The organism is Acidovorax facilis, assembly GCF_050626955.1.
In the GTDB taxonomy this organism is placed as follows: Bacteria; Pseudomonadota; Gammaproteobacteria; order Burkholderiales; family Burkholderiaceae_C; genus Acidovorax; species Acidovorax facilis.
This window is the reverse complement of the sequence record NZ_CP192460.1, coordinates 1124192-1181044: the sequence shown is the minus strand read 5'-3', so window position 1 is coordinate 1181044 and position 56853 is coordinate 1124192. Positions and strand designations below refer to the sequence as shown.

50 protein-coding genes (2 of these 50 only partly in view) are annotated in these 56853 nt (G+C 63.2%); 11 read left to right on the top strand and 39 right to left on the bottom strand.

Annotated features, from left to right (window positions below):
- The 5 genes from phoU to pstS form a co-directional block, all read right to left on the bottom strand.
- Window positions 1-340: the start of a phosphate signaling complex protein PhoU gene (phoU, locus tag ACQ4MJ_RS05345; RefSeq protein ID WP_055398209.1), read on the bottom strand. The gene continues 362 nt to the left of window position 1, outside the view; the window shows 340 of its 702 coding nt (coding positions 1-340); the start codon lies at window positions 338-340; its stop codon lies beyond the left edge, outside the window.
- Window positions 341-351: 11 nt separating this feature from the next.
- Complete coding sequence (gene pstB / locus ACQ4MJ_RS05340; protein ID WP_055398210.1) at window positions 352-1134, bottom strand: phosphate ABC transporter ATP-binding protein PstB; 783 nt, start codon at window positions 1132-1134, stop codon at window positions 352-354.
- Window positions 1135-1191: 57 nt separating this feature from the next.
- Window positions 1192-2046, bottom strand: coding sequence for a phosphate ABC transporter permease PstA (pstA, locus tag ACQ4MJ_RS05335; RefSeq protein WP_055398211.1), 855 nt, complete (start codon window positions 2044-2046; stop codon window positions 1192-1194).
- A gap of 42 nt (window positions 2047-2088) precedes the next feature.
- The gene (gene pstC, locus ACQ4MJ_RS05330; protein ID WP_228897760.1) at window positions 2089-3078 is read right to left on the bottom strand and encodes a phosphate ABC transporter permease subunit PstC; all 990 of its coding nucleotides are present in this window, start codon (window positions 3076-3078) and stop codon (window positions 2089-2091) included.
- Between the two features lie 111 nt (window positions 3079-3189).
- Window positions 3190-4212: a phosphate ABC transporter substrate-binding protein PstS gene (gene pstS / locus ACQ4MJ_RS05325; RefSeq protein WP_055398213.1), complete on the bottom strand. Its 1023-nt coding sequence runs from the start codon at window positions 4210-4212 to the stop codon at window positions 3190-3192.
- 286 nt (window positions 4213-4498) lie between these two features.
- On the opposite strand from pstS, the gene ACQ4MJ_RS05320 reads away from it, so the two are divergent.
- Both ACQ4MJ_RS05320 and ACQ4MJ_RS05315 read left to right on the top strand, forming a co-directional pair.
- Window positions 4499-5977, top strand: a complete 1479-nt coding sequence (locus ACQ4MJ_RS05320) for an exopolyphosphatase (RefSeq protein ID WP_431149630.1) — start codon at window positions 4499-4501, stop codon at window positions 5975-5977.
- Between the two features lie 58 nt (window positions 5978-6035).
- A complete protein-coding gene (locus ACQ4MJ_RS05315) occupies window positions 6036-6569 on the top strand; it encodes a hypothetical protein (protein ID WP_431149631.1) in 534 nt (177 codons plus the stop codon).
- A gap of 39 nt (window positions 6570-6608) precedes the next feature.
- On the opposite strand, the gene ACQ4MJ_RS05310 is transcribed toward ACQ4MJ_RS05315, so the two are convergent.
- From ACQ4MJ_RS05310 to ACQ4MJ_RS05290, 5 genes are read right to left on the bottom strand one after another with little or no spacing between them, the layout of a single operon-like run.
- Window positions 6609-7073 (bottom strand): SixA phosphatase family protein, encoded by a 465-nt coding sequence (locus ACQ4MJ_RS05310; protein WP_055398215.1) that lies wholly within the window; start codon window positions 7071-7073, stop codon window positions 6609-6611.
- Window positions 7070-9238 carry a polyphosphate kinase 1 gene (ppk1, locus tag ACQ4MJ_RS05305; protein WP_255577712.1) on the bottom strand — a complete coding sequence of 723 codons (2169 nt, stop codon included), beginning with the start codon at window positions 9236-9238 and terminating at the stop codon, window positions 7070-7072. The genes ACQ4MJ_RS05310 and ppk1 overlap by 4 nt, the downstream gene beginning before the upstream one ends.
- A 39-nt stretch (window positions 9239-9277) precedes the next feature.
- A complete protein-coding gene (locus tag ACQ4MJ_RS05300) occupies window positions 9278-10366 on the bottom strand; it encodes a glycosyltransferase family 4 protein (protein WP_431153113.1) in 1089 nt (362 codons plus the stop codon).
- The gene (locus ACQ4MJ_RS05295; protein ID WP_431149634.1) at window positions 10363-11232 is read right to left on the bottom strand and encodes a UDP-2,3-diacylglucosamine diphosphatase; all 870 of its coding nucleotides are present in this window, start codon (window positions 11230-11232) and stop codon (window positions 10363-10365) included. The genes ACQ4MJ_RS05300 and ACQ4MJ_RS05295 overlap by 4 nt, the downstream gene beginning before the upstream one ends.
- On the bottom strand, window positions 11232-12068 hold the full coding sequence (locus tag ACQ4MJ_RS05290; RefSeq protein WP_055398218.1) for a GNAT family N-acetyltransferase: 837 nt from the start codon (window positions 12066-12068) through the stop codon (window positions 11232-11234). The genes ACQ4MJ_RS05295 and ACQ4MJ_RS05290 overlap by 1 nt, the downstream gene beginning before the upstream one ends.
- Window positions 12069-12357: 289 nt before the next feature.
- Between ACQ4MJ_RS05290 and ACQ4MJ_RS05285 the strand changes: the two genes are divergently transcribed.
- Both ACQ4MJ_RS05285 and ACQ4MJ_RS05280 read left to right on the top strand, forming a co-directional pair.
- The gene (locus ACQ4MJ_RS05285) at window positions 12358-15240 is read left to right on the top strand and encodes a bifunctional diguanylate cyclase/phosphodiesterase (RefSeq protein ID WP_431153114.1); all 2883 of its coding nucleotides are present in this window, start codon (window positions 12358-12360) and stop codon (window positions 15238-15240) included.
- A gap of 135 nt (window positions 15241-15375) precedes the next feature.
- The gene (locus tag ACQ4MJ_RS05280) at window positions 15376-17601 is read left to right on the top strand and encodes a sensor domain-containing protein (protein WP_121420536.1); all 2226 of its coding nucleotides are present in this window, start codon (window positions 15376-15378) and stop codon (window positions 17599-17601) included.
- Window positions 17602-17857: 256 nt separating this feature from the next.
- Here the strand turns inward: ACQ4MJ_RS05280 and ACQ4MJ_RS05275 are convergent, their stop codons facing one another.
- The 6 genes from ACQ4MJ_RS05275 to ACQ4MJ_RS05250 all read right to left on the bottom strand — a co-directional run bounded on the left by ACQ4MJ_RS05275 (window position 17858) and on the right by ACQ4MJ_RS05250 (window position 24708).
- Entirely contained in the window at window positions 17858-18895 is a 1038-nt protein-coding gene (locus ACQ4MJ_RS05275; protein WP_431149636.1) for an amino acid ABC transporter substrate-binding protein, read from the bottom strand.
- 25 nt (window positions 18896-18920) lie between these two features.
- Window positions 18921-19481 carry a GNAT family N-acetyltransferase gene (locus ACQ4MJ_RS05270; RefSeq protein WP_431149637.1) on the bottom strand — a complete coding sequence of 187 codons (561 nt, stop codon included), beginning with the start codon at window positions 19479-19481 and terminating at the stop codon, window positions 18921-18923.
- An 89-nt stretch (window positions 19482-19570) separates the two neighbouring features.
- Window positions 19571-20905: a phosphoglucosamine mutase gene (glmM, locus tag ACQ4MJ_RS05265; RefSeq protein ID WP_431149638.1), complete on the bottom strand. Its 1335-nt coding sequence runs from the start codon at window positions 20903-20905 to the stop codon at window positions 19571-19573.
- A 101-nt stretch (window positions 20906-21006) separates the two neighbouring features.
- Window positions 21007-21834 (bottom strand): dihydropteroate synthase, encoded by an 828-nt coding sequence (folP, locus tag ACQ4MJ_RS05260; protein WP_431149640.1) that lies wholly within the window; start codon window positions 21832-21834, stop codon window positions 21007-21009.
- Between the two features lie 116 nt (window positions 21835-21950).
- Window positions 21951-23870, bottom strand: a complete 1920-nt coding sequence (ftsH, locus tag ACQ4MJ_RS05255) for an ATP-dependent zinc metalloprotease FtsH (RefSeq protein ID WP_055398225.1) — start codon at window positions 23868-23870, stop codon at window positions 21951-21953.
- Window positions 23871-24045: 175 nt separating this feature from the next.
- On the bottom strand, window positions 24046-24708 hold the full coding sequence (locus ACQ4MJ_RS05250; protein WP_055398226.1) for an RlmE family RNA methyltransferase: 663 nt from the start codon (window positions 24706-24708) through the stop codon (window positions 24046-24048).
- 47 nt (window positions 24709-24755) lie between these two features.
- Here ACQ4MJ_RS05250 and ACQ4MJ_RS05245 point away from each other — a divergent pair, with 47 nt between their 5' ends.
- A complete protein-coding gene (locus ACQ4MJ_RS05245) occupies window positions 24756-25229 on the top strand; it encodes a YhbY family RNA-binding protein (protein WP_431149641.1) in 474 nt (157 codons plus the stop codon).
- Complete coding sequence (locus ACQ4MJ_RS05240; protein WP_055398228.1) at window positions 25229-26014, top strand: hypothetical protein; 786 nt, start codon at window positions 25229-25231, stop codon at window positions 26012-26014. Before ACQ4MJ_RS05245 ends, ACQ4MJ_RS05240 begins: the two co-directional genes overlap by 1 nt.
- Before the next feature lie 39 nt (window positions 26015-26053).
- Here ACQ4MJ_RS05240 and ACQ4MJ_RS05235 read toward each other — a convergent pair whose 3' ends face one another.
- The 5 genes from ACQ4MJ_RS05235 to carA all read right to left on the bottom strand — a co-directional run bounded on the left by ACQ4MJ_RS05235 (window position 26054) and on the right by carA (window position 32076).
- Entirely contained in the window at window positions 26054-26512 is a 459-nt protein-coding gene (locus ACQ4MJ_RS05235) for a DUF4149 domain-containing protein (protein ID WP_055398229.1), read from the bottom strand.
- An 11-nt stretch (window positions 26513-26523) separates the two neighbouring features.
- Entirely contained in the window at window positions 26524-27000 is a 477-nt protein-coding gene (gene greA / locus ACQ4MJ_RS05230) for a transcription elongation factor GreA (RefSeq protein ID WP_055398230.1), read from the bottom strand.
- A gap of 180 nt (window positions 27001-27180) precedes the next feature.
- Window positions 27181-30447, bottom strand: coding sequence for a carbamoyl-phosphate synthase large subunit (gene carB, locus ACQ4MJ_RS05225; protein ID WP_431149643.1), 3267 nt, complete (start codon window positions 30445-30447; stop codon window positions 27181-27183).
- Between the two features lie 10 nt (window positions 30448-30457).
- Complete coding sequence (locus ACQ4MJ_RS05220) at window positions 30458-30883, bottom strand: hypothetical protein (protein WP_055398232.1); 426 nt, start codon at window positions 30881-30883, stop codon at window positions 30458-30460.
- A gap of 20 nt (window positions 30884-30903) precedes the next feature.
- Entirely contained in the window at window positions 30904-32076 is a 1173-nt protein-coding gene (gene carA, locus ACQ4MJ_RS05215) for a glutamine-hydrolyzing carbamoyl-phosphate synthase small subunit (protein ID WP_431149644.1), read from the bottom strand.
- Window positions 32077-32364: 288 nt separating this feature from the next.
- Here carA and ACQ4MJ_RS05210 point away from each other — a divergent pair, with 288 nt between their 5' ends.
- Window positions 32365-33180 (top strand): hypothetical protein, encoded by an 816-nt coding sequence (locus ACQ4MJ_RS05210; protein WP_431149645.1) that lies wholly within the window; start codon window positions 32365-32367, stop codon window positions 33178-33180.
- A gap of 60 nt (window positions 33181-33240) precedes the next feature.
- Here ACQ4MJ_RS05210 and ACQ4MJ_RS05205 read toward each other — a convergent pair whose 3' ends face one another.
- From ACQ4MJ_RS05205 to rpsB, 16 genes are all read right to left on the bottom strand, one after another.
- Window positions 33241-34014 carry a TrmH family RNA methyltransferase gene (locus ACQ4MJ_RS05205; protein WP_431149646.1) on the bottom strand — a complete coding sequence of 258 codons (774 nt, stop codon included), beginning with the start codon at window positions 34012-34014 and terminating at the stop codon, window positions 33241-33243.
- Between the two features lie 12 nt (window positions 34015-34026).
- Window positions 34027-34653 carry a ribonuclease HII gene (gene rnhB / locus ACQ4MJ_RS05200; RefSeq protein ID WP_121505971.1) on the bottom strand — a complete coding sequence of 209 codons (627 nt, stop codon included), beginning with the start codon at window positions 34651-34653 and terminating at the stop codon, window positions 34027-34029.
- On the bottom strand, window positions 34619-35782 hold the full coding sequence (gene lpxB / locus ACQ4MJ_RS05195) for a lipid-A-disaccharide synthase (RefSeq protein WP_431149648.1): 1164 nt from the start codon (window positions 35780-35782) through the stop codon (window positions 34619-34621). The genes rnhB and lpxB overlap by 35 nt, the downstream gene beginning before the upstream one ends.
- A 10-nt stretch (window positions 35783-35792) precedes the next feature.
- On the bottom strand, window positions 35793-36581 hold the full coding sequence (gene lpxA / locus ACQ4MJ_RS05190; protein ID WP_055398238.1) for an acyl-ACP--UDP-N-acetylglucosamine O-acyltransferase: 789 nt from the start codon (window positions 36579-36581) through the stop codon (window positions 35793-35795).
- 21 nt (window positions 36582-36602) lie between these two features.
- Window positions 36603-37043, bottom strand: coding sequence for a 3-hydroxyacyl-ACP dehydratase FabZ (gene fabZ, locus ACQ4MJ_RS05185; RefSeq protein WP_010457855.1), 441 nt, complete (start codon window positions 37041-37043; stop codon window positions 36603-36605).
- Window positions 37044-37059: 16 nt separating this feature from the next.
- A complete protein-coding gene (lpxD, locus tag ACQ4MJ_RS05180; protein WP_431149649.1) occupies window positions 37060-38043 on the bottom strand; it encodes a UDP-3-O-(3-hydroxymyristoyl)glucosamine N-acyltransferase in 984 nt (327 codons plus the stop codon).
- A gap of 24 nt (window positions 38044-38067) precedes the next feature.
- On the bottom strand, window positions 38068-38589 hold the full coding sequence (locus tag ACQ4MJ_RS05175; protein WP_055398240.1) for an OmpH family outer membrane protein: 522 nt from the start codon (window positions 38587-38589) through the stop codon (window positions 38068-38070).
- Window positions 38589-40886: an outer membrane protein assembly factor BamA gene (gene bamA, locus ACQ4MJ_RS05170; protein ID WP_121420548.1), complete on the bottom strand. Its 2298-nt coding sequence runs from the start codon at window positions 40884-40886 to the stop codon at window positions 38589-38591. Before bamA ends, ACQ4MJ_RS05175 begins: the two co-directional genes overlap by 1 nt.
- A gap of 45 nt (window positions 40887-40931) precedes the next feature.
- On the bottom strand, window positions 40932-42296 hold the full coding sequence (gene rseP / locus ACQ4MJ_RS05165) for an RIP metalloprotease RseP (protein ID WP_176886405.1): 1365 nt from the start codon (window positions 42294-42296) through the stop codon (window positions 40932-40934).
- A 26-nt stretch (window positions 42297-42322) separates the two neighbouring features.
- Window positions 42323-43504, bottom strand: a complete 1182-nt coding sequence (gene ispC / locus ACQ4MJ_RS05160) for a 1-deoxy-D-xylulose-5-phosphate reductoisomerase (protein ID WP_431149652.1) — start codon at window positions 43502-43504, stop codon at window positions 42323-42325.
- On the bottom strand, window positions 43501-44355 hold the full coding sequence (locus ACQ4MJ_RS05155) for a phosphatidate cytidylyltransferase (protein WP_431149653.1): 855 nt from the start codon (window positions 44353-44355) through the stop codon (window positions 43501-43503). The genes ispC and ACQ4MJ_RS05155 overlap by 4 nt, the downstream gene beginning before the upstream one ends.
- A 27-nt stretch (window positions 44356-44382) precedes the next feature.
- Complete coding sequence (uppS, locus tag ACQ4MJ_RS05150; protein ID WP_121420552.1) at window positions 44383-45114, bottom strand: polyprenyl diphosphate synthase; 732 nt, start codon at window positions 45112-45114, stop codon at window positions 44383-44385.
- Window positions 45115-45403: 289 nt separating this feature from the next.
- Window positions 45404-45964 (bottom strand): ribosome recycling factor, encoded by a 561-nt coding sequence (gene frr / locus ACQ4MJ_RS05145; RefSeq protein ID WP_431149655.1) that lies wholly within the window; start codon window positions 45962-45964, stop codon window positions 45404-45406.
- A 51-nt stretch (window positions 45965-46015) separates the two neighbouring features.
- Complete coding sequence (pyrH, locus tag ACQ4MJ_RS05140; RefSeq protein ID WP_010457839.1) at window positions 46016-46738, bottom strand: UMP kinase; 723 nt, start codon at window positions 46736-46738, stop codon at window positions 46016-46018.
- 56 nt (window positions 46739-46794) lie between these two features.
- On the bottom strand, window positions 46795-47721 hold the full coding sequence (tsf, locus tag ACQ4MJ_RS05135; protein ID WP_121505962.1) for a translation elongation factor Ts: 927 nt from the start codon (window positions 47719-47721) through the stop codon (window positions 46795-46797).
- 106 nt (window positions 47722-47827) lie between these two features.
- The gene (gene rpsB, locus ACQ4MJ_RS05130) at window positions 47828-48580 is read right to left on the bottom strand and encodes a 30S ribosomal protein S2 (protein ID WP_055398248.1); all 753 of its coding nucleotides are present in this window, start codon (window positions 48578-48580) and stop codon (window positions 47828-47830) included.
- Window positions 48581-48767: 187 nt separating this feature from the next.
- Between rpsB and ACQ4MJ_RS05125 the strand changes: the two genes are divergently transcribed.
- The 3 genes from ACQ4MJ_RS05125 (at window position 48768) to ACQ4MJ_RS05115 (ending at window position 53034) form a co-directional block, all read left to right on the top strand.
- Window positions 48768-50123 (top strand): amidase, encoded by a 1356-nt coding sequence (locus ACQ4MJ_RS05125; protein WP_431149657.1) that lies wholly within the window; start codon window positions 48768-48770, stop codon window positions 50121-50123.
- 52 nt (window positions 50124-50175) lie between these two features.
- The gene (locus tag ACQ4MJ_RS05120; RefSeq protein WP_431149658.1) at window positions 50176-51408 is read left to right on the top strand and encodes an FAD-dependent oxidoreductase; all 1233 of its coding nucleotides are present in this window, start codon (window positions 50176-50178) and stop codon (window positions 51406-51408) included.
- 84 nt (window positions 51409-51492) lie between these two features.
- Entirely contained in the window at window positions 51493-53034 is a 1542-nt protein-coding gene (locus tag ACQ4MJ_RS05115) for an NAD(P)H-hydrate dehydratase (protein WP_431149659.1), read from the top strand.
- Between the two features lie 3 nt (window positions 53035-53037).
- Here the strand turns inward: ACQ4MJ_RS05115 and ACQ4MJ_RS05110 are convergent, their stop codons facing one another.
- On the bottom strand, window positions 53038-53778 hold the full coding sequence (locus ACQ4MJ_RS05110) for a helix-turn-helix domain-containing protein (RefSeq protein ID WP_431149661.1): 741 nt from the start codon (window positions 53776-53778) through the stop codon (window positions 53038-53040).
- Window positions 53779-53908: 130 nt separating this feature from the next.
- On the opposite strand from ACQ4MJ_RS05110, the gene ACQ4MJ_RS05105 reads away from it, so the two are divergent.
- A complete protein-coding gene (locus ACQ4MJ_RS05105; protein ID WP_431149662.1) occupies window positions 53909-54901 on the top strand; it encodes an alpha/beta fold hydrolase in 993 nt (330 codons plus the stop codon).
- Between the two features lie 93 nt (window positions 54902-54994).
- On the opposite strand, the gene rnr is transcribed toward ACQ4MJ_RS05105, so the two are convergent.
- Window positions 54995-56853, bottom strand: partial view of a ribonuclease R gene (gene rnr, locus ACQ4MJ_RS05100; protein WP_055394778.1) — the 3' portion only. 469 nt of this gene lie beyond the right edge of the window; only the last 1859 of its 2328 coding nucleotides appear in the window; its start codon lies beyond the right edge, outside the window — the gene reads right to left on this strand; the stop codon is at window positions 54995-54997.

Below are 56853 nucleotides of genomic sequence, written 5' to 3'. Positions count from 1 at the left end.
CGATGATGGAGCGCACCATACGGGCCATCTTGTTGGCCTCATCACCCATGCGTTCGAGGTTGGCTGTTGCCTTGGAGAAGGCCAGCAGCAGGCGCAGGTCGCGCGCCGTCGGCTGACGGCGGGCGATGATGGACGACAGCTCCTGGTCGATCTCGACCTCCATCGCATTGATACGGGTTTCCATCGAGGCCACAGTCTCCACGGCCTCCAGGCTGAACTGCGACAGGGCGTACACCGCCTGGCGAATCTGCGATTCCACCAGGCCACCCATCTCCATCACACGGGCGGAGACGCTGTTGAGTTCGCTGTCGAACTGGGACGAAAGGTGTTTATCGGGCATCTGCTGTCTCCTTAGCCGAAACGGCCGGTGATGTAGTCTTCGGTTTCCTTGCGCTCGGGCTTGAAGAAGATCTGCTCGGTAGCACCGAACTCGATCATTTCGCCGAGGTACATGTAGGCCGTGTAGTCGCTGCAGCGGGCTGCCTGCTGCATGTTGTGCGTCACGATGGCAATCGTGTAGTCGTGCTTGAGTTCGTCGATCAGCTCTTCGATCTTGGCAGTGGACAGCGGGTCCAGCGCCGAGGTGGGTTCGTCAAGCAGCAGCACAGAAGGCTTGACCGCGACGCTGCGTGCAATGCACAGGCGCTGCTGCTGTCCGCCGGAGAGCGACAAACCGCTTTGGTGCAGCTTGTCCTTCACCTCGGTCCACAAGGCGGCCTTGGAGAGCGCCCATTCCACGCGGTCGTCCATCTCGCTTTTGCTCAGGCTTTCGTAGAGCTTCACACCGAAGGCGATGTTGTCGTAGATGGACATGGGAAACGGCGTGGGTTTCTGGAACACCATGCCGATGCGGGCGCGCAGCAGGTTGATGTCCTGCTTGGGGTCCAGGATGTCCTGGCCGTAGAAGTTGATGGTGCCTTCGGCACGCTGGCCCGGGTACAGGCTGTACATGCGATTCAAAGTGCGCAGCAGGGTGGACTTGCCACAGCCCGAGGGGCCAATGAAAGCAGTCACCTTGTGCTCGGCAATGTTGAGGCTGACGTTGCGCAGCCCCTGAAACTTGCCATAGAAGAAGCTGAGGTTGCGAAGTTCCAGCGCATTCTTGCTGGGGGTGACGGTAGCGGTGGCGTTCATTGTCAAATCCTGAAAATGGAGGCTGTCTGGGTGGTGTCTGCGTAATGGGCCGACAGGTCAGGCACGGCTCTTCTCGCGCAGGAAAACCCGCGCCACGATGTTGAGGATCAGCACCGACAACGTGATGAGCAAAGCCCCACCCCAGGCCAGGCGCACCCAGTTTTCGTAAGGGCTCAGAGCAAACTGGAAGATCACCACCGGCAGGTTGGCCATGGGGGCATTCATGTTGGTACTGAAGAACTGGTTGTTGAGCGCCGTGAACAACAGCGGCGCAGTCTCGCCACTGATGCGGGCCACAGCCAGCAGCAAGCCCGTCATCACGCCACTGCGCGCAGCACGCAGGGTGACCATGGTGGACACTTTCCAGCGTGGTGCACCCAGTGCAAAAGCAGCCTCGCGCAGACTGCCGGGAACCAGGCGCAGCATGTTCTCGGTGGTACGGACCACCACCGGCACGGCGATCAGCGACAAGGCCAGGCTACCGGCCCAACCAGAGAAGTTGCCGACCGTCGCCACGGCAATGGCATAGACGAACAGGCCCAGAACGATGGAGGGCGCGGACAACATGATGTCGGTCACAAAGCGGGTGAGTTCGGCCGTCTTGCTCTGGTCGCCGTATTCCGCCAAGTACACGCCAGCCAGTACACCAATTGGTGTGGATACCAGCACGGTAAAACCTACCATCATGAGGCTACCGACGATGGCATTGGCCAGCCCGCCGCCTTCCGATCCGGGCGCCGGCGTGGACTGGGTGAACATGTTCCAGTCCAGCGCAGCAAAGCCGTTGGACAGCAGAACGCTCAGGATCCAGAGCAGCACGAACAGACCCAGCACCATCGCCCCCAGGGAAAGGGTTAGCCCGATGGCGTTGGAGCGCTGGCGCTTTTTGTAGAGTTGTTGGTTGAATTCCATGGAGCTTGTCTCAAAAGAGGTTCATGGTCAGGGCGTGAGGACTCAAAGGCCCTTGGCCTTTTCAGCACGCAGCATCAGGATCTTGGCGGCCGAAAGCACCACGAAGGTGATCACGAACAGCAGGAAACCCAGCGCGAACAACGTGGAAAGATGGAAGTCAGCCGCCTCGCCGAACTCGTTGGCCAGCGTAGAGGCAATCGAGGTTCCCGGCGAAAAGAGGGATGTCGGCATGCGGTTGGCGTTGCCGATCACAAAGGTCACGGCCATGGTCTCCCCCAGAGCGCGGCCCAGGCCCAGCATGATTCCGCCTATAACGCCCTTTTGGGTGTAAGGCAGCACCACGCGGCGCACCACTTCCCAGGTCGTGCAGCCCAGGCCATAGGCAGACTCGCGCAGGATGGGCGGAACAATCTCGAACACGTCGCGCATCACGGCCGCCACAAACGGCAGCACCATGAACGCGAGCACGATACCGGCCGCCAGGATGCCAAAGCCGTTGGTGCTGCCGCCAAACAGAAAGCCCACCAGCGGCATGGAGCCCAGCAGCTTTTGCACCGGCATCTGGAAGTAATCGGCAAACAGCGGGGCAAATACGAACAGACCGAACATGCCGTAGATGATCGAGGGAACGGCCGCCAACAGCTCCACTGCGGTGCCCAGGGGGCGCCGCAGCCAGACCGGGCAGGTTTCCGTCAGAAAAAGGGCAATGCCAAAAGCCAGAGGCACCGCAATCAGCAGCGCAATGCCAGCACTGGCCAGGGTGCCGACGATGGCAATCGCAGCACCGAACTCTTCATTGATGATGTCCCATTCCACGCGCCAGATGAACTGGACACCGAACTTATGGAACGTCGGCCAAGCGTAGATGAACAGAGAGACGATGATCCCCAGCAGCGCCGCCAGCACCAGCAGCGAAAGACTTTGGGTCAACCGATGAAAAAAGATGTCCTGAAGACGCTGCCGCCTGGCAATCGATACCATCGACTCCGTAGGGGCGTCCGTCTTTTTGGCGGACCCGGGTTGCGAACTCATGGTGGTTCCCACGCTCATGTTGACTCCCATCTGGCTTCTGGAGATCCCCACAAACCAGCACCCATCGGCCAGCCAAGGCGGCCGATGGGGGGTATTCTGGGGCAGACTGACTTACTTCTTGATCTGCGACCAGACTTTGGAACGGATCTCGGCGGTCAGGCTATCAGGCAGCGGCACATAGTCCAGCTCCGTGGCCATGCCCTTGCCATTCTTGAACGCCCAGTCAAAGAACTTCAGAACTTCGGCCGACTGCGCCTTGTCCGCAGGGTCCTTGTACATCAGGATGAACGAGGCTGTGCTGACAGGCCAGCTTTCTGCACCCTTGGCATTGACCATCGAGATGCCCATGCCAGGCACGCTGAACCAATCTGCGCTGGCAGCAGCGGCTGCAAAGGTCTTGTCATCTGGGCTTACGTACTTGCCGTCAGCGTTTTGCAGCTGCAGGAAGTTCATGTTGTTCTTTTTGACGTAAGCGTATTCCACATAACCTACAGCGCCCTTCACGCGGGTCACATTGGCGGCCACGCCTTCATTGCCCTTGCCACCCACCGACGACGCAGCAGGCCACTTCACGGCAGCGCCCTTGCCCACGGAGTCTGCCCATTCCTTGCTGACAGCAGACAGGTAGTCGGTCCAGTTGAACGTGGTGCCCGAACCATCAGCGCGGTGAACCACGGTGATGTTTTGGTCCGGCAAGGTCTTGCCCGGGTTCAGTGCGGCCAGCTTGGCGTCATTCCACTTGGCGATCTTGCCCAGGAAGATTTCTGCCAGCACAGGGCCCGTCACGCGCAACTCGCCGGGCTTGAAGCCTTCCAGATTGACCACGGGCACCGTACCACCAATGATTGCGGGGAACTGCACCATGCCATCTTTGTCAAGGTCAGCACCCGGCAAGGGGGCATCGGTAGCACCAAAGGCCACGGTCTTGGCGCGAATCTGGCGGATGCCCCCGGAAGAGCCGATGGACTGATAGTTCAGCCCCGTGCCCGTTTCCTTTTTGTAGGCTTCAGCCCATTTGGCGTACATGGGGAACGGGAAGGTTGCACCAGCGCCGGTGATGTCCGCCGCAAAAGCACTACCTACAGCCATGGAGGCCAGTGCTACAGCGACGGTTTTGAGAAATGTGCGTTTCATTATTCAGTACCTTTTGGCTAGGGTTGACAGGAACAGGCTGAACTCTAGGGCTCCAAGATGACAATTCAGTGACACAACCCTCCCCCATCCCAGCAACTGCAACACAGGCATTCCACCCCCGTCCAACATCAGTAACGTCGTCATTGATTTGTCATACAAGCCGCAGACACTGGCGAAGATCACAGTCTCACGACCAGCCCTCCCGCCGTCCTGGTGGCGATGCGCTTTGCGCGGGCGCACCCAACGCTCGCGGTACCATGCCGAACGAAGCTCCAACCAGAAAAACATGCAGAACGGCACACGCCTCGCCGCAGTCGACCTCGGCTCCAACAGTTTTCGCCTTGAAATCGGGCGTTATGAGTTCGGTCATATCCAGAGGGTGGAATACCTCAAGGAGACCGTGCGCCAGGGCAATGGCCTGGACGAAGACCGCAATCTGACCCGCGACGCCATGGAGCGCGGCTGGGCCTGCCTGGCGCGATTTGGAGAGCGCTTGGCGGGTTTTCCGCGCTCGCAGGTTCGCGCCGTGGCCACCCAGACCCTGCGCGAAGCACGCAACCGGGAAGAGTTTCTGTCACGCGGGAGCGAAGTGCTTGGCTATCCCATCGACGTCGTCTCCGGCCCCGAAGAAGCGAGACTGATCTACCGGGGCGTCGCCCGCCTGCTCCCGCAGTCTGACGAGCGCCGCCTGGTGGTGGACATCGGGGGGCGCTCCACCGAACTCATTTTGGGCCAGCAATTCACGCCCCATGCCGTGGCCTCGTACCGCGTGGGCAGCGTAGCGTGGTCGCAGCGCTACTTTGCCAATGGCGAGTTCACCACGCAGGCGTTCCTGGCTGCCGAAATTGCAGCCAAGGCCGTGCTGGACGAAGCGCTGGAAACCTTCCAGCCAGATGCCTGGGAGGTGGCCTACGGATCATCCGGCACAGCTGGCGCCGTTGGCGACGTGCTTGCAGCTGCGGGCGGCCCCCAAGGCGTCATCACCCGCGAAGGCCTCAACTGGCTGCACGAACGCCTGCTGCGCGCCCAATCTGCGGATCGCATCCGCATGGAAGGCCTCAAGGAAGAACGGCGCGCCGTCATTGGCGGAGGGATCAGCGTACTGCGCGCCGTGTTTGATCTGCTGGACATCGAGCAGATGCAGGTGGCCCAGGGCGCCTTGCGCCAAGGCGCACTCTACGATCTACTGGACCGCGAACAACCCGGAACCGACCTGCGCACCGCCACCGTGAACGGCCTGATGCAGCGGTTTGGCGTGGACATGGAGCACGCGGAACGGGTTGCGCGCACGGCCTGTACGCTGTTTGACCAGGCTACGCCTTTTGGAAGTGAGCGAGCATCGCGCAAGCTCGACTGGGCGGCCCGGCTTCACGAAATTGGTTGCCTGATATCCCATAGCGATTCCCACCGCCATGGCGCCTACATCCTCGACAACACCGACGCAGCCGGATTTGCAGTCCCTGAACTGCACCGCTTGGGCATCTTGGTTCAAGGTCAGCGCGGCAAGGTCCGCAAGCTGGAAGCGGACCTGCAAGACCCCGTCTTCGTGCTTCAACTGCTGAGCATGCGGCTGGCTGTGGCACTGTGCCACGCCCGCCGCGACCCCGACACCCAGGGCTTGTCACTGCAGACTCAAGGCCACCGTTTCATTCTGAAAGCCCGCGCTGGCTGGGCTACGGCGTTTCCACAATCTGCACACCTGCTGCGCGAAGAAATCCAGGCATGGCAGAAGACCCCTTGGGAACTGGTGGTTGACCTTCCCTGAGCATTGGCAATAAACTATATAAACTGTTTATACCGTTTATTGAAAGCGTTTGTTTGCCATGACCACTTCAAGCCCCGCCCTGCCCGCAGCCCCCTCGCCCAGCCCCGCCCCCACCACAGTGGCAAAGTCGGTCAAGCCGGCTGCGGCGGCCACCAAGGCTCCCGCCAAAACGGCTGCGGTCGCCAAGCAGCCACAAAAAGCAGTCACAAAGCCTGCCTTGGCTTCCAAGAAAAAGGCGTCCACCGCCACGCAAGTGCCACCGAAATTGACCAAGACCCCCCCCGCTCCAGCCGCCGCCCGGGATACCAAGGCCAAGAAGCCCAAGCTGGTGCGCGACAGTTTCACTATTCCCAAAGATGAATACGCAGTCATAGAAACCCTGAAGCAGCGCTCGGCTGCTCTCGCCCAGCCCGTGAAGAAAAGCGAGCTGTTGCGCGCGGGCTTGAAGGTCCTGGCCGCCATGTCTGACGCCGCCCTGCGCAGCGCGGTACAGGCAGTACCTTCCATCAAGACAGGTCGCCCCAAGGCGGAAGCCGCGCCTGCGGTTCCGGCGCCCGCCACCAAAACGTCGACCAAAGCCTCGCGCAAGTAGCCCCAGCTGTACCGAGGCATCCCCTCGGCACAACAGGTCTCAAAGAAACTCGGGGGACTGGACGGTGATCAACAAGGTCTGGCTCTGGTCCAGCCGCTGCCGCTGCCTCAACCACCAGACAGCTCCCTTGCGCACAGCGCATTCCGAAGCCTGCAGCCCCATCAGCTGCGCAATGGTCTGGCCCAGCATGGGTTGATGGCCCACAACCAGCACCGTCCCCTTGGCGCGCGGCCACTGCACAAGGTCCAGCAGATCTTGCGGCGTTCCACCAGGTAACAGCTCGGCGCGCATCTTGAACTTGCGCCCCAGGGCGTTGGCCGTTTGCTCGGTGCGCCGGGCCGGACTGGCAAGCACGCGCAAGCCCTCGGGCAATTGCCGGTCCAGCCAGGCCGCCATGCGCGCTGCCTGCTTTTCCCCGCGCGACGTCAAGGCCCTCGCCAGATCATCACCCGCCTCTGCGAGCTCCTCTGCCTCCGCATGGCGCCACAGGATGAGGTCCATCATGCCGCCCCCTGGTCCATGCGCGTCCCCGACGGGGCTGGACCGTAGCGAACCATTAAAGCGTTCTGGGCACCCAACCCATCCTGCGGACGGGGGGCTCGGCTGTAGGAGCCGTCAGCGTTCAGCGTCCATGCATCCCGGTCGTCATGCAAATAGGCGACCAGGCACTCGTCAACAATCTGCTGCCGCAGGCGCGGGTCTGTCACAGGCCAGGCCAACTCCACACGCCGCATCATGTTGCGGTTCATCCAGTCGGCGCTGGAAAGGTACAGATCTTCCTCCCCCCCGCTGCGGAAGTAGAAGACACGTGTGTGCTCCAGGAAGCGGCCGATCACCGACCGTACACGGATGTTGTCGGTCACCCCGGGCACCTGGGCTGCCAGCATGCAAGCTCCCCGCACGATAAGATCAATGCGCGCACCGCGCTGGCCGGCCACGATCAGAGCACGCATCAGGGCCTCGTCGGTCAGGGCATTCATCTTGGCCACGATCCGCGCATCCTCTCCCCGGCTGGCCGCCAGACCCACTTGTTCGATTTTCTCCAGCATTCGCCGGTGCAGATGGAACGGAGCCAGCATCAGCTTGCGCAGCTTGGGCGGGCGGTTCTGGCTCGCAAGGTGATTGAACACCCCGTCCATGTCGGCGGTGGTTTCTTCATCGGCCGTAAGGTAGCTCAGATCGGTATACAGCCGTGCAGTACGTACGTTGTAGTTGCCCGTGGATAGGTGCCCGTAGCGCCGCAGTTTTCGCCCTTCCCTGCGCGTAACCAGCAGCATCTTGGCGTGCGTCTTGAGACCCACTACGCCGTAGACCACTTGGGCGCCAATCGACTCCAGGGCCTCGGCCCAGTTGATATTGGCCTCTTCATCAAAGCGCGCCTTGAGTTCCACCACCGCCATGACCTCTTTGCCACGGCGTACGGCCTCGGTGAGCAGGTCCATAAGTTCGGAGTCCGCGCCGGTGCGGTAGATGGTCTGTTTGATGACAAGCACATCAGGGTCATTGACGGCTTCACGCAAAAAGGCAAGGAGCCCGTCAAAACTCTCGAACGGCTGGTGGATCAGCACATCGTGCTTGCGCAGTTGTTCCAGGATGGACACGCCGGATTGCAGCTGCCGGGGCCACGCGGAATTCCAGGGCGGAAAGAGCAGGTCCGGCGCATCCACCAGATCCACCAGTTGCGTCAAACGCACCAGGTTCACTGGGCCATGCACCCGGTACAAAGCAGCAGCCGGCAAAGCAAACTGCGCCAACAGAAAATCCGACAAAAACTGCGAACACCCGGAGGACACCTCCAGCCGTACCGCCTGCCCATAGTGCCGGTGTTGCAAGCCCTGGCGAAGGGCTGTCCGCAGGTTGCGCACATCCTCTTCGTCCAGTGCCAAATCGGAATGGCGCGTCACGCGGAACTGCGAGAATTCCGTGACCTCCCGCCCCGGGAAAAGATCCTCCAGATGCGCGCGAACAATGCTGGAGAGGCTCACGAAAAGAGCCTCCCCAGGCGCCACGCGGGCGGGCATGCGGATCAGCCTTGGCAGCGCACGCGGCACCTTGACGATGGCAATCTCGTTCTCCCTGCCGAAAGCGTCGTGGCCCTTCAGGCGAACAATGAAGTTCAGCGATTTGTTGGCCACCTGTGGAAACGGATGGGCCGGATCCAGCCCCACTGGAATCAGCAGTGGCCGGACCTCGTTCACAAAATAGTCGTGGACCCAGCGCTTTTGGGCGGGTGATCGCTCGCCATACCCCACGATGCGAATCCCGTGCGCGGCAAACGCAGGCACCAGGGACTCGTTGTACAGCGCGTATTGCCGCTCCACCAGGCTGTGTATTTTGGCGGCCATGGCTTCGAACGATGCCGTCGAATAGAGCCCTTTGGTCTCACCTTTTTGAGCAGCGGTAATGTGCGGCGCAGCACGGACCTCAAAAAATTCGTCGAGATTGGACGACACGATGCACAGATATCGCAATCGTTCCAGTAGCGGCACATCCGGCCTCACAGCCCAGTCGAAAACACGCTCGTTGAAAGCCAGGATGCTGTGGTCCCTGTCCAGAAACATGTGAGGGGGCGCGCTGGCGGACTGTGAGGATCCTCCGCTCGTGCCACTGTCCGGCGACAGGGAGGCGTTGGCATGCACGAGAGCATCATCGGAAGGCAAAGGCAACATGGGTACGCAAACGCGGCTAGTGCAGGATGGCAGCAGTATTTAACGCCCAGATGACAAAGATGTGACAGATTTTGTGACAGTCACACGAGGCGAGCCCTGCGCTTGGGCTGGAACCAGATACTGCTCGAACAGCCGGGCGGCATGCGCCCAGGTGAAATCGAGTGCCCGTGCGCGCGCTTCGGACCGGGGTATCGCCAGTGCCTGCTGGCTTGCCACGAGCAAATCGTTGTGCAGCACGCCCCCTCTGGGCGGCTGACCTGAATGCGCCCCCAGCACCTCCATCGGGCCGTCCTCAGGGTAGGCGGCCACCGGCGTCCCGCAGGCCATTGCCTCCAGCATGACCAAGCCGAAGGTTTCTGACCGGCTGGGAAACACAAACACATCCGCAGCCGCATATACCTGCGCCAGCGCGGCACGGTCCAGGATGCCCAGCCAACGGACCTGCGGATACTTGGCCTTGAGGCGAGCTTCCAGTGGACCGACCCCGCACACCACCTTGGAGCCTGGTATGTCCAGCTGGAGGAAAGCTTCGATGTTTTTCTCGTACGAAATCCGCCCGACATACAAGGAGACGGGGTGCGCCAAAGCACCCGTGAGCGGGCTCTGGATGGTTGCACCGTGGAACGGAAAAGCCCGTGTGTCCACCCCATGGGTCCATGGGCGCAGATTGCGAAAGCCCCGTCGCTCCAGCATCTGCAAAACGCCTTGCGTAGGCACCATCACCCCCGAAGATGGCCGGTGAAAGTGCCTGAACAGCGCATACCCCCATCGCAGTGGCACGCGCAGCGCTGCATGCAGTATTTCCGGAAATCGCGTGTGGAAAGCGGTAGTGAATGCCAACCCCTTGCGCAGGCAATAGCGGCGCCCTGCCCAGCCCAACGGCCCTTCCGTGGCAAGGTGAATGGCATCGGGTTTCATCGCGTCCAGCATCGTCGTCACCCGCTTCGCCGGGCGCACTGCCAAGTCGATGCCAGGATAGCCGGGGCACGGACGGGTTGCGAACTGGCCGGGGTGCAGCACCTGAACCTCGTGCCCGGCCGCTTCAAGCTCCTGCACCAGTTCCAGCAAGGTGGTAACCACCCCATTGACCTGGGGCAGCCAGGCGTCTGTCAACAAGGCAATTTTCATACAACGGCAGCCGACTCGGCCCGGGAAATATTGGCGACAGGAGAAGCCGGCCACAGCAACAGTTCCAGCCTGCCGTCCATGTGCTCGACCAAGGCGGAGTGGCTTTCCACCCAGTCGCCGTCATTGCAGTAAAGCGTCCCACCGATCTCGCGCATCTCGGCACGGTGGATATGGCCGCACACGACGCCGTCATGCCCCCTGCGGCGTGCTTCAGCCGCAACAGCCACTTCAAAGTCGGTGACGTAGTTCAGGGCCTTTTTGACCTTGCCTTTCAGGTAAGCCGACAAAGACCAGTAGGGCAGGCCCATGCGGGCGCGCAGTGTGTTGAGATACCGGTTGAGCTTGAGCGTGAATTCATAAAGGTTGTCGCCCAGATACGCCAGCCACTTGGCGCACTGGATGACTCCATCAAAATGGTCGCCGTGCGTGACCCAGAGGCTGCGGCCATCCGCCGTGGTGTGCACCGCATCGGCCCGCACCTCGATGCCTCCAAACGAGTGGCCTACGAACGCGCGGGCAAATTCGTCATGGTTGCCCGGCACAAACACCACCCGACACCCCTTGCGCGCACGGCGCAGCAGCTTTTGCACCACATCGTTGTGGGCCTGTGGCCAGAACCACTTGCGGCGCAGTTGCCAGCCATCGACGATGTCGCCCACAAGGTAGAGGTGATCGCTGGGGTGGTGCTTGAGAAAGTCCAGCAACGCAACCGCCTGGCAACCCGGCGTGCCCAGATGCAGATCAGAAATAAAGACCGCACGGTACCGACGATGACCAGCAGCGCAGGCATGTGCGTCTTCGGCCGCGTCCTCGTGGCCCATGGATGGCTCCATCCAGGGTCCCAGGGCATCGAATGCGGCGCGCATCAGGCCCCCAGAAAATGCTTGCGATAGCGAGGATGCAGGTCCGCCAGGCGCATCAGCATTGGCAGGTCAGCCGTGTTGAAGTCTGGATCCCAAGCCGGCGCGCCCAGCACGCGGGCCCCGAGCCGCAGGTAGCCTTTGATCAGCGCCGGTGGCTCCACCGTGATGGATCCGTCGAGTTGCTCCACGGGCAAGGGCAAACGGGGAAGCACGTGGTATTCGATGGGGGCAAGGTGTGTCTTTCGCACCTGCTGCCAGATGCTGGCGGCCGCATCGCCGCTGACAACACCGTTGTGAAGCATGGGGATGCTTGCGCAACCGATCATCGTGTCCAACTGGTTGCGCACCATAAAGTCCGCCAGCGCGCTCCACAAAGCCATGATCACACCGCCGTGGCGGTGGTCGGGGTGCACACAGCTGCGCCCCAATTCCACCATGCGGGGGCGCAGCGAGCGCAGCCGCGTCAGGTCAAACTCGGTATCGCTGTAAGTACCGCCGACGCGCCGGGCCTGGGCCGGAGTGAGCACCCTGTAAGTCCCAATGACTTGCTGGCTCTGGACATCGCGCACCAACAAGTGCTCGCAGTAATCGTCAAAAAGGTCCACGTCATGGCCCGCAATGGGGGTCGTCAATCGAGCGCCCATTTCCGCCGCAAACACGTCGAACCGCAGCCGCTGCGCCTGGCGCACTTCATCTTCATGGCGCGCCCAGGCCACCTGAATAGCGCCGCGTTCCGGCATCGGATGCGCAGCACCCGTCAAAGCGCCCACCCCTTGAAGCACTCTCGGGGAAGCAACTTCGGCAGACAGCGGTGGTGTCAAGGTGGGCAGTTCATTCATGGTGCAACATCTCCTTGCATGAGGATGGGTTGGGCTGAAGGCACCAACCATGGCCGGGAATCTTTTTTCCCTGCGAGCAAGTGTGGAATTGGGACGTGACGTCGCCATGTCGGAGGCGTGTCAATGCCGTGACAGCCGTTCACGCAGAAGCACCAACGCTCGCCATCGTGCGGACTGCATAATTGATTCAGGAACCCGCACCGTGCATGCCCCCTCCCCCGCTCGCCCCCGGAGCCCTGTTACGGGCCCACTGGTCGTGTTTGTTCTGGCGGCGCTGTGCGCAGGGGTGATGGTGTGGGCGCTGGAGCGCCAGGAGCATGCACAACAGCGCACCCAGGTGGCGGACATGGCGGGCGACCATGTGCAGGCCCTGCAACGCGCCATCGAGCTGGCCCTGTCGGCCAACAACGCCCTGGTGGCCCTCGTGCGCCAGGGAAAAGGCCAGGTAACGCAGTTTGAAGAGATCGGCACCCAGATGCTGCCGTTCTATCCGGGCATCGCCGCCATGGGGCTGTCACCCAACGGGGTGGTCAGGCACGTAGTTCCGCGCCAGGGCAACGAAAACTCCATCGGCTTCGATCAGCTCAACGACCCACGCCAAGGCCCCGAATCCGCCAGGGCACGGGAATCAGGCCGACTGACCCTGGCCGGCCCCATGGAACTGGTGCAAGGTGGCTTGGGAGTGGTGGGGCGCCAGCCTGTTTATCTGGAAGACACACAGGGCCACCGTGCCTTTTGGGGCTTTACCTACGTCACCATCCGATTGCCCGAGGTGCTGGCAGCCGCCCGACTGCCGCAATTGACCCAGCGGGGATACCACTACAGGTTGTGGCGCATCCGGCCCGACACGGGGGAAGAACAGACGATCGCAGCCTCGACCCCACCCGCTGGCCCCGACGCCGTGGGCCGTTCCTTGACGCTGCCCAACGGACAATGGACGTTGAGCCTGGTCCCCATCAAAGGCTGGGGAGACCCGGGCGTGCTGGCCATGCGATGCGCGGTGGCCTTGCTGTTTGCGCTGCTGATGACCTACCTCGCCCGGCTGCTTTTCGAGCTGAAGGCGCATGAGCGCGGTCTGGCCTACCAGGTGGCGCAGCGCACCTCGGAGATCCAGGCCACCCAGCAGCAGTTGCGTGCCACCGTCGATGCCATCCCGGACCCGCTTTTCGAGCTTGACCTGGACGGCCTGTACTGCAGCGTGCACAGTCAGCGCGCTGAGTTGCTCATGGCACCCGCAGACATGCTGGTCGGGCACAACGTGACCGAGGTACTGCCTGCGGTGGCCGCACTGTCGGTGATGGACGTGCTGAACGAAGCCCACGCCCAGGGCTGGTCCACCGGTCGGCAGATCGTGCTTGATCTGCCCAGTCTGGGCGCCACCTGGTTTGAGTTGTCTGCGGCGCGCAAGGCCACCTCCCCCAGCGCAAAGCCCAGGTTCATTGTGCTGTCGCGCGACATCACCGAACGCAAGCGGTCCCAGGAGCAGTTGCAGCTCACCGCCCAGGTGTTTGACCAGAGCAGTGAAGCCATCGTGATTGCCGACGCGGCGCATACCATCGTGCGCATCAACCGTGCATTCACACGGATCACCGGGTACACGGAAGCAGAAGCGGTAGGACAGTCGGTGCGTCTGCTCACGGTCGCCGGAGCCGACGATCACTTCCACACCGATACCGTCTACGCACAGTTGCCGCAGGGCGGAAGCTGGGAGGGCGAGGCCTGGGGGCGCCGCAAGGATGCATCCACCTACCCGCAGTGGCTGTCGGTCAGCAGCGTGCGAGACGGCAATGGCGTTGTCACGCATTCCATCACGCTGTTCCGCGACATCACCCAGCAGCGAGAGGCCCAGGACCGCATTCAACGGCTGGCCCACTTCGACCCGCTCACCAACCTTCCCAACCGCGCACTCCTGGCGGAACGCGCCCACCGCCACATTGCCGATGAGCAGGCGCGCGGCGGTACGCTGGCCATGCTGTTTCTGGACCTGGACCACTTCAAGAATGTCAATGATTCGCTGGGCCACAGAATCGGCGACATCCTGCTCGTGGCTGTCGCACAAAGGCTTCAGTCTCTCCTGAGGCCCCAGGACACGGTTTCGCGCCTGGGTGGGGACGAATTCCTGCTACTGCTCCCCGCCACTTCCGCCGCTGCCGCCGCCGACATGGCCACGCAGCTGCTGGCCGCCGTGGCCCAGCCCTTCCAGATTGACCCCTACGAACTCACCACCACCTTGTCGATCGGCATTGCGATGTACCCGGCCGACGGGGAATCGTTCGACACGCTGTACCAGCGGGCAGACGCCGCCATGTACCGTGCCAAGCAGAACGGACGCAACCGGTACGGATTCTTCACCGCCGATCTTGAAGCCCGCACCGCCCGCGCCCTCCAGATCGAAAATGCGCTGCGCCGTGCGCTGGAGCGCAACCAGTTTGAGCTGCACTACCAGCCGCAGGTCTCACTCACCACGCGCCAGGTGGTGGGTGCCGAAGCCCTGCTGCGCTGGCGCCATCCCGAACTGGGCCTGGTGTCGCCAGCCGAGTTCATCCCCGTGGCCGAGAGCAGCGGCATGATCGTGGCAATTGGCGAATGGGTCATCCACACAGCGGTGAGGGACACCAAACGCTGGCTGGATCTGCACCTGCCCCTGCGGGCCGTTTCCGTGAACGTTTCCGCCGTGCAATTCAGGCACCCCCAGTTGCCCGAGATGGTGACCCGCTGCCTGGAACAGGCTGGCCTGCCAGCCCGCAGGCTGGAGCTGGAGCTGACGGAGGGTGCCGCCGTGGACGATCCCGCCGCCGCACTGGCGATGATGGACCAGCTGCACGACCGGGGCGTGCGCCTGTCGATGGATGACTTTGGCACCGGGTACTCATCGCTGAGCTACCTCAAGCGTTTTCAGATCTACAAACTCAAGATCGACCAATCGTTTGTACGCGACCTCGAAGAGGATGCCAACGACCGCGCCATCGTGAGCGCCATCATCCGCATGGCGCAGGCGCTGGGTATGCAAACCACGGCAGAGGGGGTGGAGACCGACGGCCAGCTCGAATTTCTGCGTGCGCAGGGCTGCGACGAAGCGCAGGGCTTTTACTTCAGTCGCCCCCTGCCCGCGGATGCCTTCGAGGCCTACTTGCGCCAGCAGCAGGAGCAGCAGTCGTCGTCGTCAGGCTAGGCACTTGCGCGCCGTTGGTTGCGGGCGGCATTGCGGCGGTTACCGAAGGTGCCCACATGGGCTTGTAAGGGAGCGCTGCTACACTTTGGTACAAATTACCCAGGCCGCCAGGCCCTACAGCCCGTACCGGTCTCCATGTTTGCGCCGTACAGCACTCCAGAATCGCAGCGTCCTGGAGTTGCCACCGACACTCCCTTGCAACGCGCGCTGCGCGAACAGCAAACCCTGCTCGACAGTGCGGGCGTAGGCATTGTGTTCCTGCGCCAGCGCAGTGTGGTGCGCTGCAACCAGCGGTATGCCGAAATTTTTGGCCATGCCAGCCCCGAGAGCCTGGTCGGGCTGAACACCGAAACCTTCTACCCTTCGCGCGAGGCGTTTCGCGATCTAGGCCGCACCGCCTACCCGGTCCTAGCCCAGGGCCAGGCGTTCCGCGTCGAGCGTCAGCTGCGCCGGCGCGACGGCAGCCTGTTCTGGGGCAGCCTGACCGGGCGGCTCATCAACCCTCACGACACAGCCGAAGGTTCCATCTGGATCCTGGACGACATCGACGAGCAAAAGCGTGCGCAGGCTGCACTGGGCGCAGCGGTGCGTGAAAAGCAGCTGCTCTTTGACAGCGCAATGGTGGGGATCGTGTTCCTGCGCGACCGGCGCCTGACCCGCTGCAACCACCACTTTGAGCAAATGCTGGGCTACGAGCCGGGTGAACTGGTGGGCAGCCCCTCGCGCCGGTGGTACGCCAGCGACGCTGCGTGGGAAGAGGTCGGCCGCCGATGCTATCCGCAGCTGGCCGCCGGCCACTCCTACGAGGGCGAGCTGGAGTTGTGCCGCAAGGATGGGACCCCCGTGATCTGCGAGGTGCGCAGCAAGTCCATCGACCCAGCCGATCCATCGCAGGGCTCCATCTGGATCACGATGGACATCACGGAGCGCAAGCAGGCGCAGGCCGTGCTTGCCAGTGCCCACGAAGACCTGGAAAGGCAGGTGCAGGACCGCACCCGCGAACTGCGCGAGACCGTTGACAACCTGCACCGTGAGATCAACGACCGCAAGGCCGATCAGGAGCGCATCTACTGGCTGGCCCACTACGACGCCCTGACAGGCCTGCCCAACCGCACGCTGCTGGCAGAACGGGCGCAGGAGGCCATCCGCGTCGCCCAGGAGGGCAACACGCCGCTGGCCCTGATCTTCCTGGACCTGGACCACTTCAAGCATGTGAACGACTCGCTGGGCCACCGCGTGGGCGATACCCTGCTCGTGGAGATCGCCAAGCGGCTGCGGGCCGTGGTGCGCGACAAGGACACCGTGTCGCGCCTGGGCGGCGACGAGTTCATTTTGCTGCTGCCGGGCGCCAATGCCCATGGCGCCGCCCGCGTGGCCGGCAAGCTGCAGGAGGCATCGCGCCAGCACTACCAGATTGACCACCACGAGCTGACCATGGCGCCGTCCATGGGCATCGCGCTGTTCCCGCAGGATGGCACGGACTTCGACACGCTGACACAGTCGGCCGATGTGGCCATGTACCGCGCCAAGCTCGACGGGCGCAACACCTTCAAGTTCTTTACCCCCGAGATGCAGGCGCAGTCGGTGCGCGCCTTGCAGCTTGAAAACGCCCTGCGGCGTGCGCTGGAGCGCAACCAGTTCCACCTGCACTACCAGCCGCAGATGAGCCTGACCAACGGCTCCGTGCGCAGCGTGGAGGCACTGCTGCGCTGGCAACACCCGCAGTTGGGCGCAGTATCGCCGGCAGAGTTCATTCCCATTGCCGAAGACAGCGGGCAGATCCTGCAGATTGGGGAATGGGTGCTGCGCACGGCGCTGTCACAGCTCAAAACCTGGCGCACGAACGGATTCCCCCACCTGACGATGGCCGTAAACCTGTCAGCCATCCAGTTTCGCCAGCCGCAACTGCCGGAGCTCGTGAGCCGCATGCTGGCCGAGTTCGGTCTGCCGCCCGACTCCCTGGAGCTGGAGCTGACCGAGGGCGTGGCCGTGGACGACCCCCATGCTGCCGTGGCCACCATGGACCAGTTGCACGCACGCGGCGTGCGCATGTCGATGGACGACTTTGGCACCGGCTACTCATCGCTGAGCCAGCTCAAGCGCTTTCAGATCTTCAAGCTCAAGATCGACCAGTCGTTCGTGCGCGACCTGGGTGATGACGGCAACGACCGCGCCATCGTCAGCGCCATCATCCGCATGGCCCAGGCGCTGGGCATGCGCACCACGGCAGAAGGCGTGGAGACCGAAGGTCAACTGGCCTACCTGCGCGAACAAGGGTGCGACGAGGCGCAGGGCTACCACTTCAGCATGCCGCTGTCCGCGCCCGAGCTGGAAGCCTTCATGCGGCGGCAGTTGCATTGACCGACACTGCCCCATGCTGGCCGAAGGGCTCGTGCGGCGGCCAATGAATGCACCGGTGGACGCAGCAGGGACATCAGCCCATCGGCTCGAAAATATCATGAAAACAGGGCCTAGCGCTTGATAGGAATGCGCAAGCAGCTATAAATTCAGTAGCAAATACACCCAGTCTGCAGGACCGAGGCTCCTGGGGCAGTGCGGGCTTTCAGCAGTCAGCATCCCATGCATCGTCGCCCAGGTCAGTCCCTGCAAGCGCAGTTCAGCGGATCGGAAACGCGTACATCAGGCCCTGCTTGCTCCACAGGTTGTTGAGGCCGCGCGGCAGCCCCAGCGCCGACTTCTGGCCGACGTTGCGCTCGAAAATCTCGCCGTAGTTGCCGGTGGTCTTGAGGGCGCGCAGCAACCAGTCCCGGTCCAGCCCCAGGAGCTTTCCGGTGTCTTCCGCAGTACCCACCATGCGCTGCACCACCGGGTGGGCGCTGCTGGCTTTCAGCGAATCCGCATTGGCTTGCGTCACACCATACTCTTCGGCTTCGATCAGGCCGTAGATCACCCACTTGACCACGGCAAACCACTCGTCGTCGCCCCGCCGCACCAAGGGCCCCAGGGGTTCCTTGGAGATGAGTTCCGGCAAGATCGTGTGTATTGCTGCACCTTGCGAAACACCGCTGCGCAAGGCTGCCAGGCCCGATGCATCGGTGGTGAATGCGGTGCACCGCCCCGCCAGATAGGCGGCCGTTGCAGCATCTACCTTCTCAAACATCACGGGTTTGATGTCGAGGCCGTTGGCACGGGAATAGTCGGCCAGGTTTTTTTCGGTGGTAGTGCCCGACTGCACACATACGGTCTGTCCCTTGAGCTGGCGGATGCTCCTGATCTTGCTCTTGGCAGGCACCATGAAACCCTGGCCGTCGTAGTAGGTAACGACCGTCTGGTGCAGACCCATCGATGCATCGCGCGCCAGCGAAAAGGTGGTGTTGCGCGAAAGCACGTCCACCTCGCCGGATTGCAAGGCCGTGAAACGCTGCGGCACGTCCAACGGCACGTACTTGACTTTCTTGCCGTCGCCCAGCACGGCGGCTGCAAGTGCCCTGCAGACATCCACGTCAAGTCCGGACCACTTGCCGCTGGAGTCTGCCATCGCAAACCCGGCCAGCCCTGTATTGACGCCACACACCACCTGCCCGCGCGCCCTGATACCGTCGAGAGTCTTGCCCGCATGGGCCACGGGAGCGGCCAGCAACGCGGCCACAACGATGGCGCCCATTGCTGCGATCTGGCCAAAAGCTGTCTTCATGCGGTCAGGTCTCCGGGAGGGTGATTCACGGTGCCGCCAATGGCGCAGGCCCTGCCCCATCCAGCATCTTCTGCAGAAATTGCGCCTGCCCCATGCTGGGGTCCAGGGTGTAGGCAGCAAAGCCTTCCCGTTCGTACGCGCGCATTGCACTGTGGTTGCCCGAAAGCACTTCGAGCGTGAGCTTGCAGGCACCGCGCTCGCGGGCCAGCGCTTCCACCCGGTGCAGCATGCGCTGGGCGATGCGGTGGCCGCGCCAGCCGGATGCCACCACCACGTCATGCACGTTGACCAGAGGCCGGCAGGCAAAGGTCGAAAAGCCCTCCAGGCAATTGATCAGCCCCACGGGCACCTCGCCGTGTGGCGCCGAAGCGTCCGCCGCCCAGGCCATCACGCTGAAAGCCTGCGGCCGCTGGCGCAGCGCCTCGGGCAAGCCCCGCTGGACCTCGGCGCTCAGTGGAACGCCACCACCCGCCACGTCCCTTGCATAGCCGTCGAGCAGTTCGACCAACGCCCGCGCTTCGCGGGCATTGCCGTAGTCCACGGAACGGACGGTGATGGTGGAAGGCATGTCAGTGTTTGAAGGCATCTATGGGGTTCCTGGTCGGCGGCAAAGGCCGCAGCGTAGCGGATCATGCGGCGCGCCAACGGTGGAAGGAGCTCTCGGCGGGATCACCATCAGCCAGCACGGGCCGCGTCGGCCAACCTTTGCGCGCAGGAACTGGCCATTTGCGCATCACGGGCCTCCACCATCACCCGCAGCAGCGGCTCGGTACCACTCGCGCGGATCAGCACGCGGCCTGACGCGCCCAGTTCCTGCTCGACGGCCTGGGTCGTGTCAGCCAGCAAGCGGTTGGCCTTCCAGTCCTGGCCAGGGGCCAGCCGCACATTCAGCAGCACCTGCGGATAGAGCGCGATGTCGGCCAACAGTTGCGCCAGGGTACGGCCACTGCGCACACAGGCCTGCAGCACCTGCAAAGCACTCACCAAGCCGTCGCCGGTGGTATGGCGGTCCAGCGCCAGCAGATGGCCCGAGCCCTCGCCGCCCAGCACCCACTGGTGCCGCGCCAGCTCTTCAAGCACATAGCGGTCCCCCACCTTGGCCCGGACAAACTTCACGCCCTTTGCCTTCAGCGCCACCTCCACTGCCATGTTGGTCATCAGGGTGCCCACGACACCCGGCACATGCTCATCGCGGCCCATGCGGTCCGAAGCCATCAGGTACAAAAGCTCGTCGCCGTTGTACAGGCGCCCCGTGGCATCCACGATCTGCAGGCGGTCCGCGTCGCCATCGAGCGCAATGCCATAGTCGGCGTGGTTGGCACGCACGGCCCGCACGAGCGCATCGGGATGGGTGGCTCCCACCTCGTGGTTGATGTTGAGGCCGTCGGGCGAGCAGCCAATCGACAGCACTTCGGCACCCAGCTCGTGGAAGACCTTGGGTGCCACCTGGTAGGCCGCGCCATGCGCGGCATCGACAACGATCTTGAGGCCCTTGAGGGTCAGGTCCTGCGGAAACGTGCTCTTGCAGAACTCAATGTAGCGGCCCGCCGCATCATCGAGCCGCCGCGCCTTGCCCAGGCTGGCCGAATCGGCCCACACCGGGGGTTCGCCCAGGGCCGCTTCCACGGCCTGCTCCCACGTGTCGGGCAACTTGGTGCCCTGTGCACTGAAAAACTTGATGCCGTTGTCGGGATAGGCGTTGTGGCTGGCGCTGATGACCACCCCCAGGCTGGCGCGTTGTGCGCGGGTCAGGTAGGCCACACCCGGGGTGGGCAAAGGGCCCAGCAGCACCACATCTACACCCGCGGAGTTAAAACCTGACTCCAGCGCACTTTCCAGCATGTAGCCCGAAATGCGCGTGTCCTTGCCGATCAGCACCGTGGGGCGCTCCTCGGTCCTGCGCAACACTCGCCCGACGGCATGGGCCAGGCGCAGAACAAAATCCGGGGTGATGGGTGGCTGCCCGACGGTGCCACGAATGCCATCGGTTCCAAAGTATTGGCGCGTCATGTTCTAGCGTCTCCTCGTGTGAATCTCATTGCTTGTTATCCATCGCCAAAGGGTCTGGCATGCGCCCATCCATACAACGCCCCAGCCTCCGGAAGACCCCGTCAGACCGCTTGCATTGCACGCCACACCGCGAGCGCCGCCACGGTTTCGCGGACATCGTGCACGCGCACCACAGAAGCTCCACGCTCCACGGCCAACACCGCCGCCGCCACGCTGGGCACCATGCGCTGCTCTACCGCCAGGCCCGTCACCGCGCCCAGCGAGGACTTGCGGGACCAGCCTGCCAGAAGAGGATAGCCTGCAGCCCGCAGCACCGACTGGTGCGCCAGCAGCGCAAAATTCTGTTCCACCGTTTTGCCAAAACCAATACCCGGGTCCAGCACAATCCGGTTCTTTTCGACCCCTAGCGCTTGCAGGTCAAGCGCAGAGCGCTGCAAAAAGTATAGCACCTGCTGTACCACATCGCCCTCCATCGGGGCCACCTGCATGGTTTGGGGATCGCGGTGCATGTGCATCAGGCACACCCCACATTGCGGGTGCGATGCCACCACCTCTGCGGCACCCGGCTGGCGCAATGCCCAGATGTCATTGATGATGTCCGCGCCCAGGTCCAGCACCGCGCGCATGACCTCGGGCTTGTAGGTATCGATGGAGATAGGAACCCCCAGGGACACCGCGCCCTGCACCAGAGGCACCACACGCGCCAGCTCTTCGTCCAGCGGCACCGCCGGACTGCCGGGGCGCGTGGACTCCCCGCCAATGTCCAGAATGTGTGCCCCGTCGCGGAGCAACTGCTCGCAATGCCGCAGGGCCGCAGCGGTGGAGCCATGCCGCCCGCCGTCGGAGAACGAGTCCGGCGTGACATTGACGATGCCCATCACGCGGGGCTCGGCCAGGTCAACAGAGAAACGGGAGGTCTGCCAGATCATGGGGGGATCGAGAAAAGGTCACAGGCGCCTTCCTGGTGGAGGTCGGGAGGCAGCACAACACCAGCCATGAAAAACGGGGCACAAGGCCCCGTGAGAACGGATGGACCGGCCAGCAATCAGGCGGCCGATGGTGCGGTGTCCGTCGTCACCGCAGGCGTGCCGCCGCTGGAGTTGTCGCCGCCCGAGGGAGGTGTACGGGGCGTCCAGTCCTTGGGAGGACGGGGCTCCTTGCCAGCCATAATGTCGTCCAACTGCTCGGTATCGATAGTTTCCCATTCGAGCAGGGCCTTGGCCATGGCGTGCATCTTGTCGCTGTTCTCTTCGATCAGGCGGCGGGCCAGGTTGTACTGCTCATCGATGATGCGGCGCACTTCCATGTCCACCTTTTCCATGGTCTGCTCGCTCATGGTCGTGGTCTTGGTCACCGAACGGCCCAGGAACACTTCGCCTTCGTTCTCGGCGTAGACCATAGGCCCCAGGGCATCGGTCATGCCGTAGCGGGTGACCATGTCGCGGGCAATGTGCGTGGCACGCTCGAAGTCATTGCTGGCCCCAGTGGTCATCTGGTTCATGAACACTTCTTCAGCGATGCGGCCACCAAACAGCATGCTGATCTGGTTGAGCATGTATTCGCGATCGTAGCTGTAGCGGTCCTGGGCAGGCAGGCTCATCGTCACGCCCAGGGCACGGCCACGGGGAATGATGGTGACCTTGTGCACGGGGTCGCACTTGGGCAGCAGCTTGCCAATGAGGGCGTGGCCAGACTCGTGGTAGGCCGTGTTGCGACGCTCTTCCTCGGGCATGACCATGCTTTTGCGCTCGGGGCCCATGAGGATCTTGTCCTTGGCCTTCTCGAAGTCCTGCATCTCGACGGTACGGGCATTGCGGCGCGCAGCCATCAGGGCAGCTTCATTGCACAGGTTGGCCAGATCGGCACCGCTCATGCCAGGGGTGCCACGGGCAATGATGCCAGGGGCCACGTCCTGACCAATCGGGATCTTGCGCATGTGCACGTTCAGGATCTGCTCGCGGCCACGGATATCGGGCAGCGTCACATAGACCTGACGGTCGAAACGGCCAGGGCGCAGCAGGGCGGCGTCCAGGATGTCGGGGCGGTTGGTGGCAGCCACCACGATCACGCCCAGGTTGGTTTCGAAGCCGTCCATCTCAACCAGCATCTGGTTGAGGGTCTGTTCGCGCTCGTCGTTGCCACCGCCCAGGCCAGCACCACGCTGGCGGCCCACCGCGTCGATTTCATCGATGAAGATGATGCACGGAGCGTTCTTCTTGGCGTTGTCGAACATGTCGCGCACACGGGCCGCGCCCACGCCGACAAACATTTCCACAAAATCGGAGCCCGAGATGCTGAAGAACGGCACCTTGGCTTCGCCTGCGATGGACTTGGCAAGCAGGGTCTTGCCGGTGCCAGGGGGGCCCACCAGCAGCAGGCCGCGTGGGATGCGGCCACCCAGCTTTTGGAATTTCTGCGGATCTTTCAGGAAGTCCACGACTTCCTTGACTTCTTCCTTGGCCTCGTCGCAACCCGCCACGTCCGCGAACGTGACCTGGTTGTTGTTTTCGTCGAGCATGCGCGCCTTGCTCTTGCCGAAGCTGAAGGCACCGCCCTTGCCGCCGCCCTGCATCTGACGCATGAAGTACACCCACACGCCGATCAGTAGCAGCATGGGGCCCCAACTGACCAGGAGGGTCATGAGCAGGGAGCCTTCTTCACGGGGCTTGACGTCGAACTTGACGTTGTTGTTGATGAGATCGCCCACAAGGCCACGGTCCAGATAGGTGGCGGTCGTGCGGATCTTGCGGTCGTCATTGGTGACGGCCACGATCTCGGTGCCGCCCTGGCCTTCCTGGATGGTCGCGCTCTTGATGCGGTTGCTGCGGACTTCCTCCAAGAACTCCGAGTAGCCGACGTGGCCTGCGCTGGCTCCGGCACGGGTGTCAAACTGTTTGAACACCGTGAACAGCACCATGGCAATAACCAGCCACACGGCAATTTTTGAAAACCACTGATTGTTCAAGCGGGGCTCCAGTTGCGGGAAACAGAAAACGGACACACTGCCGTCATGGCACGCATGTGCGGCCCATTTTAGGTGTTTCAAGCCACCCGGCCATCCCTATTCCCCCTAGCGGCCATGGAAACAGCACGGGCTTTAGGGTCGAAATTCACGGATTCTTGACCTGAGGCAAGCCCGTTCAGGCGGTCTTCTTGAGGCCCATGCCCACCAGAAAGGTCTCGGACGATTTGTCGCGGGAGGCCTTGGGCTTCAACGGCTTGACCACTTTGAAGGTCTGTTTGAACAGCGTGACCAGATCGCTGTAGCCGCTGCCATGGAACAGCTTGACTACCAGGGCCCCATCCGGTTTCAAATGGTTGCAAGCAAACTCCACAGCCAGTTCGACCAGATGGGCAATGCGCGCAGCGTCGGCCGATTCGATACCGGACAGATTGGGAGCCATGTCCGAAACGACAACATCCACCACCCGGCCATCCAGGGCCTGCTCCAGGCGCTCCAGCACCTCCGCCTCACGAAAATCACCGTTGATATAGGTAACGCCCTCGATGGGCTCCATGGGCAGAAGGTCTAGCGCAATGATGGTGCCGTTGAGTTGGCCCGCTGCAGCCCCCCCGGGCGACATGCGCCTGCGCAGGTACTGGCTCCAGGCGCCCGGCGTGGAACCCAGATCCACCACGGTGTAACCGGGTTTGATGAGGCCTAGCTGTTCGTCGATTTCCTTGAGCTTATAGGCGGCGCGTGCCCGATATCCCTCTTTCTGGGCCAATTTGACATAGGTGTCGTTGACATGGTCGTTCAACCACGCCTTGTTGACCTTCTTGCTTTGGGTTTTGACTTTCATACCGCTCCATTGTCTCTCGACAATCAGCACCGCCGATAATACGGCCCATGCCCCAAATTCAACTGACTCCCGCCGAGCGCCGGGAACAACGCGCCAATGCCCACCACCTGGACCCCGTCGTCCTGGTCGGCGGCGATGGACTCACCCCTGCGGTCAAGAAGGAAATCGACGCCGCCCTGAACGCCCATGGCCTGATCAAGGTGCGCGTTTTCAGCGATGACCGCGTGGCGCGCGAGCTGATGTACCAGGAGCTGACCGCCGAACTCAACGCAGCCCCCATCCAGCACATCGGCAAGCTGCTGGTACTGTGGCGCCCCCAACCCGTCAAGGAACGTACGGTCGATGAGGACCGCATGCCCGGCCCACGCGACGTCAAGGTGCTCAAATACAGCAAGCGCGGCGGCCAGCGCCCCGAGATCAAGCAACTGCGCGTGCTGGGCAACCAGCGCCTCACTTCGGGCGGCCAGATCAAGCGCGCCAAGCCCAAGCAAAAATCCATCAAGAAGCGCCAGGCAGACTGATGAGCCACGATGCAGGTTCGGCAGTACCTGCAAACTTTGCAGCACCTGCCGGCATGGCGCCCGTCCGCCACATCCTCTGCATGAAGTGGGGCACGAAATACGGCCCCGAATACGTCAACCGGCTGTATGCCATGGTGCGCAGGCACCTGAGCGGGGATTTTCGCTTTGTCTGCCTGACCGATGACAGCACGGGCATCCGCAGCGAAGTGCAGTGCCTGCCCATCCCCGCACTCGATCTGCCACCCGGCATCCCCGAGCGGGGCTGGACCAAGCTGGTCACTTTCAGCAAGGACCTGCACGGACTTCGAGGCACGGCCTTGTTCCTGGATGTGGACGTGGTCATCACCGGCAGCCTGGACGATTTTTTCACCCAGCCGGGTGAATTCCTGATCATCCACGACTACAAGCGCCCCTGGCGCATCACGGGCAACTCCTCGGTCTATCGCTTTGAGCTGGGAGCTCACCCCGACGTGCTGGAGCACTTTCGCGCGCATTTCTCAGAAATTCGTGAGCAGTTTCGCAACGAGCAGGCCTACTTGTCGGACTTCCTGCACCGGCAGGGCAAGTTGCAATACTGGCCTGCGGCGTGGTGCCCGAGTTTCAAATACCACGGGATACCGCCCTGGCCGACCAACTACTGGCGGCCGCCGTTTGTGCCAGCGGGCGCACGCATCGTGATCTTTCATGGGGAATGCAATCCCCCCGATGCTTTGGCCGGGCGGCGCAACCGGCGGTTTCGCTTCATTCGTCCGGCCACATGGGTGGCGGAGCACTGGCGCGAATAGGCGGTTTGGAGGCAGCGCTGGTTGCGACCAGCGCTCGGTTCAGTCGTCTGCAGTGCCGTCAGGCCCGACCGGCAACAACGGCGGCTTCTGAACCTGGCGCAGTGTTTGCCACAACACGGCCAGTGCGCAGCACCACTGCAGCACATACATCACCGTCCCCACGCTGTGCCACAGGCGCAAATCCTGCCGCGCCACGATACGCGGCGCCACGCCAAACTGCGTGAGCAACGCCAGCAGCATGCCACCAAGTATAAAAACCATAGCAGCTTGCGCCCATGGATACTGCGCTATCGCCTGTTTTGGCCTTGAAATCAGCAGCAGAACCAGACAGCAGGCGACAGCCACCCAGGTCTGCGCCGCAAACAGCTTGGCCGCCATGTTGCCCGCCACCATGGGCGACGGAAGGTGGGCAAACAGCATGGGAACGACCAGAAACCCGATGGTAGTCAGGCTGCCCCACCAGAGCGCAGCGACCAGGGCAGGAAGGCGGTGGAACATGCCGTTCCCGCTCACTGGTAGCTGACCGCCACCACTTCGTAGCGGCGAATCCCGCCGGGAGCCTGCACTTCGGCGGTATCGCCCTCTTCCTTGCCGATCAAGGCACGGGCGATAGGGCTCGAGATATTGATGAGCCCTTGCTTCAGATCCGCCTCGTCCTCGCCCACGATCTGGTATTTCACGAGGTCGCCAGACTCTTCGTCTTCCAGTTCGACCGTGGCGCCAAAGACGACCTTGCCGCCGCCATCCACGGCGCTGGGGTCGATCACCTGCGCCACCGATAGCTTGCCCTCGATCTCCTGGATGCGGCCTTCGATGAAGCCCTGGCGGTCCTTGGCGGCGTCATAGTCAGCGTTTTCGCTGAGGTCACCCTGCGCGCGCGCTTCGGCAATTGCCGTGATCACAGCGGGGCGCTCTACGGTCTTGAGGCGGTGCAGTTCTTCCTTGAGCTTTTCAGCACCGCGCTTGGTAATCGGAATGGTGGCCATCGTGTTGCGTCTCCATAAATCAAAACGGTGAAAGCGCCAGAAGCACTTCCACCGGTCAATCGCCAGGCATGCCCGCGCTGCGCTGGGCGATGCGAATGGCAAGTCTACAAAAGGAAACCGCCGCACGTTGCCGCGCGGCGGTGTCTGTTCAGGCGGCAATTATGCCGCTTTTGCCGATGCTCAGGCAGCCAGTTGGGCGTGCAGCTCCTGCACCGAGTACACGTCGAGCTTGTCCAGGTACTTCATGCCCTCCACCGCCGCCTCGGCGCCAAAGATGGTCGTGAACGTGGTCACGCGGGCCAGCAGCGACGAGGTGCGGATCGCACGCGAATCGGCAATCGCATTGCGGCGCTCTTCCACGGTGTTGATGACCATGACGATCTCGTTGTTCTTGATCATGTCCACGATGTGCGGGCGGCCTTCGGTCACCTTGTTGACCACGCCCACAGGCACGCCAGCTTCGGCAATAGCAGCTGCAGTGCCCTTGGTCGCCACCAGCTCAAAGCCCAGCGCCACCAGTTGGCGGGCGATGTCCACGGCACGCGGCTTGTCGGCATTCTTCACCGTGAGGAACACCTTGCCCGATGTGGGCAGCTTGGTGCCAGCACCCAGCTGGCTCTTCACAAAGGCTTCGCCAAAGGTTTTGCCCACGCCCATGACCTCGCCGGTGGACTTCATCTCTGGGCCGAGGATGGTGTCCACGCCAGGGAACTTCACGAACGGGAACACGGCCTCCTTCACGCTGAAGTACGGCGGTGTCACTTCCTTGGTGATGCCCTGCGAGGCCAGCGTTTGACCCGCCATGCAACGCGCCGCGACCTTGGCCAGCTGGATGCCCGTGGCCTTGGAAACAAACGGCACCGTGCGCGAGGCGCGGGGGTTCACTTCCAGCACGTAGATCACGTCCTTGCCGTCCATCTCCTGGATGGCAAACTGCACGTTCATCAGTCCCACCACGTTCAGGCCCTGGGCCATGGCGGCGGTCTGGCGCTTGATCTCGTCGATGGTGGGCTGCGACAGGTAGTACGGGGGCAGTGAGCAGGCGGAGTCGCCGCTGTGCACGCCCGCCTGCTCGATGTGTTCCATGACCCCGCCGATGAAGGTGACGCCCGCCGAATCGCGCACGCAGTCCACGTCGCACTCGATAGCGTTGGAGAGGAAGCGGTCGAGCAGCACGGGCGAGTCGTTGCTTACCTTCACGGCCTCGCGCATGTAGCGCTCTAGGTCGCGCTGCTCGTGCACGATTTCCATCGCGCGGCCGCCCAGCACGTAGCTGGGGCGCACCACCAGGGGGTAGCCCAGAGCGGCAGCCTTTTCCAGGGCTTCGGGTTCGGTGCGTGCCGTAGCGTTGGGCGGCTGGCGCAGGCCGAGCTCACCCAGCAGCTTCTGGAAGCGCTCGCGGTCTTCAGCCGCATCGATCATGTCGGGGCTGGTGCCGATGATCGGGACGCCAGCGGCCTCCAGACCCAGGGCAAGCTTCAGGGGCGTCTGGCCGCCGTACTGCACGATCACGCCGACTGGCTTTTCCTTGTCCACAATCTCCAGCACGTCTTCGAGCGTCACGGGCTCGAAGTACAGGCGGTCGGAGGTGTCATAGTCGGTGGAGACGGTCTCGGGGTTGCAGTTGACCATGATGGTCTCGTAGCCGTCTTCGCGCATAGCGAGGGCCGCATGCACGCAGCAGTAGTCGAACTCGATGCCCTGGCCGATGCGGTTGGGGCCACCGCCCAGCACCATGATCTTCTTGTTGTTCGTAGGCTCCGACTCGCATTCGGCGACACCACCGTGGGTGGCGACTTCGTAAGTGGAGTACAGGTACGCGGTGTTGGTGGCGAACTCGGCCGCGCAGGTGTCCACACGCTTGTACACGGGGCGCACTTTGAGCGCACGGCGTGCTTCGCGCACAGCCTTCTCGGTGGTCTTGAGCAGCTTGGCCAAGCGGCGGTCGGAGAAGCCTTTTTGCTTGAGCGCGAGCAGCGTGCCGGCATCCAGCGCCGCCAGGGCACCGTCACCCTTTTCGGCCACCAGCTTGTCGATGTCCAGCTCGATCTTCACGATTTGCTCAATCTGCACCAGGAACCATTTGTCGATCTTGGTCAGCTCGAACACTTCGTCGACCGAAAGACCCATGGCAAACGCATCGCCCACGTACCAGATGCGCTCAGGGCCGGGCTCGCCCAGTTCTTTTTCGAGCGTCTCGCGGTCCTGGGTTTTCTCGTTCATGCCGTCCACGCCAACTTCCAGGCCGCGCAGGGCTTTCTGGAAGGACTCCTGGAAGGTGCGGCCCATGGCCATGACCTCGCCCACCGACTTCATCTGCGTGGTCAGGCGGCTGTCGGCCGTGGGGAATTTTTCGAACGCAAAACGTGGGATCTTGGTGACCACGTAATCGATCGAAGGCTCGAACGATGCGGGCGTGGCGCCGCCCGTGATTTCGTTCTTGAGCTCATCCAGTGTGTAGCCCACGGCCAGCTTGGCGGCGACCTTGGCAATCGGGAAACCCGTGGCCTTGGACGCCAGCGCCGACGAACGCGACACGCGCGGGTTCATCTCGATGACGATCATGCGGCCATCCTTCGGGTTGACCGAGAACTGCACATTGGAGCCGCCCGTGTCCACACCAATTTCACGCAGCACTGCCAGCGAGGCGTTGCGCATGATCTGGTATTCCTTGTCGGTCAGCGTCTGCGCGGGGGCCACGGTGATCGAGTCGCCCGTGTGCACACCCATCGGGTCCAGGTTTTCGATGGAGCAGATGATGATGCAGTTGTCCGCCTTGTCGCGGACCACTTCCATCTCGTACTCCTTCCAGCCAAGCAGCGACTCTTCAATCAGCAGCTCGTTGGTGGGCGACGCTTCGAGGCCGCGCTTGCAGATGGTCTCGAACTCTTCAGGGTTGTAGGCAATGCCGCCGCCGGTCCCGCCCAGCGTGAAGCTGGGGCGGATCACCGTGGGGAAACCCACGGTCTTTTGCACGGCCCAGGCTTCGTCCATGCTGTGGGCGATGCCGGAGCGCGCGGAGCCCAGACCAATCTTGGTCATGGCGTCCTTGAACTTCAAGCGGTCTTCGGCCTTGTCGATGGCTTCGGGGGTGGCGCCGATCAACTCGACCTTGTACTTGTCGAGCACGCCGTTGTGCCACAGGTCCAGCGCGCAGTTGAGCGCAGTCTGGCCACCCATGGTGGGCAGGATCGCGTCGGGACGCTCCTTGGCGATGATCTTCTCGACCGTCTGCCAAGTGATAGGCTCGATGTAGGTGACGTCGGCCGTGGCCGGGTCGGTCATGATCGTCGCAGGGTTGCTGTTGATCAGGATGACCTTGTAGCCCTCTTCGCGCAGGGCCTTGCAGGCCTGTACGCCGGAGTAGTCGAACTCGCAGGCCTGGCCGATGATGATGGGGCCAGCGCCGATGATGAGGATGCTTTTGATGTCTGTGCGTTTTGGCATGGTGCGTCGATCAGTCGATCGTGGGTTCGGCTGCCTGGGGGCTGGGGGTTGGGGCAGAGGCTGCTGTTGCATCTGCGGGCAAACGCCGCTGGGTCAACTTGGCAAGCAGCGCCTCGGCGCGTGCGGGAGGAAGGTTCTTCTGCATCAGCTGCAGCAGGCCGTCGCCCTGGATCAGTGGGCGCAAGACTTCTTCTTCCGCGTCATAAAACGTCACTTCCCACTCCTGCAGCAGCTCTGCAAAGGCGGCATCGTCCAGCGTCTTGCCCTTGGCCACGAGCGTGACGAGCGGCATGGCCTTGTTCTCGACGAACGCTTTCTTGTAGGGCTTTTGCGCCCAACGTTCCGTGAACCACTCACGGTGGGGCGAAGGCAGGGTCAGGACACGCTTGTGGATCGCCTTTTCCAGCGATGCAAGGGGGAAGCTGAACAGTTTCATGGTGCTGTTTCCTTCCGCGCTTAACCGGCTTTTGCCGCGCGCATGGCGTCGGTGAAGCGGTCAAAGAGGTATGCGATGTCGTGCGGACCGGGGGATGCCTCAGGATGCCCCTGGAAACAGAAAGCGGGCTTGTCCTTGTGGACCAGCCCTTGCAGCGTGCCGTCAAACAGGCTGACGTGCGTGGCGCGCAGATGGGCAGGAAGCGATTCCATGTCCACCGCAAAACCGTGGTTCTGGCTCGTGATGCTCACGCGGCCCGAGTCCAGGTCCTTCACCGGGTGGTTGGCACCATGGTGGCTGTGGGTCATCTTGAAGGTCTTGGCACCAGCAGCCAGGGCCATGATCTGGTGCCCCAGGCAGATGCCGAACGTGGGCATGCCACTGTCCACAATCGTGCGTGTCGCTGCAATCGCGTAGTCGCAAGGCTCTGGGTCGCCAGGGCCGTTGGACAGGAAAACACCATCGGGTTTGAGAGCCAGCACATCAGCGGCCGGCGTCTTTGCTGGCACCACGGTGACCTTGCAGCCGCGTTCCGCCAGCATGCGCAGGATGTTCTTCTTGACGCCAAAGTCGTACGCCACTACGTGAAACTGTGGGGCCGACAGTTCGCCGTAGCCAGTACCCAGTTTCCACTCTGTCTGCGTCCACTCATAACGCGCTGCCGTGGTCACCACCTGGGCCAGGTCCAGCCCGGCCATGTTGGGGGCCGCCTTGGCCTTGGCGATGGCTTCGTCGATGAGCGCCTGCGTGATAGCCTGCCCTGCGGCAAGGCCGATGATGGTGCCGTTTTGCGCACCCTTGCTGCGCAGCAGGCGCGTGAGCTTTCGGGTGTCGATGTTGGCGATGGCAACGGTCTTCTCACGCACGAGGTACTGCGAGAGCGTTTCCGTGGAGCGGAAGTTGCTTGCCAGCAGCGGCAGGTCTTTGATAATCAGGCCTGCGGCGTGGACCTTGTCGGCTTCGATGTCCTCCACATTGACGCCGTAGTTGCCGATGTGCGGATACGTGAGGGTCACGATCTGCTGGCAGTAGCTCGGGTCGGTGAGGATTTCCTGGTAGCCGGTGATGGCGGTGTTGAACACCACTTCGCCGACGGTGGTGCCGGTGGCACCAATCGAATTGCCGATAAAGACCGTGCCGTCTGCGAGCGCCAGGATGGCGGGCGGGAAGTTTCCCTGTAGAGACAAAAGCACTGGGTTCTCCGGATGGTTACGGTCGCCCGGCGCCTGCAGTCCACTCGTGCACGCAAAGGTACGCAAGTGCTGGTGGCTGCTCTCAGATGGGTTGTTGCTTTGGGTGCGGTCGGGCGACGCTGTTGCGAGAAAAGCTCCCGATTATATCCTTCATGGCGCGCTCACCAACAAATGCGCGTCTTGCATAACCTTGTTACGTAAGCAAGTGTTCCAGGCATTTCAGAGGACAACGGGCACCCTAGACTTCGCCCCGTTTCCCTACCGCCCCCACTCCAAAGGCTGATCCCGATGCGCATTTTTCTCCGCCCCCTCGCCCTTTTCCTGGCAGGCCTGTGTGCCGCCATGGCCGCTCAGGCCCTGGAGCTGGCGAAATACCCCCAGGTCTTCGTGGCGCCCCACGGCGTTGAAGTCGTGCTGGCCCCCACCGCAGACGGCAAGCAGGCTCTGGTGCGAGTGAGCGGCATCAACGACCCCATCGATCAGGTCGTCTTCCTGAGCCAGTTGGAGCAAAGGGGCTCGGCGCGCGAGGTATACGCCACCACGCTCGATGGCCGCAGCTATGGTCTGCTGCAAAAGCAGAACCAGGCCTATCGCAATGGCGACCACTATGTGGTGTACCTGCCAGGCAAGCGCGATGGCGTGCCACTGGCCTTCAGTGAAGAAAAGAGCAAGGCCTTCAAGCTGGCGGACCTGCTGGCCAGCTACAAAGGCCAACAAAAGCAGGGCCTGCAGGACAAGCTGGCCCGCTTTGACCGCAACAAGCGCCTGGCCAGCGTACAGGCCGAACTGACCAAGGCCGACCAGGACGCCACCGCTGCATGCGGTACGCCAGTGAAGACCAACGTTGACTGGGCCACGATTGACGACGAGAAACTCCAGTCGCTGAGCATCGGCAGCTTCTGCGGCGTGGTGGCATCAGAGCTGGAGTCCATGTGCCGCAACACTCCCGCCTTCAAAAGCACGGCACCCGGCCTGGGCTTGGTGCAATGCAAGTTCGCGCCGCAGCTGAAAATCCGGGTGGAGAACCAGCAGGTGCTGTTCAGCACGGAGAAGGACGCCCCCAACCAGGAAGAATTCGTGCGCCAGTTCCTGCGCAATATCTAAAAAAGAGTGAGGCGCTCCGCCCCCCTGAGATCTGCTGGAAACGATCAAGAAGCGGTGGCTTCAGCGCCCGGCGCCGCTCGCATGCAAGCAGATCGCTGCAGCCGCCGCCACATTCAGCGACTCTTCGCCGCCCGGTTGTGCAATGCGGATGCGCAGAGCGGCACGCTCTTCCAGTGCAGGGGAAACGCCCTGCCCTTCGTGGCCCAACACCCATGCACACGGCCAGGGCAAGGCGGCACGGTGCAGCCAGTCTCCGGCGTGCGAGCTGGTCACGAGCATGGGCACCTGCAGCGATTGAAGCTCGCCGTGCTCCACGCCCTCGATCAGGTCCAGCGCGAAATGCGCACCCATGCCCGCGCGCAGCACCTTGGGGGACCACAATGCGGCGCTGCCCTTGATGGCAACCACCTGCCGGAAGCCAAACGCGGACGCACTGCGCAGGATGGAGCCCACGTTGCCAGCGTCCTGCACACGGTCCAGCACCACGGTCGCCGCACCCGGATGCACCGCAGCGGGCGCGGGCAAATCCATGATGAAACCCATCCGAGCGGGCGACTCCAGCCCACTGATGTCGGCAAACAGTGCGTCAGCAATTACTATGATTTTCATAGCAGTTTGCACCCACTCTACCTGCGCCAGCGGCCAAAAAGACTCTGAAAACACCGCAATGGATGCGCGCTGGCCACGCTCCAGGGCCGCGCGGCAAAGGTGATCGCCCTCCAGCCAAACCCGGCCTTGCTTGCGGTAGGCCGTGGTGTCCTGCGCAAGACGGCGCAGGTCTTTCACGAACGTGTTGTCCCGCGAATGGATGGTGGTGATCGAGGAGGATGTCATGGTTGGGCAGGTTCAGCCGCGCAGATTCTGCGCCACGGGCGCAAAGGAACGCCGGTGGTGGACGCACGCGCCGTGCTCGCGCAGGGCCGCCATGTGCACCGCCGTGCCATAGCCTTTGTGGCCCGCAAATCCGTACTGGGGAAATTCTTCATGCACCTGCACACACCAGCGGTCACGGTGCACCTTGGCCAGGATGGACGCGGCCGAGATGGCCGGCACCAGCGCATCGCCCTTGACGATGGCCTCAGCCTGGATGTCGAGCGTGGGCAGCCGATTGCCATCGACGAGGACCATGACGGGCTTCAGGCGCAGCCCCATCACGGCCCGCCGCATGGCCAGCATCGTGGCCTGCAGGATGTTGAGCTGATCGATCTCTTCCACGCTGGCCTCGGCAATGCTGCAGCACAGCGCCTTGGCGCGGATTTCGTCGTAGAGCTTTTCGCGCCGGGCGGGCGTGAGCTTCTTGGAGTCAGCCAGGCCTGCGATGGGATGCAGATCGTCCAGGATGACTGCAGCAGCCACCACAGGCCCCGCCAGTGGGCCACGGCCCGCTTCATCCACGCCGGCCACAAGGCCGGGCGGGTGCCAGGGCAGGCAGGCCTGTTCAGGCAGCGGGACGGAGGATTTTCTGGATCGCATCGGCAGCCAGTTGGGGAGTGTTGCGGCGCAGGCTCTCGTGCAGCGCCGTATAGCGCTGCTCCAGGGCCGTGATTTTTTCGGGATGGTGCTGGCGGGCATCCAGCCATTGGAGTGTTGCCGCACAAAGCGCCTGGGGTGTCGCGGCATCCTGGATCAGCTCGGGCACGACGAAGTCGCCACACAGGATGTTGGGCAAGCCCACCCAGGGCTGCAACTGCTTGCGGCGCATAAGCCACCAGCTCAATGGGTGCATGTGGTAGCCAATGACCATGGGGCGCTTGAACAGGGCCGCCTCCAGCGTGGCAGTGCCACTGGCGATCAGCGTGGTGTCGCAGGCGGCGAGCACGGCGTGGGATTGCCCGGAAACGATCTGCGCCACACCGCCCAGCCCAGCCGCCTGCGCCGCTTGCACGATGCGATCACGCAGCGCCGGAACGGCGGGTACTATCAATTTAATAGCTGGTCGCGCTTTTCTGACAAGCGCTGCAGCCTCAAAGAAGGGTTGAGTGATGTAGGCGATCTCCGAAGAGCGGCTGCCCGGCAGAATGGCGAGCACCTCGTCCGTATCCTGCAGCCCGAGCTGGGCACGGGCCGCAGCGCGGTCCGGCACCATGGGAATCACACCCGCCAGCGGGTGCCCCACGTAGGTGGCTGCGATGCCATGCCGCGCGAGCAGTTCAGGCTCGAACGGAAAGATGCACAACACATGATCAGCGCTGCGGCGAATCTTCTCGACGCGTTCCGCGCGCCAGGCCCAGACGGAGGGGCACACGAAATGCACGGTCTTGATGCCCGCAGCGCGCAGGTCAGCTTCCAGCCCCAGGTTGAAATCAGGGGCATCCACACCGATGAAGACATCCGGGCTGTCCTTGAGCAACCGCTCACGCAGTTGCTTGCGAATGCCCAGCAACTCGCGCAGACGGCGCAGCACTTCCATGCTGTAGCCATGCACGGCCAACTTCTCGCTGGGCCACCAGGCATCAAAACCCCGGCGTTGCATTTGCGGGCCACCAATGCCGCAGGTCTGCAGGTCTGGCCAATGGGCCTGCATGCCGTCGATCAACAGACCGGCCAGCAGGTCGCCCGATGTCTCGCCCGCCACCATGGCGACGCGGGGGGAAGCAGCCATCACCCAGCCCTCAGCGCGCTATGCCGCGCGTGGCGTCGGCCAGGAACCGCTCCATCATCGCGGCATCCTCGCTGGCCTGCGGTGCGGACTGCACCAGCTCAGCAATGGCGGCACGTGCAGCCTCCAGCGTGAGGCCCTGACGGTAGATCAGCTTGTGCATCTGCTTGACAGCAGCAATGCGCTCAGGCGAGAAGCCGCGGCGGCGCAGCCCCACCACGTTATAGCCCCGCACGGCCAGCGGGTTGCCATCCACCAGCATGAAGGGGGGCACGTCCTGCGACACTGCGCTGGCAAAGCCCACCATGGCATGCGCCCCGACCTTGACGAACTGGTGAATGCCGGTAAGCCCGCCCACCGTCACCCAATCGCCCAGGTGGACATGGCCTGCCAGGGTGGTGTTGTTGGCCAGCGTGGTGTGGTTGCCCACATGGCAATCATGGGCGATGTGGGTGTACGCCATGATCCAGTTGTCGTCCCCCACCGTGGTGATGCCACCGGCCTGGGGCACACCGAGGTTCAGGGTGCAGAACTCGCGGATGGTGTTGCGGTCGCCGATGACCAGTTCGGTAGGCTCGCCCGCATATTTCTTGTCCTGCGGGATGGCGCCGATGGAGTTGAACTGAAAGATGCGGTTATCGGCGCCAATCGTCGTGCGCCCGTCAATGACGCAATGTGCGCCGACCGCCGTGCCCGCACCGATCGACACATGCTCACCAATAACCGCATACGGTCCTACCGTGACCGAAGGGTCCAGGCGTGCGCCGTCCGCAACAATGGCAGTGGGATGAATATTGCTCACGATCCAACAGGCCAGGGTCGGTCAACCCACGCTGCGCATGGTGCACATGAGTTCGGCCTCGCAGGCCACCTCTTCGCCCACGCTGGCCACGCCCTTGAACTTCCAGATGCCGCCACGAACGCGATCGATGGTGATGCTCAGGATCAACTGGTCGCCGGGCTCCACCGGGCGCTTGAAACGCGCGCCATCAATGCCCACAAAGTAGTAGATATTGTTCTCATCGGGCACCTTGCCCATGGCATCAAACGCCAGCAAGCCCGCAGCCTGGGCCAGCGCCTCCAGGATCAACACACCCGGCATCACGGGACGTCCGGGGAAATGCCCCATGAAATAGGGCTCATTGAACGTCACGTTCTTGATGGCCTTGATGCGGGTGTTGCTCTCAAGCTCGATCACTTTGTCCACCAGCAGGAACGGGTAGCGGTGGGGCAGTTGCTTGAGAATTGCGTGAATATCCATCATCGAGTTGTTCTTCCGTTCATGCTGCCTTGAGAGCCTGCTCAAGCGCCTTGATGCGCTCCCGCAAGCTGTGCAGTTGTTTGAGTGTTGCAGCGTTTTTTTCCCAGCGCGCATTGTCGTCGATGGGAAACATGCCCGTGTATTGCCCAGGCCGCGTGAGCGAGCGTGTGACCACGGTAGCTGCCGAGATATGCACGTTGTCGGCCAGCTCCAGATGGCCCAGCACAATCGCCCCGCCGCCCACAGTGCAGTGCGCGCCAATGGTCGCGCTGCCAGCCACCCCCACACACCCAGCCATGGCCGAGTGCTTGCCGATGCGCACGTTGTGGCCGATCTGGATCAGGTTGTCGAGCTTGACGCCATCTTCGATGACGGTGTCCTGAAGCGCGCCCCGGTCGATGCAGGTGTTGGCGCCGATCTCGACGTCGTCCCCGATGCGCACGGCACCGAGCTGTTCGATCTTGACCCACTGCCCTTGTTCGGGCGCAAAGCCAAAACCATCCGCGCCGATCACCACACCGGCGTGCACGATGCAACGCGCGCCGATGGTGCAGCCTTCGCCCACGGTTACACGCGACTTGAGGATGGTCCCCGCGCCCACCTGCGCTCCACGCTCCACCACACACAGCGGCCCAATGGTCGCAGTGGGGTGCACTTGTGCCGTGGGATCCACCACGGCACTGGCGTGTACCCCCGCGCACTGCGCTGGCGCATTGCGTTGCCGCCACAATTGGGTGGCACGCGCGAAATACACGTAGGGGTTGTCCGCCACGATGCAGGCACCGCGCGCCAAAGCGGCATCGCGCATGGCAGGCGCCACAATGACACAGGCCGCCCGGGAGGCGGCCAGTTGCTGTTGGTAGCGGGGGTTGCTCAGGAAACTGAGATCTCCCGGCCCGGCAACCTCCAGGGGCGCGATGCGGGAGATGACGACATCCCGTGTCGCACCTCCTTCCAGCGAGCCACCGAGCGCATCAACTATGTGCCCAAGAAGCAAGCTCACGCGCCACCTGTCCAGGGCTGTGGCTTACTTGCCAGCAGAGGCATTCAGCGCCTTGATCACCTTGTCGGTGATGTCATGCTTGGGGTTGATGTAGACGGCCTCCTGGAGAATCACGTCGTACTTCTCGGCTTCAGCCACTTGCTTGACGACCTTGTTCGCACGTTCGAGCACCTGGGACAGTTCCTCGTTCTTGCGGGCGCTCAGGTCTTCCTGGAACTCGCGGCGCTTGCGCTGGAATTCACGGTCCTGGTCCACCAGCTGGCGCTGGCGGGTCGTGCGCTGGCTTTCAGCCATCGTGGGGGCTTCGCGTTCGAATTTCTCTGTGGCGGTCTTCAGGGTACTGCCCATGTCCACCAGTTCTTTCTCGCGACGGGAGAACTCCTGCTCCAGCTTGGCCTGTGCAGCCTTGGCAGTGCTGGCCTCACGGAAGATGCGGTCTGTATTGACAAAACCGGCTTTGAACGACTCTTGAGCTTGCGCAGGGGCTGCCACGGCCATGGAGCCAAGCAGCAGAGCCAAAGAGATATGGCGAGAAATGGATTTCATTAGAAAGACGTTCCAATCTGGAATTGCAGTTTCTGGATTCTATCGCCGGCGAACTTGCGCACCGGTTGCGCAAAAGCCAGACGCAAAGGACCGAGCGGGGAAATCCAGCTCAAGCCCAGGCCCACGGAAGAACGCATGTCACTGAAGGTAACTTTTTCGTTTTCTCCGTACACATTACCCACGTCAAAGAAGGTGAATACACGCAGTGTCCGGTCGTTCCCTGCACCCGGGAACGGCGCGATCAGTTCCGCGTTCAGCGTCACCTTCTTTGGCCCCCCCAAAGAGGCCCCCGTCACGTCGCGCGGACCCAGGGTACCCTGGTCAAAGCCACGCACCGAGCCCAACCCGCCCGAATAGAAATTCTTGAACACCGGGAACGGCCGGCCATTCATGCCCTTGCCGATACCCACCTCGCCATTGAAGGCGATGGTGAAACGTTTGTTCAGCGGTACGTACTGCTGGTACTGGTAGTTGGCCCGCACATAGCGAGCATCCCCAGCCACCGACCATTCTGAATTGAGGCGCTGATAGCGGCCGGAATTCGGTGCCAGAGCGCTGTCGCGGTCGTCCCGGGACCAACCGATCGTCAAAGGAATGGAGGTGCTGCTGTAGCCAAACTGGTCGGCATAGGCCAGGTAGGTGGCGGGAATGTTCGTACCCGCCTTGATCTTGGTCTGCTCCAGCCCACCGCCAAAGAACACGGTATCGGTTTCACTGAACGGAACACCGAATCGCACCGACGTGCCGGTGGTCACCAACTCGTAGTTACCGCCCTGGTCTTCGTAAGGCTTGTCCGTGCGGTAGTACACGTCCAGCGTGCGAGAAATGCCATCGGGAGTGAAGTACGGATTGGTGGTGCTGAACACGAGCGTGCGGCGGTACTTGCTGGTGTTGACATCAATGCCCAGGTAGTTGCCAGAGCCAAAAATGTTCTCTTGCTTGATACCAAACGACAGCGACACCTTTTCGGCGCTGGAAAAACCCACCCCCATCTGCAGCGATCCGGTGGGTTTTTCTGCCACGTTGATCACCAGGTCCACCTGGTCTGGAGAGCCCGGGACCTCCTGGGTCTCCACATTGACCTCGGTGAAGAAGCCCAGGCGGTCCACGCGATCACGCGACAGGCGGATTTTTTCACCGTCGTACCAGGAGGCTTCGTACTGGCGGAACTCGCGGCGGATCACTTCGTCGCGTGTGCGGTTGTTGCCGCTCACATTGATGCGGCGCACATAGGCACGGCGCGAGGGCTCCGCCTGCAGAACAAAAGCAACGCGGTTGTTTTCGCGGTCAATCTCGGGCACGGCCTCTACCCGCGCGAACGCAAAGCCAAACCGGGAGAAATACTCGGAAAACGCCTTGGTCGTTTCAGTGACCTGGTCCGCGTTATAGGGTTCACCAGGGCGAATGGTGACCAGGGACTTGAACTCATCTTCACGGTCCAGGTAGTTGCCTTCCAGCTTCACGCCAGACACCACATAACGCTCACCTTCGGTCACATTGACCGTGATGGAAATGTCCTGCTTGTCGGGCGAAATAGCGACCTGGGTGGAATCGACACGGAATTCCAGATAGCCGCGCTGCAGGTAGTAGGAGCGCAGTGTTTCCAGATCGGCGTTGAGCTTGGCACGTGAATAGCGGTCCGACTTGGTGTACCAACTGAGCCAGCCACCGGTGTCCTGATCGAACAGGCCTTTGAGCGTGGATTCGCTGAAGGCCTTGTTGCCAACAATGCGTACTTCCTTGATGCGGGCGGGATCGCCTTCGACCACGGTGAAAGTCAGGTTGACACGATTGCGCTCGATCGGGGTCACGGTCGTGACGACCTCGGCGCCATAGAGGCTCTTGTTGATGTACTGGCGCTTGAGTTCCTGCTCGGCACGGTCGGTCAGCGCCTTGTCATAGGGACGACCTTCGGTCAGCCCGACATCGCGCATGGCCTTCTTCAGCGCGTCCTTGTCAAACTCGCGGGTACCGGCGAAATCCACGTCGGCCACAGTGGGGCGCTCCTCCACCACAACCACCAGCACATTGCCAGTCGCCTCCAGGCGCACGTCCTTGAACAGGCCCAGACCGAAAAGTGCGCGAATGGCAGCTGCGCCCTTCTCGTCGTTGTAGTCGTCACCAACCCGCAGTGGCATGGAGGCAAACACGGTGCCGGGCTCGACGCGCTGCAGCCCCTCGACGCGGATGTCCTGCACCTTGAAAGGCTCCAGAGCCCATGCCGCATTGGCGGCAAAAATCATGGCTGCAACGGCCGATGCGGTACGCACGCCCAGGCGATTGATGTGTTTTTTCATGAATGAAGCTGGCGCCGCAGTTGCAGGGCAAGCGCGGCAAAAGTGTTAGCCAAAGAGCCGAGTGATATCGTTGAACAGGGCAATGGACATCATGAGAAGCAAGACCGCAACGCCTCCACGCTGCAGGCGCTCCATCCATGCGTCTGACACCCCCCTGCCCGTGACACCCTCCCAAAGATAATACATCAGGTGCCCTCCGTCCAAGACGGGCAGCGGCAGCAGGTTGAGCACGCCCAGGCTCACGCTGATCAGGGCGAGGAAAACGAGGTACTGCGTCAGGCCCAGGCTGGCAGAACGCCCAGCATAGTCGGCGATGGTCAAGGGCCCGCTGATATTCTTGAGAGATGCCTCACCAATCACCATGCGGCCCATCATGCGCAGCGTCAATACCGACACATCCCAGGTCTTGACCACACCGGCCCAAGCGCCTTCCAACACGCCATATTCAACGGTCACGAAATCAGGTGGAGCGCCAACGTAGGCCCCAATGCGGCCTATGGTCGCGCCCAGTTCCGGCTTGGCCTCCGGCAAAACATCCAAGGTCAGCACCTGCCCCGCGCGATCCACGCGCCAAGGCTGGGCCAGTGGCTCGCTGCCACGCACGGACTGCCGGATCAACTCGCGCAGCTGCTGGCCATCCACCACATCGATGGCGCCAATCTTGAGCACCACATCTCCCTGGCGCAATCCGGCGCGCGCAGCGGCTCCGTCAGGCATGACCTCGCCCAGCACCGGACGTGTCCATGGCCCCAGAATGCCTATTTTGCGAAACAGCTGGGCGTCTGCTTCGCGGCTGTCGATCTTCGACATGTCCAGCAAAATTTCCCGGTGTGCAGCCCCCGACTGTGGCTGCACATCCAGGCGCACGTTCACCCCCTCCAGGGCACCGCGAGTAAGCAGCCAGCGCAAATCTTCAAACGACCGCACGGGTTCCAGGTCGTCAGAACCCAACGCTGCCTGCGCGACCAGTTCACCGCCACGCAGGCCCGCGCTCTGCGCCACGGAACCAGCCACCGGGCTGGCCAGGACCGCCTTGGGCTCCTCCACCCCGTTCCAGTTGACGATGGAATACAGCAGCACGGCCAGCAGCAGATTCGCAACAGGGCCTGCGGCCACGATGGCAGCGCGAGACCGCAGAGGTTGGGTGTTGAAGGCCAGATGCCGCTCTTCGGGGGGCACAGGCGCTTCCCGCTCGTCCAGCATGCGCACGTATCCACCCAGCGGAAACGCCCCCAGGACAAACTCCGTGGGCGAGCCCTTGGGCTGCCAGCGCAGCAACGGGTTGCCAAAGCCCACCGAGAAGCGCAGCACCTTCACTCCGCACGCCACGGCCACCCGGTAGTGGCCGTATTCGTGTACGGCAATCAGAAGGCCGAGGGCCACGATGAAGGCAACGATGGTGAGGAGCATGTGCGGGTCCGTGTTGCGGTGGAGACTCAGGCAGCCAGGCGGTCTGCAGCTTGCTCAGCGGCATTGCGCGCTTGGCTGTCCAGGTCCAGCAACGCTTCGAGCGAATTGGGCTTGGAGGGGGAAACCGCCTCCAAAGTTGCAAGATTCACGGCATGAATATGGTCAAAACGAAGCCGTCCCGACAAGAATGCTCCCACAGCCACCTCATTGGCAGCATTCAATACGGCCGTCGTCCCTTCGGCCGCTTTCAGCGCTTGCCAGGACAGGTGCAAACCCGGGAAGCGGTGGGCGTCAGCATCTTCAAACGCCAGCGCGGACAGGGTCGAAAAGTCCAGTTTGCTCGCACCACTCGCAATGCGCTCCGGCCAGGCCAGGCCGCAGGCAATGGGCACGCGCATGTCGGGCGTTCCCAATTGAGCCAGGATCGATGCATCCTTGAACTGCACCATGGAATGGATGATCTGCTGCGGATGGATCACCACCTTGATCTGGTCCGGGTGCAGATCGAACAGCCAGCGGGCCTCGATCACTTCGAGCGCCTTGTTCATCATCGTGGCCGAATCCACCGAAATCTTGCGCCCCATCGAGAAATTGGGGTGTGCACAGGCTTGGGCGGGTGTGATCTCAGCCAACGTGGACGGGTCTCGTTGCCGAAACGGCCCCCCGGAAGCCGTAAGCAAAATGCTGTCCACCCGTTGCGCCCAAGTGGCAGGGTCTTCGGGCAGGCATTGAAAGATGGCGGAGTGTTCGCTATCGATGGGCAACAGCGTCGCCCGCCCCTCGCGCACCGTCTGCATGAACAACCCACCACCAACCACCAGCGCTTCCTTGTTGGCCAGCAGCAACCTCTTGCCCGCGCGCGCAGCCGCCAGACACGGTGCGAGACCCGCAGCGCCCACAATGGCCGCCATCACCGCGTCTACTTCATCGTGTGAAGCTATCAATTCAAGAGCATCTTGCGATTGAAGGACCTGCGTTGGAAGGCTATTGGCCACTAATTTTTCAGCCAGAAGCGCCGCATGGGGCGCGCTCGCCATCACCGCGAAGCGAGGACGGAACTGTGCACACTGCGCCAGCAGAAGATCGACCTGGGTGGCAGCGCTGAGCGCAAAAACTTCGAAGCGATCGGGATGGCGGGCCACCACATCCAGCGTGCTGGTGCCAATGGAGCCGGTGGAACCGAGGACGGTGATTTGTTGTTTCTTCATGGAGTCGTCAGGCTCGTGAGCATCATGGCCAGGGGGAGCGTGGGCAGCAGAGCATCCACGCGGTCGAGCACACCACCGTGTCCGGGCAACAGGCCGCTGCTGTCCTTAACACCGGCGCTGCGCTTGATGAGGGACTCCACGAGATCTCCCGACACACTCATGGCCACCATGAACAGCGCGGCAAGCACCAGCATCCACCAGCCTTGTAGCGCCATTCGGCTGTAAAAACTGGGCACAGCCGCCTGCCAGTGCGCATCGGCCACGACCCAGACGAAGGCCATGACCACCACGCCCGCCAAACCGCCCCACACGCCCTCCCAACTTTTGCCAGGACTGATCGAAGGGGCCAGCTTGCCTTTTGTGAAGCGCAGGCCAAAAGCGCGGCCAGCGAAATAAGCAAAGATGTCTGCGACCCACACTAGGAGCAGCACCGACAGCAGAAAATTGATACCCACATTGCGCGCCTGCACTACGGCGAGCCAAGCGAGCCACAGCGCCAATACCCCGGCCACCAGGCGCACTCCACCCGGAATGCGGGGCCAACCAGGCACCCCTGCCTTGAGCAGCCAGGCAGCCGCCAAGACCCACAGCCCCCCGCCCACCACCCACAGGGCGGTCAACGGACGATCGACCCAGCCCAGGGCCCACGAACCCGCACACAGTGCGACACAAGCAGCGCCCACGGTGAGAGAGCCGGCCTGGCCAAAACCGCTCAGACGCCCCCACTCCCAGGCACCCGCCGCCATGAGCACCAACACGACCACGGTGAAGGGCACCGTGAATGGGTAAAAAAGCGCCGGCAGCAAAATGGCCAGCAGGACAAGGGCTGTGATAACGCGCTGCTTGAGCATGGGGCCTTTCAGAACCTGTTCAGGTTCTTAGCCCGGCATCGGCTGGGGATGCGCGGACAGGATTTGTTCGGAGGTTTTGCCAAAACGGCGCTCGCGGCCACCGAAGGCAGCAATCGCCTCGTCCAGCGCCGACTCATCGAAATCCGGCCACAACCGGTCGCTGAAGAAAAACTCGGAGTATGCGGCCTGCCACAGCAAAAAGTTGCTGATCCGCATTTCCCCGCCGGTGCGAATCACCAGGTCGGGATCGGGCACATGGGCCATGCCCATCGCACCCTGCAGGCTGGCCTCGGTGATAGGCTCACCCCGTGCCGCCAGCGACGCTGCTGCCTGGGCAATGTCCCAGCGGCCACCGTAGTTGAAACACACGTTGAGCACCAGGCGGGTATTTTCAGCCGTAGCGGCTTCTGCCTGCGCCAGGCCATCGCGGACCTTCTGCGAAAGACCCGCACGCTCACCCACGAAATACAGGCGCACGCCATCCTTCTTGAGTTGCGGCACTTCGCGCGCCAGCGCCATCGCCAACAGTTCCATGAGGCCAGAGACCTCGTCGGCGGGGCGGTTCCAGTTTTCGGAGGAGAACGCAAACACCGTGAGTACAGCCACACCGCGCTGCACGCAGGCGCGTGCACAGCGGCGCAGTGAATCCACGCCTTGCTTGTGGCCCGCCAGGCGCGGCAAAAAACGGCGCGTGGCCCAGCGGCCGTTGCCATCCATGACGATGGCAATGTGGTGTGGCACTAACGAAGAGTCAGCCATGTGAATGTTCAAGCCCTGGGGCCTAGAGCGTGTGATGCACTTTTAAGTGCCCGCGAAAGTCGGGGAAAGGCCCGGCAACTAGGCGCAGGACGCGCCGCGGTATGAATACCGCAAGCGGCTTGCAACGACGTAGCCGGGCCTTTCCCCGACTTTCCCAAAGGGTTGGCCCCACACGCAGGCACTCGCGGCGCTGCAGCGCTCGCCAAGGCCGGGGCCTTGCCTGCGCACTGCGCCTTGCGATCACCTGCGTGTGGGGCCAACGCGGGTACGTAAAAGCGCATAACACGCTCTAGACCGCCATGATTTCCTGCTCTTTGGCGGCCACCAGCGCATCGATCTCGGCGATATGCTTATCGGTGAACTTCTGCACGTCGGTTTCGGCGCGCTTCTGGTCGTCCTCGGAGGCCAGCTTGTCCTTGACGAGCTTCTTGACGGACTCGTTGGCATCGCGGCGCAGGTTGCGCACGGCAATCTTGGCGCTCTCGCCCTCGTTGCGGGCGAGCTTGGTCATTTCCTTGCGGCGCTCTTCGCTCATGGGCGGCATGGGTACGCGAATCAAGTCGCCCATGGAGGCAGGGTTCAGGCCCAGGTCGCTTTCGCGGATGGCCTTTTCAATCTTGGCGCCCATGCCTTTTTCCCAAGGCTGCACGCTGATGGTGCGCGAATCGATCAGGGCCACATTGGCCACCTGGCTCAAGGGAACCATGGAGCCGTAGTACTCGACCTGTACCGTATCAAGCAGCGCGGGGTTGGCGCGGCCGGTGCGGATCTTCTGCAGGTTGTTCTTGAAAGCCGAGATGGACTGGTCCATCTTGGTTTCTGCATTTTTCTTGATATCGGCAATCGTCATGTTTTCTCCTGGGCGCCCGCCTGCATCGTGGGCAGGCCTCGGCCATTGTCGTCAAGCGTAAACCAGCGTACCTTCGTCTTCACCCATCACCACACGCTTCAGGGCGCCGTGCTTGATGATGGAGAACACCCGCACGGGCAGCTTCTGGTCGCGGCACAGGGCAAACGCGGTCGCATCCATGATGCCCAGATTGCGGGACATGGCCTCGTCAAAGCTGAGCTTCGTATAACGCGTGGCCGTGGGGTCCTTCTGGGGGTCGGCAGTATAAACGCCGTCCACCTTGGTGGCCTTGAGCACCAGTTCAGCACCGATTTCGGCACCGCGCAACGCTGCGGCGGTGTCGGTGGTGAAGAAAGGATTGCCTGTGCCGGCCGCAAACACGACGACCTTGCCCTCTTCAAGATACTGCAGCGCCTTGGGGCGCACATAGGGCTCAACCACCTGCTCGATGGCAATGGCGGACATCACTCGGGCCACCAGGCCCTGCTTGTCCATGGCGTCTGCCAGGGCCAGGGCGTTCATCACGGTGGCCAGCATGCCCATGTAGTCGGCGGTGGCACGGTCCATCCCGACCGAGCCCCCGGCGACACCACGGAAGATGTTGCCCCCACCGATCACCACGGCCACCTGGACACCCAGGCGGGTCACTTCGGCGATCTCCTCGACCATGCGCACGATGGTGGCGCGGTTGATACCAAAGGCGTCATCCCCCATCAGCGCCTCACCAGACAGCTTGAGCAAAATGCGCTTGTGGGCTGGTGCAGCGTTGGACATGGGAAATTTCTCCGGTAAGTGGTACGAGGCTTTGGTGGGGTGGTTACAGGGAACGATCAGGCAGCAGCCTTGGCAGCAGCCACCTGGGCAGCCACTTCGGCAGCAAAGTCGTCCACCTTCTTCTCGATGCCTTCGCCCACCACGTACAGCGTGAAACCCTTGACGTTGGTGTTGGCAGCCTTGAGCATCTGGGCCACGGTTTGCTTGCCGTCGGCAGCCTTCACGAAGACCTGGTCGGCCAGCGAGACTTCCTTGAGGTACTTCTGCACCGCGCCGTCGATGCGCTTGGCCGTGATTTCAGCGCTTTGTGCAGGCTTGCCTGCAGCCACGAGCTCCTTGTTGGCTTCGTCGGCCTTGCCTTCGGCGACCGAGCGCTCCTTGGCGATCAGGTCGGCAGGCACGTCGGCGCTGGTCAGGGCCACGGGCTTCATGGCGGCCACGTGCATGGCCACGTCCTTGGCTGCTGCAGCGTCGCCTTCGAACTCCACCACCACGCCGATGCGCGAACCGTGCAGGTAGGCGGCCAGGTTGGAGCCGCTGAAGCGCTTGAAGCGGCGGAAGGACATGTTCTCGCCGATCTTGCCGATCAGGCCCTTGCGCACGTCTTCCAGCGTGGGGCCGAAGCTGTCTTGGCTATAGGGCAGCGCGCCCAAGGCTTCGACGGTGGCGGGGTTGTGTTCAGCCACCAGCTTGGCAGCAGCGTTGGCCATGGCGATGAAGCTGTCGTTCTTGGAGACGAAGTCGGTTTCGCTGTTGACTTCCACCAAGGCACCGGTGGTGCCGTCGATGTAGCTGGCGACCACGCCTTCAGCCGTGATACGCGATGCAGCCTTGCCAGCCTTGGTGCCCAGCTTGACGCGCAGCAGCTCTTCAGCCTTGGCCATGTCGCCGTCGGCTTCCGTCAGCGCCTTCTTGCATTCCATCATCGGAGCGTCGGTCTTGCCACGCAGTTCAGCAACCATGCTTGCGGTAATTGCAGCCATCTTTGTTCCTTCAGTGTTCAGTTCAGTCAGTTCAGATTCGGGCTAAAAAAAAGGGGGCTCACCAGGGGCCCCGCTTTTGTTCGCGACGGATCGCGCAGCCGGGCTATCAGGCAGCGGCTTCTTGCACTTCCACGAATTCGTCGGTGCTCTCTGCAGTAGCAGCCTTCACGACTTCATTCACGGCGTTGGCACGGCCTTCGATGATCGCGTCAGCGATGCCACGGGCGTACAGCGTCACAGCCTTGGCCGAGTCGTCGTTGCCAGGGATCACGTAGTCGATGCCTTCAGGCGAGTGGTTGGTATCGACCACACCGATCAGCGGGATGCCCAGCTTCTTGGCTTCGGCAACGGCGATCTTGTGGAAGCCCACGTCGATGATGAAGATGGCATCGGGCAGAGCAGCCATATCCTGAATGCCGCCGATATCCTTTTCGAGCTTCTCGATTTCGCGGGAGAACGTCAGTTGCTCCTTCTTGCTCAGGCTGTCGAGGCCAGCTTCTTGCTGGGCCTTCATGTCCTTGAGGCGCTTGATCGAGGTCTTCACGGTCTTGAAGTTCGTCAGCATGCCGCCCAGCCAGCGCTGGTCCACGAAAGGCACGCCAGCGCGTTGCGCTTCGGTGGCCAGGATTTCACGGGCTTGGCGCTTCGTGCCAACCATCAGGATCGTGCCGCGGTTGGCAGCCAGTTGCTTGGCGAACTTTTGGGCTTCCTGGAACAGTGGCAGCGACTTTTCCAGGTTGATGATGTGAATCTTGTTGCGATGGCCGAAGATGTAGGGGGCCATCTTGGGGTTCCAGAAGCGGGTTTGGTGACCGAAGTGGACACCGGCTTCCAGCATTTCGCGCATGGTAACGGACATAAAAATACTCCAAAGGTTAGGTCTAAAATCAGCCCCAATATTTGCAGTGCCGTGATCTTCACGAACACCGCAACACCTTGACAGGGCTGCTTTGCGATTGGTCTTGCCGCAGCGGCCACGCTGGTTGTGCAAACCTTGCACCACTGCGCTACTGCTCCCAGCAAAACCCAAAGATTCTAGCACACCCATGCTCCCTGACCTGATCGCCACCCGTGAGCAACTGCGGGACGGCGCCACTACCGCGCCCGCCGAGCTGGAAGGCTGCATCGACGCCGCCCAGGCCACCTCCAACACCCACAGCTTTGTGCGAACCCTGTTCGACGAGGCTCGCACCACAGCGGTGCAGCCGGGCGTGGCCCAGTTGCCTCTGGCCGGGCTGTCGGTGTCGGTGAAGGACCTGTTTGACGTGGCCGGCCAACCCACCCCGGCGGGCTCCACCGCGCTGGCGGGGGCTCCCGCAGCAGCTCAAGACTGCCCGGCCGTGGCCCGACTGCGCGCAGCGGGTGCCAGCCTGATTGGCCGCACCAACATGGTGGAGTTCGCTTTCTCGGGCGTGGGCGTCAACCCCCACTACGGCACGCCTGCGGCCTGGGACGCCCGTTTTGGCGCCGTGCCCGGCGCACCCCGGGTGCCCGGCGGGTCTTCGTCCGGCGCCGGGGTGTCGGTCGCCACTGGCGCCGCGTTCATTGGATTGGGATCGGACACCGGCGGCTCCATCCGCATTCCTGCGGCGCTCAACGGCATCGTGGGCTTCAAGAACACCGCCCGGCTGGTGCCTACCGCTGGCGCCGTGCCGCTGTCCACCACCCTGGACACTGCCTGCGCCATGACGCGCACCGTGCGCGACGCCATCGTGGCGCACGAGGTGTTGGCCGCCCGGCGCGTGACGCGCAGCCTGGCGCCGCTGTCGCAGTACCGGCTGGCGGTGCCGTCCACCCTCTTCCTCGACGGGCTGGATGCCACCGTGGCGCGCGCCTTTGAGCGCAGCGTGGAAGCCTTGCGCCAGGCGGGCGCCCAGATCGACCCCATCGACCTGCCCGCCGTGCTGGAACAGCCCGCCTATGGTTTTGCCGCCCCCGAAGCCTACGCCTGGCACCGCGAGCTGCTGCAGCGCGCAGGCGACCGCTACGACCCCCGGGTGCGCATGCGCATTGAAAAAGGCGCCACGCTGATGGCCTGGGAATACATCGACCTCGTGCAGGCGCGCCAGCAATGGATTGCACGCATGCTCTCCGACATGGAGCGCTATGACGCCCTGCTGTCCCCCACCGTTCCCATCGTGGCACCGCTCATTGCCGATGTCGCACCGGCCGATGGACTGGACAAAGTCCAGGACGCCGCCCGCGACGCCGAGTTCTTCCGCGTCAACAACCTGCTGCTGCGCAACACCAGCGTGGTCAATCTGCTGGATGGCTGTGCGCTGTCGCTGCCTTGCCATGTACCAGGGGAACTCCCGGTCGGGCTGATGGTCTGGCACGGAGCGCTCAGGGACGACACGGTGCTCAACGTGAGCCTACAGATCGAACAAATACTACAAAAATAATAGCTACTCGCGCTTTAACAACAAGCGCTAGAAGCCAAAAACACCCATATTCATGAAGATTGCTATCGTGGGCGCCGGCATCATCGGCGTCACCACCGCATACGAGCTGGCCAGCGACGGCCACGAAGTCACGGTGTTCGAACAACGCAGCGCAGCCGCCGAGGAAGCCAGCTTTGCCACTGCAGGACTGCTCGCACCCTACCTGCTGAGCCCCTGGGCAGTGCCGGGCTTTGGCCAGCCGCTGCGACTGATGGGGGCACAGGCCACCCTGCGGATGGCAGGCGGCCTGACCCTCGCCAACTGGGCCTGGTTGCGCCGCTGGCGCAGCATGGCCCGCAGCCACAGCGCCCCGGCTACAGCCGTCGAGCGCCTGGCGCAGTACAGCCAGACGCGCCTGCAATCCATCGCCAGCCAGCACGAGCTGGATTTCGAAGCCAGCGATGGCCGCCTGGTGCTGCTGCGCACTGAGGAAGACCGCACGCGCCTGCAGCCCGCACTGCAGGTGCTGCGCGACAGCGGCGTGACCTTGCGCGAGATCGACGCCGATGTGGCCCGCCAGATAGAGCCCGGCCTGTCGCCCGAGGCGCCGCTGGCAGGCGCCATCCACTTGCCCGACGCGCGCGCGGGCAACTGCCGCCTGTTTGCCCAGCTGCTGCGCCAAGGTATTCAGGGCGGTGGCGTGCAGTTTGTGTTCAACACCCGCGTGGACCGACTGGGCAGCAGCCCCACCGGCGTGGTGCTGCAAGGCGAAGCGGACCTGCGTCGATTTGATGCCGTGGTGCTGTGCGCGGGCATGGCATCAGCCACGCTGCTGCCCGCGCTGGGCCTGGACCTGCCCATGGCGGCCGTGTATGGCTACTCCGTCAGTGCCCCGCTGCGCGAATCCACCCACGCCCCGCGCTCCAGCGTGGTGGATGCGGGTCAGCAGATATCCATCACCCGCCTGGGCCAGCGTGTGCGCATTGCCGGTGGCGCTGAACTGGCCGGGGCCGATGCCGAGCACCACACCCCCACACTGCAGCGCCTGTACCGCACGCTGAACGACTGGTTCCCCGGCGGCGCGCAGCTGTCATCCAACCTGCAGATCTGGCGCGGCGCCCGCACCATGCTGCCCGACGGAGCACCGGTGGTGGGCGCCAGCGGCGTGCCGGGCTTGTGGATCAACACCGGCCACGGCGCAAGTGGCTGGGCTCTGGCCTGCGGCAGCGCCCGGGCGCTGGCCGACCTGATCGCGCAGCGCGAGCCCGAGGTGTCGCTGGACGGGCTGGGCATGCGTCGGTTCTAGGAGCCTGCGCTTTGCCCCCACGGGGTGTCGGCGCACAATGGCAGGCGCGCTGCCACTGGCAGCAGCCCTTGCCCCCTGCAGCCCATGCACCGCATCACCGCCCACCAGCCTTATCCCCTGTTCAACACAGCCGCCACCCGCCGCCTGGAAAATGCGGCGGCGGTCGCCCTGCCCCCGCACACCCTCATGCAACGCGCCGGCCTGGCCGTGGCGCAATTGGCCCAGGCGCTGGCCCCCCACGCACGCACCGTGTGGATTGCCTGCGGGCCCGGGAACAACGGGGGTGACGGGTTTGAGGCTGCCATGCACCTGCAGCGCAGTGGCCGCAAGGTGGTGGTGACCTGGCTGGGCCAGCCCGATACGGCCCCAGCCGATGCCAGGGCCTCGTGGCAGCGGGCGCGGGATGCGGGCGTGGTCTGGGCAGACACCGCACCCGGCGATCTGGGGGCCAACGACCTGTGCATTGATGCGCTGCTGGGCATTGGCGTCTCTTCTTCACCCCACAGCCCCGCACGCCCGCCCGACGCAAGGCTCCAGGCCTGTCTGCAAGCCCTGCACCGCAGCCCGGCCCCCGTGCTGGCCGTGGACCTGCCCAGCGGGCTGGACGCAGACACCGGCCAATTTGCGGCAGGCCTTGCGCCCGACACCCCAACCCACCAGCACTACCACCTGCACCACCAAGCGCCCCCGCCACGCCACACACTGAGTCTGCTCACTCTCAAGCCCGGCCTGTTCACCGCCGCCGGGCGGGACGCAGCAGGCCAGGTCTGGCTGGATGATCTGGGCGTAGAACCCGGGCACGAGCCGCCCAACGCCTGGCTTTCCGGCCCCGCCCTGCCCGCCCCCCGCGCCCATGCCAGCCACAAAGGCAGCTATGGCGACGTGGCTGTGGTGGGCGGCGAAGGACTGGCGGCGCGGGGTATGGGCATGGCGGGCGCCGCACTGCTGGCCGCTTCGGCCGCTCTGCACAGCGGCGCGGGCCGTGTGCTGGTGGCCCTGCTTGACAACGGCCAGCAGCAACTCGACCCACAGCAGCCGGAGTTGATGTTCCGCCGCTTTGACGCACTGGCACTGGAACAGCTCACCGTGGTCTGCGGCTGTGGCGGCGGGCAGGCCATCGCACGCGTTCTGCCCGAGGTCATCACCCGCGCAGCCCGGCTGGTTCTGGACGCCGATGCGCTCAACACCATCGCCACCCAGGCCGCTTTGCACGCGCTGGTGGTGGCGCGCGGCCAGCACGGGCAACCCACGGTGCTCACGCCGCACCCGCTGGAGGCTGCGCGCCTGCTGGGCCTGACCACCGCCGAAGTCCAAGCCAACCGGCTTGGGGCCGCGCAGCAGCTGGCAGACCAGTTCAACTGCGTGGCGGTGCTCAAGGGCTCGGGCACCGTGGTTGCCGCACCCGACCGCGTCCCGGCCATCAACCCCACGGGCAATGCGCGCCTGGCCACGGCGGGTACGGGCGATGTGCTGGCAGGCATGGTGGGCGCCCACCTGGCCGCCGGCGCGAGCGCCTTGCGCGCTGCGAGTGAAGCGGTGTACCAGCATGGCCAGGCGGCTGATGATTGGCCAGCGCGCCAGGCGCTGACGGCCAGTGTGCTGGCGCGGCGCGTGGGCGGAAGCTGAGCCTCAAGCCAGCAAGGTCACCGTCTTGAGCGGCTTGAGCACGCTCGACGGTGTCATGCCAAAGGTCTGCCGGAACATGCGGCTGAAGTGGGCCGAATCAGAAAACTCGCCATGTAGCGCCGCGTCGGTCAGGCGCGGGCTGACCGCCAGCCCCGCCATCGCCAGCCGCACCTGGGACCAGACGCGGTAGCTGCGCAAGCTCACGCCCATCTCGGCGCGAAACAGGTGGTTGAAACGCGATGCCGAAAGCTGGACGCCCGAGGCCAGGTCACCCCGTGCCACCCGCCCCGCCTGCGGATGGCGCAGCACATGCAGGCTGCGCGCCACGCGTGGGTCCAGCGGCGCCACCTCGTTATCGAGCGGGCAACGCAGCAAGGCGGGCAGGTCGAAGTGATTTAGATAGCCCTCCATGGCACTGCGCGCCCCCACGGAAACTGCGACATCCAGCACCACGCCACCCTCTTGCTGGAACAGACCGCGCAACCTCCGTGCTTCGCGCGAATCGGGCTCCAGGTACACCAGGGCAACCGTCTCGCCGCAAGGGTCGAACAGGTGCTCCACGCCCGCGTCCACCAGCGCGCTGTGGCAGGTCTCCACACGCCCTGCCCCCCAGTGCACCGTAAACCGCCCCGAGAGCCCCATCAGCAGCACCGGCGACGCATGGCAGTGCCAGCCCGTGGCCGGGATCTCTCCGACGTAGAGCGCCCGGTCAGTGCCCAGGGTCAGTGTGTTGCTTGCTGGCATAGCCCAAACCTACAAGTTTTTTTACCGCGTTCTCCGTAGCCTTGCCTCTCCCGCCAGGGGCCGAGCGTGTGTTGACGCTTGAAGCAGCAGTCCCTGGCATGCACGCAACCATACCCTTGGAGAACGCGTCTTGAAACGCATCGCTATTTCTGTCGCAACGGCACTGGTACTGGGCACGGTCGGCCTCTATTACGGGGCACCTTCGCTGTTCAAAGAGCCTCTGATCAGCGCCAATCGCCATCTGTCCGGCCTGGAAGAAAAAACCGCCGAGGCGGCCATGCACACCATCCACTACCTGGACAACGGCACGCACCCAAACCCCGCGCCGGGCCACGGCAGTGGCACACCCATCGTTCTGCTGCACGGCATTTTTGCGGAGAAAGACCATTGGGTGGATTTTGCGCGACCGCTCACCGGCCAGTACCGGGTGATTGCCCCTGATATCCCGGGTTTTGGCGAGAGCACGCGGCGGGACGACCAGCCCTACGACTACGCCGCCCACGTCGCGCGGCTGGCCGCGTTTCTGGACGCGCTCGGCCTTGCGAAAGTGCATCTGGCGGGCAACTCAATGGGCGGCACCATCGCCGCTCTCTTTGCTTTGCAGCATCCCGAGCGCGTGGCCAGCGTGGCGTTCATCGGCGCACCCCACGGCATTCGCTCGCCCCAGCCCAGCACCATGGACCGCCTCATCGACACCGGACAACGCCCGCTGGTAGCCCACGATGCCGCAGCATTCGGCGCCATGATGGATCTGGTGTTTGAAAAGCGCCCCTTTTTGCCCTACCCCATCCTGCATGCGTCTGAGCAAGAAGCGCTGCGCAACGCCACCTCCAACACGCGCCTGTGGGACGCACAGCTCAAAGACCGCTACCTGCTGGAGCAACGACTGAGCACGTTGCAGCACCACCCCATCCTCGCCCTGTGGGGCGAGAGCGACCGCGTGTTCGACCACTCTGGACTGCAGACTTTGCAGAAGCTGTTGCCCCACGCCCATGCCGAAGCACTGCCCGGCATTGGCCACCTGCCCATGATGGAGGCGCCCAAAGAGACGGCGCAGCGGTACGCCCGCTTCTTGGGCGTTGTGGCCACGACCCCGCGCGAGACCACGCCGAAAATCCAATAAAAATAGCTGCTAGCGCTTATCCATAAATCGTTAGCAGCTATTAATTAGTGAGCAATAGCTTGAGCGTGATTTTGTACGCCGTACCCGCTTGTGTCAGCCCCGGCGGGGCTTGCGCGCCTTGCTCTTGCTGGATTTTCCCGCAACCGCCTTCTTGACAGATGCTTTCAGAGACTGGATCGGTGAACGCGCAGCCCGCTCACGCGAAAGGCCCGCTTGCTCCGTGGCAGATGGGGTTGGGCCCTTGTCGGACTTGCGTCCACCGGACCGGCCACCCGCCTTGCGGGCGCCACCAGCGCCTTCTGTGCCCAGGCCCTTGTCTTTCAACGCGCGGCCCAGCAACTCTTCGCCCTCTCGCACCAGGCGGAAGTCGATCTTGCGTCCGTCCAAGTCCACACGGCTGACCTGCACCCGGACCCGCGCGCCGATGGCGTAGCGGATGCCTGTGCGCTCACCACGCAGCTCCTGGCGCGCCTCGTCGAACTTGAAGTACTCGCCGCCGAGCTCGGTGATGTGTACCAGGCCTTCGACATACATCGCGTCCAGCGTGACGAAGATGCCGAAGCTCGTTGCTGCGCTGACCACGCCGCTGTATTCCTCGCCCAGGTGCTCGCGCATGTACTTGCACTTGAGCCAGGCTTCCACATCGCGGCTGGCCTCGTCGGCACGGCGCTCGTTGGCACTGCAGTGCAGGCCTGCGGCCTCCCAGGCCTGGGTGTCGCGGCTCGGGGGTGCCACATCCTTGCGGGGCTTGGTGCCGGGCGCCGCCACGCGGGCCGCCAACCGCTTGGCCAGCTTGGCATGGGCTTCGCCGGGTGTGGGCAAGGACGGCAGCGCGTACTTCGTCTTGCTCAGAATGGCCTTGATGACCCGGTGCACCAGCAGGTCGGGGTAGCGCCGGATCGGGCTGGTGAAATGCGTGTAGGCATCGAACGCCAGGCCAAAGTGACCACTGTTGACGGGCGTGTAGATGGCCTGCTGCATGGAGCGCAGCAGCATGGTGTGGATCTGCTGAGCGTCGGGCCGGTCCTTGGTTGCCGTGGCGATGGCCTGGAAGTCACCGGGTTTCGGGTCGTCGCCAATCGTCATGCCCACGGCCATGGCCTTGAGGTAGTTGCGCAGGATCTCCTGCTTCTCGGGCGTGGGGCCTTCGTGCACACGGAACAGGCCGGGCTGTCCGCCCTGGGCGATGAAGTCGGCGCTGCACACGTTGGCGGCCAGCATGGCCTCTTCGATGAGTTTGTGTGCATCGTTGCGGGTGCGCGGCACGATCTTTTCAATGCGGCCGTTTTCGTCGCAGACGATCTGTGTTTCGGTGGTCTCGAAGTCCACCGCGCCGCGCGCCTGACGCGCGATGAGCAGCGCGCGGTACACGTCGTGCAGGTTGAGCAGGTCCTTGACGCGGTCCTTGCGCTTGCTGGCCTCGGGGCCGCGCGTGTTGGCCAGGATGGCCGCCACTTCGGTGTACGTGAAACGCGCATGGCTGAACATTACGGCCGGGTAGAACTGGTAGGCATGCACCTCGCCCTTGGCGGTGACCAGCATGTCGCAGACCATGCACAGGCGCTCTACCTCGGGGTTGAGCGAGCAGAGCCCATTGCTGAGCTTCTCGGGCAGCATGGGGATCACGCGGCGCGGGAAGTACACGCTGGTGGCGCGGTCGTAGGCATCGATGTCGATGGCACTGCCCGTCTCCACATAGTGGCTCACGTCGGCAATCGCCACCAGCAGGCGCCAGCCCTTGCTGCGGCCGACTTTGGCGGGCTCGCAGTACACGGCATCGTCGAAGTCGCGCGCATCTTCGCCGTCGATGGTGACCAGGGGCACGTCGGTCAGGTCCACGCGGCGCTTCTTGTCTTGTGCGCGCACCTTGTCGGGCAGCTCCTTGGCCTGGGCGAGACACTCTGCCGAGAACTCGTGTGGCACGCCGTACTTGCGCACCGCGATCTCGATCT

Excerpts from the sequence above, each read along its gene's own strand:
- pstB (WP_055398210.1), bottom strand. The coding sequence starts at position 1,134 with ATGAACGCCACCGCTACCGTCACCCCCAGCAAGAATGCGCTGGAACTT.
- pstA (WP_055398211.1), bottom strand. The coding sequence starts at position 2,046 with ATGGAATTCAACCAACAACTCTACAAAAAGCGCCAGCGCTCCAACGCC.
- pstC (WP_228897760.1), bottom strand. The coding sequence starts at position 3,078 with ATGAGTTCGCAACCCGGGTCCGCCAAAAAGACGGACGCCCCTACGGAG.
- pstS (WP_055398213.1), bottom strand. The coding sequence starts at position 4,212 with ATGAAACGCACATTTCTCAAAACCGTCGCTGTAGCACTGGCCTCCATG.
- ACQ4MJ_RS05320 (WP_431149630.1), top strand. The coding sequence starts at position 4,499 with ATGCAGAACGGCACACGCCTCGCCGCAGTCGACCTCGGCTCCAACAGT.
- ACQ4MJ_RS05315 (WP_431149631.1), top strand. The coding sequence starts at position 6,036 with ATGACCACTTCAAGCCCCGCCCTGCCCGCAGCCCCCTCGCCCAGCCCC.
- ACQ4MJ_RS05310 (WP_055398215.1), bottom strand. The coding sequence starts at position 7,073 with ATGATGGACCTCATCCTGTGGCGCCATGCGGAGGCAGAGGAGCTCGCA.
- ppk1 (WP_255577712.1), bottom strand. The coding sequence starts at position 9,238 with ATGTTGCCTTTGCCTTCCGATGATGCTCTCGTGCATGCCAACGCCTCC.
- ACQ4MJ_RS05300 (WP_431153113.1), bottom strand. The coding sequence starts at position 10,366 with ATGAAAATTGCCTTGTTGACAGACGCCTGGCTGCCCCAGGTCAATGGG.
- ACQ4MJ_RS05295 (WP_431149634.1), bottom strand. The coding sequence starts at position 11,232 with ATGCGCGCCGCATTCGATGCCCTGGGACCCTGGATGGAGCCATCCATG.
- ACQ4MJ_RS05290 (WP_055398218.1), bottom strand. The coding sequence starts at position 12,068 with ATGAATGAACTGCCCACCTTGACACCACCGCTGTCTGCCGAAGTTGCT.
- ACQ4MJ_RS05285 (WP_431153114.1), top strand. The coding sequence starts at position 12,358 with ATGGTGTGGGCGCTGGAGCGCCAGGAGCATGCACAACAGCGCACCCAG.
- ACQ4MJ_RS05280 (WP_121420536.1), top strand. The coding sequence starts at position 15,376 with ATGTTTGCGCCGTACAGCACTCCAGAATCGCAGCGTCCTGGAGTTGCC.
- ACQ4MJ_RS05275 (WP_431149636.1), bottom strand. The coding sequence starts at position 18,895 with ATGAAGACAGCTTTTGGCCAGATCGCAGCAATGGGCGCCATCGTTGTG.
- ACQ4MJ_RS05270 (WP_431149637.1), bottom strand. The coding sequence starts at position 19,481 with ATGCCTTCAAACACTGACATGCCTTCCACCATCACCGTCCGTTCCGTG.
- glmM (WP_431149638.1), bottom strand. The coding sequence starts at position 20,905 with ATGACGCGCCAATACTTTGGAACCGATGGCATTCGTGGCACCGTCGGG.
- folP (WP_431149640.1), bottom strand. The coding sequence starts at position 21,834 with ATGATCTGGCAGACCTCCCGTTTCTCTGTTGACCTGGCCGAGCCCCGC.
- ACQ4MJ_RS05250 (WP_055398226.1), bottom strand. The coding sequence starts at position 24,708 with ATGAAAGTCAAAACCCAAAGCAAGAAGGTCAACAAGGCGTGGTTGAAC.
- ACQ4MJ_RS05245 (WP_431149641.1), top strand. The coding sequence starts at position 24,756 with ATGCCCCAAATTCAACTGACTCCCGCCGAGCGCCGGGAACAACGCGCC.
- ACQ4MJ_RS05240 (WP_055398228.1), top strand. The coding sequence starts at position 25,229 with ATGAGCCACGATGCAGGTTCGGCAGTACCTGCAAACTTTGCAGCACCT.
- ACQ4MJ_RS05235 (WP_055398229.1), bottom strand. The coding sequence starts at position 26,512 with ATGTTCCACCGCCTTCCTGCCCTGGTCGCTGCGCTCTGGTGGGGCAGC.
- greA (WP_055398230.1), bottom strand. The coding sequence starts at position 27,000 with ATGGCCACCATTCCGATTACCAAGCGCGGTGCTGAAAAGCTCAAGGAA.
- carB (WP_431149643.1), bottom strand. The coding sequence starts at position 30,447 with ATGCCAAAACGCACAGACATCAAAAGCATCCTCATCATCGGCGCTGGC.
- ACQ4MJ_RS05220 (WP_055398232.1), bottom strand. The coding sequence starts at position 30,883 with ATGAAACTGTTCAGCTTCCCCCTTGCATCGCTGGAAAAGGCGATCCAC.
- ACQ4MJ_RS05210 (WP_431149645.1), top strand. The coding sequence starts at position 32,365 with ATGCGCATTTTTCTCCGCCCCCTCGCCCTTTTCCTGGCAGGCCTGTGT.
- ACQ4MJ_RS05205 (WP_431149646.1), bottom strand. The coding sequence starts at position 34,014 with ATGACATCCTCCTCGATCACCACCATCCATTCGCGGGACAACACGTTC.
- rnhB (WP_121505971.1), bottom strand. The coding sequence starts at position 34,653 with ATGCGATCCAGAAAATCCTCCGTCCCGCTGCCTGAACAGGCCTGCCTG.
- lpxB (WP_431149648.1), bottom strand. The coding sequence starts at position 35,782 with ATGGCTGCTTCCCCCCGCGTCGCCATGGTGGCGGGCGAGACATCGGGC.
- fabZ (WP_010457855.1), bottom strand. The coding sequence starts at position 37,043 with ATGATGGATATTCACGCAATTCTCAAGCAACTGCCCCACCGCTACCCG.
- ACQ4MJ_RS05175 (WP_055398240.1), bottom strand. The coding sequence starts at position 38,589 with ATGAAATCCATTTCTCGCCATATCTCTTTGGCTCTGCTGCTTGGCTCC.
- bamA (WP_121420548.1), bottom strand. The coding sequence starts at position 40,886 with ATGAAAAAACACATCAATCGCCTGGGCGTGCGTACCGCATCGGCCGTT.
- rseP (WP_176886405.1), bottom strand. The coding sequence starts at position 42,296 with ATGCTCCTCACCATCGTTGCCTTCATCGTGGCCCTCGGCCTTCTGATT.
- ispC (WP_431149652.1), bottom strand. The coding sequence starts at position 43,504 with ATGAAGAAACAACAAATCACCGTCCTCGGTTCCACCGGCTCCATTGGC.
- ACQ4MJ_RS05155 (WP_431149653.1), bottom strand. The coding sequence starts at position 44,355 with ATGCTCAAGCAGCGCGTTATCACAGCCCTTGTCCTGCTGGCCATTTTG.
- uppS (WP_121420552.1), bottom strand. The coding sequence starts at position 45,114 with ATGGCTGACTCTTCGTTAGTGCCACACCACATTGCCATCGTCATGGAT.
- frr (WP_431149655.1), bottom strand. The coding sequence starts at position 45,964 with ATGACGATTGCCGATATCAAGAAAAATGCAGAAACCAAGATGGACCAG.
- pyrH (WP_010457839.1), bottom strand. The coding sequence starts at position 46,738 with ATGTCCAACGCTGCACCAGCCCACAAGCGCATTTTGCTCAAGCTGTCT.
- tsf (WP_121505962.1), bottom strand. The coding sequence starts at position 47,721 with ATGGCTGCAATTACCGCAAGCATGGTTGCTGAACTGCGTGGCAAGACC.
- rpsB (WP_055398248.1), bottom strand. The coding sequence starts at position 48,580 with ATGTCCGTTACCATGCGCGAAATGCTGGAAGCCGGTGTCCACTTCGGT.
- ACQ4MJ_RS05125 (WP_431149657.1), top strand. The coding sequence starts at position 48,768 with ATGCTCCCTGACCTGATCGCCACCCGTGAGCAACTGCGGGACGGCGCC.
- ACQ4MJ_RS05120 (WP_431149658.1), top strand. The coding sequence starts at position 50,176 with ATGAAGATTGCTATCGTGGGCGCCGGCATCATCGGCGTCACCACCGCA.
- ACQ4MJ_RS05115 (WP_431149659.1), top strand. The coding sequence starts at position 51,493 with ATGCACCGCATCACCGCCCACCAGCCTTATCCCCTGTTCAACACAGCC.
- ACQ4MJ_RS05110 (WP_431149661.1), bottom strand. The coding sequence starts at position 53,778 with ATGCCAGCAAGCAACACACTGACCCTGGGCACTGACCGGGCGCTCTAC.